The 40,481-nt window shown below is 46.8% G+C and carries 39 protein-coding genes and 6 tRNA genes; 7 read left to right on the top strand and 38 right to left on the bottom strand.

Features of this window, described 5'->3' with window-relative positions:
- The 27 genes from rplK to AC06L3_RS02165 all read right to left on the bottom strand — a co-directional run.
- The coding region (gene rplK / locus AC06L3_RS02295) for a 50S ribosomal protein L11 (protein ID WP_475669008.1) at window positions 1-353 on the bottom strand (353 nt) is incomplete at its 3' end.
- 11 nt (window positions 354-364) lie between these two features.
- Window positions 365-925, bottom strand: a complete 561-nt coding sequence (nusG, locus tag AC06L3_RS02290) for a transcription termination/antitermination protein NusG (protein WP_475669007.1) — start codon at window positions 923-925, stop codon at window positions 365-367.
- Window positions 926-927: 2 nt separating this feature from the next.
- A complete protein-coding gene (gene secE / locus AC06L3_RS02285; RefSeq protein WP_475669006.1) occupies window positions 928-1,122 on the bottom strand; it encodes a preprotein translocase subunit SecE in 195 nt (64 codons plus the stop codon).
- Window positions 1,123-1,198: 76 nt separating this feature from the next.
- Window positions 1,199-1,272, bottom strand: a tRNA-Trp gene (locus AC06L3_RS02280).
- Between the two features lie 50 nt (window positions 1,273-1,322).
- On the bottom strand, window positions 1,323-2,510 hold the full coding sequence (tuf, locus tag AC06L3_RS02275) for an elongation factor Tu (RefSeq protein ID WP_475669005.1): 1,188 nt from the start codon (window positions 2,508-2,510) through the stop codon (window positions 1,323-1,325).
- 41 nt (window positions 2,511-2,551) lie between these two features.
- Window positions 2,552-2,623, bottom strand: a tRNA-Thr gene (locus tag AC06L3_RS02270).
- Between the two features lie 4 nt (window positions 2,624-2,627).
- Window positions 2,628-2,703 (bottom strand) — tRNA-Gly (locus AC06L3_RS02265).
- 14 nt (window positions 2,704-2,717) lie between these two features.
- Window positions 2,718-2,800 (bottom strand) — tRNA-Tyr (locus tag AC06L3_RS02260).
- 68 nt (window positions 2,801-2,868) lie between these two features.
- Window positions 2,869-2,945: transfer RNA gene (locus tag AC06L3_RS02255), tRNA-Thr, on the bottom strand.
- A gap of 77 nt (window positions 2,946-3,022) precedes the next feature.
- Window positions 3,023-4,879 carry a 1-deoxy-D-xylulose-5-phosphate synthase gene (gene dxs / locus AC06L3_RS02250; protein WP_475669004.1) on the bottom strand — a complete coding sequence of 619 codons (1,857 nt, stop codon included), beginning with the start codon at window positions 4,877-4,879 and terminating at the stop codon, window positions 3,023-3,025.
- Between the two features lie 7 nt (window positions 4,880-4,886).
- Entirely contained in the window at window positions 4,887-6,281 is a 1,395-nt protein-coding gene (locus tag AC06L3_RS02245) for an MFS transporter (protein WP_475669003.1), read from the bottom strand.
- Window positions 6,282-6,316: 35 nt separating this feature from the next.
- Window positions 6,317-7,723, bottom strand: coding sequence for an MFS transporter (locus tag AC06L3_RS02240; RefSeq protein WP_475669002.1), 1,407 nt, complete (start codon window positions 7,721-7,723; stop codon window positions 6,317-6,319).
- A 47-nt stretch (window positions 7,724-7,770) separates the two neighbouring features.
- A complete protein-coding gene (locus AC06L3_RS02235) occupies window positions 7,771-8,529 on the bottom strand; it encodes a creatininase family protein (protein ID WP_475669001.1) in 759 nt (252 codons plus the stop codon).
- Window positions 8,530-8,533: 4 nt separating this feature from the next.
- The gene (locus AC06L3_RS02230) at window positions 8,534-9,307 is read right to left on the bottom strand and encodes a sugar isomerase domain-containing protein (protein ID WP_475669000.1); all 774 of its coding nucleotides are present in this window, start codon (window positions 9,305-9,307) and stop codon (window positions 8,534-8,536) included.
- A gap of 24 nt (window positions 9,308-9,331) precedes the next feature.
- Window positions 9,332-10,618, bottom strand: coding sequence for an adenylosuccinate synthase (locus AC06L3_RS02225; RefSeq protein WP_475668999.1), 1,287 nt, complete (start codon window positions 10,616-10,618; stop codon window positions 9,332-9,334).
- Window positions 10,602-11,102, bottom strand: a complete 501-nt coding sequence (locus AC06L3_RS02220) for a single-stranded DNA-binding protein (protein ID WP_475668998.1) — start codon at window positions 11,100-11,102, stop codon at window positions 10,602-10,604. Before AC06L3_RS02220 ends, AC06L3_RS02225 begins: the two co-directional genes overlap by 17 nt.
- A 42-nt stretch (window positions 11,103-11,144) precedes the next feature.
- Window positions 11,145-12,512, bottom strand: a complete 1,368-nt coding sequence (locus tag AC06L3_RS02215) for an acetylxylan esterase (protein ID WP_475668997.1) — start codon at window positions 12,510-12,512, stop codon at window positions 11,145-11,147.
- Window positions 12,509-13,402 (bottom strand): helix-turn-helix domain-containing protein, encoded by an 894-nt coding sequence (locus AC06L3_RS02210; RefSeq protein WP_475668996.1) that lies wholly within the window; start codon window positions 13,400-13,402, stop codon window positions 12,509-12,511. Before AC06L3_RS02210 ends, AC06L3_RS02215 begins: the two co-directional genes overlap by 4 nt.
- Window positions 13,403-13,404: 2 nt before the next feature.
- On the bottom strand, window positions 13,405-14,196 hold the full coding sequence (gene murI / locus AC06L3_RS02205) for a glutamate racemase (protein ID WP_475668995.1): 792 nt from the start codon (window positions 14,194-14,196) through the stop codon (window positions 13,405-13,407).
- A gap of 151 nt (window positions 14,197-14,347) precedes the next feature.
- Window positions 14,348-15,694: an NADP-specific glutamate dehydrogenase gene (gene gdhA / locus AC06L3_RS02200; protein ID WP_475668994.1), complete on the bottom strand. Its 1,347-nt coding sequence runs from the start codon at window positions 15,692-15,694 to the stop codon at window positions 14,348-14,350.
- A gap of 60 nt (window positions 15,695-15,754) precedes the next feature.
- Window positions 15,755-16,780: a 2-oxoacid:ferredoxin oxidoreductase subunit beta gene (locus tag AC06L3_RS02195; RefSeq protein ID WP_475668993.1), complete on the bottom strand. Its 1,026-nt coding sequence runs from the start codon at window positions 16,778-16,780 to the stop codon at window positions 15,755-15,757.
- A gap of 21 nt (window positions 16,781-16,801) precedes the next feature.
- Window positions 16,802-18,631, bottom strand: a complete 1,830-nt coding sequence (locus AC06L3_RS02190) for a 2-oxoacid:acceptor oxidoreductase subunit alpha (RefSeq protein ID WP_475668992.1) — start codon at window positions 18,629-18,631, stop codon at window positions 16,802-16,804.
- A 167-nt stretch (window positions 18,632-18,798) separates the two neighbouring features.
- A complete protein-coding gene (locus AC06L3_RS02185; RefSeq protein ID WP_475668991.1) occupies window positions 18,799-19,347 on the bottom strand; it encodes an OmpH/Skp family outer membrane protein in 549 nt (182 codons plus the stop codon).
- Window positions 19,348-19,374: 27 nt separating this feature from the next.
- Window positions 19,375-19,890: an OmpH/Skp family outer membrane protein gene (locus tag AC06L3_RS02180; RefSeq protein WP_475668990.1), complete on the bottom strand. Its 516-nt coding sequence runs from the start codon at window positions 19,888-19,890 to the stop codon at window positions 19,375-19,377.
- A gap of 30 nt (window positions 19,891-19,920) precedes the next feature.
- Window positions 19,921-22,455 (bottom strand): BamA/OMP85 family outer membrane protein, encoded by a 2,535-nt coding sequence (locus AC06L3_RS02175; RefSeq protein WP_475668989.1) that lies wholly within the window; start codon window positions 22,453-22,455, stop codon window positions 19,921-19,923.
- Between the two features lie 29 nt (window positions 22,456-22,484).
- Window positions 22,485-23,192, bottom strand: a complete 708-nt coding sequence (gene uppS, locus AC06L3_RS02170) for a polyprenyl diphosphate synthase (protein WP_475668988.1) — start codon at window positions 23,190-23,192, stop codon at window positions 22,485-22,487.
- A 43-nt stretch (window positions 23,193-23,235) separates the two neighbouring features.
- Window positions 23,236-24,120, bottom strand: a complete 885-nt coding sequence (locus tag AC06L3_RS02165) for an NAD(+)/NADH kinase (protein ID WP_475668987.1) — start codon at window positions 24,118-24,120, stop codon at window positions 23,236-23,238.
- Between the two features lie 106 nt (window positions 24,121-24,226).
- On the opposite strand from AC06L3_RS02165, the gene AC06L3_RS02160 reads away from it, so the two are divergent.
- The 3 genes from AC06L3_RS02160 to AC06L3_RS02150 are packed head-to-tail and all read left to right on the top strand — an operon-like array spanning window position 24,227 to window position 27,466.
- Complete coding sequence (locus AC06L3_RS02160; protein ID WP_475668986.1) at window positions 24,227-24,814, top strand: OmpH/Skp family outer membrane protein; 588 nt, start codon at window positions 24,227-24,229, stop codon at window positions 24,812-24,814.
- 10 nt (window positions 24,815-24,824) lie between these two features.
- The gene (locus AC06L3_RS02155) at window positions 24,825-25,949 is read left to right on the top strand and encodes a glycosyltransferase (RefSeq protein ID WP_475668985.1); all 1,125 of its coding nucleotides are present in this window, start codon (window positions 24,825-24,827) and stop codon (window positions 25,947-25,949) included.
- 17 nt (window positions 25,950-25,966) lie between these two features.
- Window positions 25,967-27,466 carry an amino acid ABC transporter substrate-binding protein gene (locus AC06L3_RS02150; RefSeq protein WP_475668984.1) on the top strand — a complete coding sequence of 500 codons (1,500 nt, stop codon included), beginning with the start codon at window positions 25,967-25,969 and terminating at the stop codon, window positions 27,464-27,466.
- Here AC06L3_RS02150 and nagB read toward each other — a convergent pair.
- From nagB to AC06L3_RS02120, 6 genes are all read right to left on the bottom strand, one after another.
- On the bottom strand, window positions 27,438-28,247 hold the full coding sequence (nagB, locus tag AC06L3_RS02145; protein WP_475668983.1) for a glucosamine-6-phosphate deaminase: 810 nt from the start codon (window positions 28,245-28,247) through the stop codon (window positions 27,438-27,440). The genes AC06L3_RS02150 and nagB overlap by 29 nt on opposite strands.
- 6 nt (window positions 28,248-28,253) lie before the next feature.
- Window positions 28,254-29,867, bottom strand: coding sequence for a DNA repair protein RecN (gene recN / locus AC06L3_RS02140; protein WP_475668982.1), 1,614 nt, complete (start codon window positions 29,865-29,867; stop codon window positions 28,254-28,256).
- Between the two features lies 1 nt (window position 29,868).
- Entirely contained in the window at window positions 29,869-30,192 is a 324-nt protein-coding gene (locus AC06L3_RS02135; RefSeq protein WP_475668981.1) for a DNA-directed RNA polymerase subunit omega, read from the bottom strand.
- A 23-nt stretch (window positions 30,193-30,215) separates the two neighbouring features.
- A complete protein-coding gene (locus AC06L3_RS02130) occupies window positions 30,216-31,220 on the bottom strand; it encodes an outer membrane protein assembly factor BamD (protein WP_475668980.1) in 1,005 nt (334 codons plus the stop codon).
- Complete coding sequence (gene trxB, locus AC06L3_RS02125; RefSeq protein WP_475668979.1) at window positions 31,217-32,146, bottom strand: thioredoxin-disulfide reductase; 930 nt, start codon at window positions 32,144-32,146, stop codon at window positions 31,217-31,219. The genes AC06L3_RS02130 and trxB overlap by 4 nt, the downstream gene beginning before the upstream one ends.
- Before the next feature lie 1,147 nt (window positions 32,147-33,293).
- Window positions 33,294-34,241: a nucleoside recognition protein gene (locus AC06L3_RS02120; protein ID WP_475668978.1), complete on the bottom strand. Its 948-nt coding sequence runs from the start codon at window positions 34,239-34,241 to the stop codon at window positions 33,294-33,296.
- A 189-nt stretch (window positions 34,242-34,430) separates the two neighbouring features.
- Between AC06L3_RS02120 and AC06L3_RS02115 the strand changes: the two genes are divergently transcribed.
- The 4 genes from AC06L3_RS02115 (at window position 34,431) to AC06L3_RS02100 (ending at window position 35,393) form a co-directional block, all read left to right on the top strand.
- Window positions 34,431-34,503 (top strand) — tRNA-Met (locus AC06L3_RS02115).
- Between the two features lie 67 nt (window positions 34,504-34,570).
- Window positions 34,571-34,825, top strand: a complete 255-nt coding sequence (locus AC06L3_RS02110; protein ID WP_475668977.1) for a DUF4160 domain-containing protein — start codon at window positions 34,571-34,573, stop codon at window positions 34,823-34,825.
- The gene (locus tag AC06L3_RS02105; protein ID WP_475668976.1) at window positions 34,825-35,073 is read left to right on the top strand and encodes a DUF2442 domain-containing protein; all 249 of its coding nucleotides are present in this window, start codon (window positions 34,825-34,827) and stop codon (window positions 35,071-35,073) included. The genes AC06L3_RS02110 and AC06L3_RS02105 overlap by 1 nt, the downstream gene beginning before the upstream one ends.
- The gene (locus AC06L3_RS02100) at window positions 35,073-35,393 is read left to right on the top strand and encodes an MGMT family protein (RefSeq protein WP_475668975.1); all 321 of its coding nucleotides are present in this window, start codon (window positions 35,073-35,075) and stop codon (window positions 35,391-35,393) included. Before AC06L3_RS02105 ends, AC06L3_RS02100 begins: the two co-directional genes overlap by 1 nt.
- Before the next feature lie 94 nt (window positions 35,394-35,487).
- On the opposite strand, the gene AC06L3_RS02095 is transcribed toward AC06L3_RS02100, so the two are convergent.
- The 5 genes from AC06L3_RS02095 to AC06L3_RS02075 form a co-directional block, all read right to left on the bottom strand.
- Entirely contained in the window at window positions 35,488-36,102 is a 615-nt protein-coding gene (locus tag AC06L3_RS02095; RefSeq protein WP_475668974.1) for an FKBP-type peptidyl-prolyl cis-trans isomerase, read from the bottom strand.
- Between the two features lie 37 nt (window positions 36,103-36,139).
- On the bottom strand, window positions 36,140-37,495 hold the full coding sequence (gene hisS / locus AC06L3_RS02090; RefSeq protein ID WP_475668973.1) for a histidine--tRNA ligase: 1,356 nt from the start codon (window positions 37,493-37,495) through the stop codon (window positions 36,140-36,142).
- Between the two features lie 23 nt (window positions 37,496-37,518).
- Complete coding sequence (gene gltA / locus AC06L3_RS02085; protein ID WP_475668972.1) at window positions 37,519-38,997, bottom strand: NADPH-dependent glutamate synthase; 1,479 nt, start codon at window positions 38,995-38,997, stop codon at window positions 37,519-37,521.
- 4 nt (window positions 38,998-39,001) lie between these two features.
- Window positions 39,002-39,889, bottom strand: a complete 888-nt coding sequence (locus AC06L3_RS02080; RefSeq protein ID WP_475668971.1) for a sulfide/dihydroorotate dehydrogenase-like FAD/NAD-binding protein — start codon at window positions 39,887-39,889, stop codon at window positions 39,002-39,004.
- A 168-nt stretch (window positions 39,890-40,057) separates the two neighbouring features.
- Window positions 40,058-40,481: hypothetical protein (locus AC06L3_RS02075; protein ID WP_475668970.1), on the bottom strand; the 424-nt coding region annotated here is incomplete at its 5' end.

Below are 40,481 nucleotides of genomic sequence, written 5' to 3'. Positions count from 1 at the left end.
GCATTCATATCAGGCATTTTGTCCTGAGCAATAGCTCTTACCTGTTCCCAGGTGATTGGAGCTACTTTTTTACGGTTGGACTCAGCTGAACCTTTCTGAATCTTTGCTACCTCCTTGAGCTGAACCGCTACAGGTGGCTGCTTGACCTCAAATGTGAAAGATTTATCTGTATAAACAGTAATGATTACCGGTAATACTTTGCCAGCCTTATCCTGGGTGCGTGCATTGAACTGCTTGCAGAAATCCATAATGTTCACACCCTTTGAACCGAGAGCCGGTCCTACAGGAGGTGAAGGATTGGCAGCACCACCCTTGATCTGCAATTTAATGAATGCGGCAAATTCTTTAGCCATAATAAAAAAAATTAATTTTTAACAACTTGAACAAAATTGAGTTCCAGAATGTTCTTTCTTCCGAAAATCTTGACCATTACCTTGAGCTTCTTCTTGTCTTCAAGAATCTCCTCAATGGTTCCATCAAATCCGTTGAAAGGACCATCTACAACTTTTACGTCTTCTCCAATTACAAATGGTGTGATATTCTCCTCCTCCTTGTCGATAAGTTCGTCAACTTTACCAAGCAGACGATTGACTTCAACGGCACGAAGCGGTGTAGGTTCAGTCTCCTTCCCACCCTGACGGTCAGAAAGGAAACCTGAAACGTGCGTAACGTTTCTGATTATATACTGAATCTCTCCTGTAAGGGCGGCTTCAATAAGAACATAGCCCGGGAAGAATATTCTCTCCGCGCTAACTTTTTTTCCATTCTTAACTTGATAGACCTTTTCGGTTGGAATGAGCACCTGAGTCACTTTTTCCTGAAGACCAAGTCTTCTGATCTCCTTTTCAATGTACTCCTTTGCTTTCTTTTCCTTACCTCCAACTACCCTGACAACGTACCATTTCAAATTTTCCGCCTCGCCCATTTCTAATACAAAATGTTATAAATCCAGCTCATGGTATTCTTGAAGAACATGTCAATAAGCATAATGACAACAGCAAGAATAAATGAAGCAATCATTACAAGGATGGCAGAACTCTGAAGAGAAGACCAACTGGGCCAGCTGACTTTCTGGGTCAACTCAACATATGAATCTTTGATATACGAAGTAATTTTGCTCATCACTTTTTTATTATGGATTTTCAATGGAAGCTTTGAAAATCCCTGTTAAAAAATAAACCAAACGTAACTTTGATTCTGGCAGGGGAAGCAGGATTCGAACCCACATCCGCGGTTTTGGAGACCGATGAACTACCCTTGTTCTATTCCCCTATAAGAGGTCTGCACCTTAAGTGCAGACCTTGATTTTTCAGTACAACGTATTAGTCAAGAAGCTTTGTTACCTGACCTGCACCTACTGTACGACCACCCTCGCGGATAGCGAAACGAAGACCTTCGTTAACAGCTACAGGGTAGATGAGCTCTACAGTAATTGTTACGTTATCACCTGGCATTACCATCTCAACTCCCTCTGGAAGAGCAATCTCTCCGGTAATATCCAATGTACGGATGAAGAACTGAGGACGATAGTGGTTGTGGAATGGAGTATGACGACCACCCTCTACTTTCTTCAATACGTAAATCTCAGCCTGGAATCTCTCGTGAGGAGTGATTGTGTTAGGACGTGCGATAACCTGACCTCTCTTGATCTCTTTCTTGTCGATACCACGGAGAAGCAAACCTACGTTATCACCAGCCTCACCCTGCTCGAGGATCTTACGGAACATCTCAACACCTGTTACAGTACTCTTCTTAGGCTCGTCACCAAGACCGATGATGTTGATTTCATCACCTACGTGGATTGTACCTGTCTCGATTCTACCTGTAGCAACTGTACCGCGGCCTGTAATTGAGAATACGTCCTCAACTGGCATAAGGAATGGTTTCTCGTTGTCACGTACTGGAAGTGGAATGTACTCGTCAACAGCTGCCATAAGTTCCATTACCTTGTCCTCCCACTGTGGGTCACCATTGAGTGCACCAAGAGCGGAACCACGGATAATAGGAGCATTGTCACCGTCGAAGTTGTAGAAGCTGAGGAGCTCTCTAACCTCCATCTCAACGAGGTCGATCATCTCAGGATCGTCAACGATATCAACTTTGTTCAGGAAAACAACGATTCTAGGAACGTTTACCTGACGGGCGAGAAGGATGTGCTCACGTGTCTGAGGCATAGGACCATCAGTAGCTGCAACAACGAGGATAGCACCATCCATCTGAGCGGCACCAGTAACCATGTTCTTTACATAGTCAGCATGGCCCGGGCAGTCAACGTGTGCATAATGCCTGTTCTCTGTCTGATACTCAACGTGAGCGGTGTTAATTGTGATACCACGCTCTTTCTCCTCTGGAGCGTTGTCAATTGAATCGAATGAACGCAACTCAGAAAGGCCCTTCTTTGCCAATACTGTTGTGATAGCTGCGGTTAGAGTAGTCTTACCATGGTCAACGTGGCCGATAGTACCGATGTTTACATGGGGCTTGTCTCTTTTAAAGGTTTCTTTTGCCATAATAGTAAAGCTTTATTAATTGATATTATATATACTTATAGAGCCGGTGGTGAGAATTGAACTCACGACCTCTTCCTTACCAAGGAAGCGCTCTACCCCTGAGCTACACTGGCCTGCTGGAGCGGAAGACGAGGTTCGAACCCGCGACCCTCAGCTTGGAAGGCTGATGCTCTACCAACTGAGCTACTTCCGCAAGCATAAAAAAAGTGGGGAGAGCAGGATTCGAACCTACGAAGGCGTGCGCCAGCAGATTTACAGTCTGCCCCAGTTGGCCACTTTGGTATCTCCCCGACTTGTTAAACTATTCAAAAAACTTTTCAGCCATTCAAAAAAAATAAATGACCGAGCATTTATTTCATGGAGCCGAAGAAGGGATTCGAACCCCCGACCCGCTGATTACAAATCAGCTGCTCTGGCCAACTGAGCTACTTCGGCATTTCCCTTTTTTTCGCTTGGGATTGCAAAGGTATGTTTTTCCTTTATTCCTACCAAATTTTTTTGAGAGAATTTTGCTATTTTTTTGAATATTTTCTGACGCAATTCCCTATTTCTTTGATATTGAGCCCGCTTTGCGAAAGGAGTTCATCAACGCTGCCATGCTGCACAAATCTGTCAGGCAAGGCGAGCGGAACTACAATGCAACGTTTCCCACGCTCGGACATCCATTGGCTCACGCAGCTGTGCAGACCTCCGTTCACAGTTCCGTCCTCTACGGTTATTACAGTGTCATACTTCTGCGACACATCCTCCAGAACCTCCTCGTCAACAGGTTTCAGGAAGCGCATATCATAATGAGCCGCATCAAGTCCGTCAAGAGCCTTCCTCACCCTGTTACCTATGGTACCTATCGATAGTACAGCAACATTCCCCGAACCGCTCCTGAGCATTCTGGCCCTGCCTCGTGCCACCGGTTCAGGTTCAGCGGACCAATCCATTTCATAGCCCTCACATGCCCCTCTTGGATACCTGATGGCCACGGGTCCTGCATATTCCTCACTTGTTGCGGAATACATCATTGCCCTGAGCTCGATTTCATCCAGCGGAGCCATTATTGTCATTCCCGGCACCGTACGGAGATAACTCAGATCAAAGGCACCGTGATGGGTGGCGCCGTCCTCTCCTACAATGCCTCCTCTGTCTATGCAGAAAATCACCTTGAGATTCTGAAGGGCCACATCATGGATAATGTTGTCGTATGCTCTCTGAAGAAAAGTTGAATATATGCAGCAGAAAGGAAGCATTCCGTTTGCAGCCAGCCCGGCAGAAAATGTCACTGCATGACCTTCGGCTATACCAACATCATAAACCCTGTCAGGGAACTTCTCCATCATCACGTCAAGGGAAGTACCTGAGGCCATGGCAGCTGTGATACCAACTATTGACTTGTTCTCCTGGGCAAGCTGAACCATGGTCCTGCCAAAGACGTTCTGATATTTCAACCTTCCATTGCCTGACTTTATCCGCTCACCTGTATTGTAATTGAATTTACCAGGTGCATGCCATACACAAGGATCGGCTTCTGCCGGCGCATAACCCTTGCCTTTTACTGTCATGACGTGCAGAATCTTCGGCCCCTTGAGCTCCTTTATATTCTGCAGTGTCATTACAAGCTGCTCAATGTCATTGCCATCAACTATTCCGAAATATCTGAAGCCAAGACTTTGCATAAGCAGGCCCCGTCTGAAGAAAACGCTCTTCAAACCTTTGACAATCTTCTGGATGAATCTCCTTATATATACATTCCCCAGCCTGTCCCAAACCTTGAGTTTCATACGGTTATAGGCAGGTGATGTGGAAAGTTTCAGGAGATGGTTGTGCAGCGCTCCTACAGCCTTGTCAATGGCTATCTGATTGTCATTGAGCACTACCAGAATGTCTGATTTAAGGGCACCTGCATTGTTCAATCCCTCGAATGCCAGACCTCCGGTCATTGCGCCGTCTCCTATCACTGCAACGGTATGAGTCCGCTCCCCCTTCAATCTGGCCGCTGTTGCAATACCAAGAGCGGCCGATATTGAAGTGGATGCATGCCCGGCACCGAAAGCGTCATATTCGCTCTCGGACATTTTCGGAAAGCCGCTTATTCCGTTCAAGGTTCTGTTATCCTTGAAGGCCTCGCGTCTGCCGGTAATTATTTTATGAGCGTATGCCTGATGTCCCACATCCCACACCAGCTTGTCTGAAGGTGTGTCATATACATAATGAAGAGCCACTGCAATTTCAACAGCACCGAGGCTTGAACCCAGATGCCCCGGGTTCTCAGCGCAGCATCTGAGCATATAATCCCTGATTTCTGCGCAAAGCTGCGGCAACTGCCCCACTTGCAGTTTTCTCAGATCAGCTGGTGTATTTATGGACTCCAGAAGCATTTGTCAATTATTTAACATCCTTTGAAGGACGGTCCATCTTCAGTTCTGGATGCTTCTTTGAATTGAAGAACAGGCAGGTTGCAACTGCTATTGCAACTACGCCGAGACTTACGAACAGATACTCTGAATGAACGGCCGCAGTAAGTTCCTGAGCCTTGTAAGCATCGGAACCAAACTCTGCTGTGATGGTATTGCTCATAATGCTGCCAACGCAGATAGGAACAAGCATCATACCCATATTCTGAATCCAATAGATCATGGAGTACGCTGTACCGAGATTCTTCTCCGGGATTATTCTAGGAACTGTAGGCCACATAGCGGAAGGAACAAGCGAATAACCGATTCCCAGCAATACGATTGAAAGATATCCGAAAGCCTGAGTTGCAGGAGCAAATCCAATGATAAGGTGTGCGCAGAATACCATTACTGCACCGGATATCATCCATGTGGTAGCCTTACCAACCTTATCAACCAATGCACCGAACAGAGGGGTGAAGATAACTGGTGCGAATGCAATCATGGAAATCATCACTGAAGCATTGTCTGCCGGAAGATTGAATCTAGGAATGATGATGGAAGTACCGAACTTCTTGAAACTGATGACGCAGCAATAGAAGAAGACACAGAGAGCCGCAATCATAAGGAACCTAGGGTTCTTAAGAACAGTGATTATGTCGGAGAACTTGAACTTGTCCTCGTCCTTTACAACGCCCTTGGTTCTTACTATACCTGCCTGTCTGTCATAATTCGCATCCATTGCAACGAAAAGCGCCCAGAGAATAGCTCCTATGAAAATAAAGGCAAGGCCGAACAATGCAGGCTTGTTGGTTTCATTCAGAAGGAACATCTCACCTTCCACATGATGCTTGAGCACAAGCACCGGGGAAAGAAGCATTGCTATACCTGTACCTATTCTGGCAATTGAAAGCTGCAGACCCATGGCCAGTGCAATGTTCCTGCCCTTGAACCATTTTGCAATGGAACGTGTAACGGCAACACCGGCTATCTCGCTTCCAAGGCCGAAGAGCATACAGCCAACGTATGCTATCGAGAGTGATGTTGCAGGACTGAATGAAGGGGTGGAAATGGCCCAGGTTACTATTGCAGCACCAACGAGCATCATTCCAACAAAGATTGAGCCAACGAGTCTTACACCGTACTTGTCAAGAAGCACGCCGCAGATGATGAGGCCGCCCCATACGCAAAGGAACGAATAACCGCCGGCATAAAGTCCGAAGTTTGCAGAATTCCAACCCAGCTGAAGCATTTCAGGGTTCTTGAAGATCTGTGATACCGTTGAGAACATATCATCAAAGAAATATGAACCGAACATAGGTACCACCAGACAAGCCAGCGCCAGCCAGCAGGCTTTTGCGCTGATTGTTTTAGTTGTGTTTTCCATATTGAGTTTAGTTAATTTGTTTCCAATCGATTATTTCAAACCGCCTGCTTTATGTTAGGAAGCTCCAACCCGTAGCCTTTCTTTCTGTCCTCTATCTTGAGGTACAGACCAAGGAAGAAGGCTGCAACACCGCAGCATGCGAAGATGCACATAGGAACGGTGTAATTGTAATGAGCGCCTTCAACACCTGCAGCTATTGCCTCGCTTACGCCCGGATTGGATGCTGCCAATGCCTTGCCAATAAGGATAGGGAAAAGGCAGAGTCCGATGTTCTGAACCCAGAAAATAAGGCAGTATGCACTTCCCAGCACTTTCTCCTCTATGATCTTTGGAACGCTTGGCCAGAGAGCGGCAGGAACAAGTGCGAATGAAATACCGAGAAGAACTATTGTTGTGAATGCTATCAGTTTCTCAGGATATGCTGGAAGAATGAATGCGAAAACCAGGTCACAGACCACCATGAGGATTGCTCCATAGATAAGCATGGTTGCACCCTTTCCGTATTTGTCAAGGAAGAAACCGAGGAAAGGAGTAATGATTCCGGCACCTATAGGGAACCATCTGAAAATGTTTGCCGCATCCTCGGCACTTATACCGAGATTGCTCTCAAGCATGTTCGTGGCATATCTCTGGAATGGGAAAATTGCAGAGTAGTAGAGAACGCAAAGAAGCGAAACAATCCAGAAGACCTTGCTTGAAAATATCTTGAGTATGTCGCTTGCCTTGAACTCATCCTCAGGATCATGGCTGCTGGACACACCCATCTGCCTGTCAAGCTTGCTGTCCATGAAAGTGAAGACAATATAAGTGATGAGGCCGATGATCAGAAGCAGTGTGCAGAACGCAACAGGAGCTACAACGCTCTTGTCAAATCTTGCAGCAATAAGAGGAGAAATGGAGAATATGGTAAACACTCCCACTCTGGCGATAGCCATTTCCAATCCCATTGCAAAAGCCATCTCCTTGCCTTTGAACCATTTTGCAAGCGCTTTTGAAACCGTGGTGCCGGCCATCTCGCAGCCGCAGCCAAAGATCATGAAACCGAAAGCGGCAAGCTTGGCATTACCCGGCATTGATATCCACCAGCTGTTCAGCCAGCCTTCAAGAGCGCTGCCGGTAAAATAATCACTGATGGCATATAGCTTGATGACCGCTCCAAGAACCATAAGCGATGCACTGAGAGTTCCTGTGAAACGGATTCCGCATTTGTCAAGGATAATGCCGGCAATGATGAGGAAGCCGAATACGTTGAGAATATATTCACCGCTGGCATACGTTCCGAAAACATCCGGGGTCCAGCCTTTCTGAGCCTCTACCAAAGACTGCAGAGGTGACATTACATCCACGAACATATAGCCGAAGAACATCATTGAAGCAATAAGAATCAACGCTGTCCATCTGGCCCATGCGTGGTCATTGAGGAATTTCTGTGAAGTGCTCATATAAAATTCAAATTAATCGTGCAATTTACTTATTTTCCTTCAAAAAATCAATATACTTCCTTGGTTGCGAAATCAACTACGAAATCAACCATCTTTGGTATGACAGCCTCCATGTATTTCCTGCCTTTTTCCGCAGTGGCTTTCAAAGGATTACCTACGCCGGTGCTCTCCGTCACCTTTGACCAGTCCCTTGGCAGCCAGGCAACCTTGCTGTTAAGGCCGTCAATGGCGAACTTGTTGTATCTGCCATCCTGAGCCATATCCATCCTGACAAGTTCAGGATAATAATGGAGCATCACGGATGTTTCCTGCTCGCCGGCATGGTCATCGTCAAGAATCTCGAAATAATCCTTCCTTGGAATGAATGCGAACCATTCGTTATGCGCGATTGTCATTGACGGATCCTCAATCATTATATCCCTTATCATGGCCTTGAATATGTTTCCGCCATGACCGCTCATAATGATAAGTTTATGTATTCCCTGATGTTTCAATGAGTTGACAACGTCCTTAAGGACAGCAAGCTGTGTGGTCACGCTGGTATGGATACAATATGGAAGCTGTATCTGGCCAGGGTTCTGCGAGCCAAGTGGAATACCAGGAAGCACCATTACGTTCACTCCGCGTTCATGGGCCTTCTGTGCAACTTCGAATGCAACGGCCTGAGCAGTGAGCATATCTGTACAATATGGCAGATGCCAGTTGTGAGGTTCGGTAGCCCCCCATGGAAGAATGGCCATGTCGTATGACGACATGGCCCTTACATCTCCCCACTTTGCAGTGGTTATATCAAAATCCGAGTACATCACACTAGCACTTCTGTGTAACCTCTCTGTATTTCTCAATACAAGCGGCAAGGCGCTCGTGAGCTGTTGTATCACCAGGAACGTTATGAGAAGGATGGATGTAAAGCTTGACTCCGCGCTCCTCAAGAATCTCCGCTACAGTACACATTGTCATCCATACTGTTGTTACGAATGCCATTGTTGAAAGAGGTCCTATCTTGTCAAACTCCTTGTCCATCTTGACTGATGCATCCTGAAGAGGGCAGCATGAATCAACTACATAGTCTGCAATCTGGAAGAGGTTCTTTCCGCATGAATGTCTTGGAACCTTTGCACCTGTCTCGGAAGCTGAACCGAATACAATGACCTTCATTCCACGCTTCTTTGCCTCCAGGGCTATATCAATGTTAACAGCGTTGATTCCAGTATGAGAGAACAACCAGAGAACATCCTCCTTGTCAAAATTCCAGCTCTTCATGATTGTCTGACCATAACCTTCGCATCTCTCGAGGAAAAGGAACTGATCGATACCCATTTCGCCTCTGATATGTGTGAAGAATGTCAAAGGAAGCTCGCAAAGTGGATGGAATCCTACGAAACCACCGATTCTTGGATACATCTCCTCAATAGGAAGGTTGGCGTGACCGCAACCGAATGTATGTACAAGATGACCTGACTGAATGCAGTCAGCCATTACTTCTGCAACTTTCTGAATGTTCTCAAGCTGAGTGGACTCAATCTTGTCCATAACGCCTATGGCGTTCTGCTTCCACTGTTTAGCGTATTTGCTGGTAATCATAAATAATAAATTTTAAATATGTTTTTATCTGAAAATTGTCTGATCTCTGTCAGGTCCCAATGAAATCACCTTGATCGGAACTCCGAGATACTGCTCGATGAAGGCTATGTACTGTTCGAACTCGGCAGGAAGTCCTTTGGCTGAAGCCTCCATGAGATTGGTCTTCCAACCCTTGAACTCCTTGTAAACAGGCTCCACCTTTGCATATACATCGTAAGGCACGCTTGCGCATTCCTCACCATTGACCTTGTATGATACGGCAAGCTTGATTGTATCAAAGTTGTCCATCACATCCGATTTCATCATAATAAGCTCTGTAACACCGCTTATCATCACAGCATATTTCAATGCAACAAGGTCAAGCCAGCCGGTTCTGCGCGCCCTGCCTGTTGTAGCTCCGAACTCATGGCCTATCTGTCTGAGTGTCTCCCCTGTCTCATCGAACAGTTCAGTTGGGAACGGACCTGAACCCACCCTGGTGCAGTATGCCTTGAATATTCCATATACATTGCCTATTCTTGAAGGAGCAACTCCAAGTCCTATGCAGGCACCGGCACAGGCTGTTGATGAAGAAGTGACGAAAGGATATGAACCGAAGTCAACATCAAGCATCGAACCCTGAGCGCCCTCGGCCAGAATGGCCTTGCCTGAAGCAAGATATGAATTGACTTCATACTCGCCGTCAACAATCCTGAACTGCCTCATGTACTCCACCGCCTCAAGCCACTTGCTCTCATTCTCCATTGGATCGTATGCGTAATCGAATTGCTTGAGGAAAGCAATGTGCTTTTTCTTAAGAGCACTGAATCTTTCCATGAAATCGGGAAGAAGGATGTCGCCCACCCTGAGTCCGTTTCTTCCGGTCTTGTCCATATAAGCCGGACCAATACCCTTGAGGGTTGAACCAATCTTGCCCTTGCCCTTTGATGCCTCGGATGCAGCGTCGATTGTTCTGTGGGTAGGCAGAATGAGATGTGTCCTCCTTGCAATAACAACACGGTCACGTACAGGAACACCCATTGCCTCAATGGCCTGGCACTCCTCCTTGAAAATGACAGGATCAAGAACAACTCCATTGCCTATGAAGTTGAGCGAACCATCTCTGAAAACGCCTGAAGGTACTGAATGAAGCACAAACTCCTTACCCTCGAAGTGAATTGAATGTCCGGCATTAGGACCGCCCTGGAATCTTGCAACCACCGGATACTTCTGTGCAAGAACATCAACAATTTTGCCTTTTCCCTCGTCGCCCCACTGGAGACCGAGTACAACGTCAACTTTATTCATTATCCTGTTAGAATGGTAAGTCATCTGATGAATCTTCTGAAAGGTCGGCCGCTGAAACCATTGGCTGCGACACTGCAGCAGTATTATTCTGATATCCTCCATACTGCTGTGGCTGTGCCTGCTCCTGAACTGCAGGAGAAGGACGTCTTTCCTGCTGACCGAACGATTGAGCGCCATCGCCCTTACGTCCGAGCAAGCGTATATTGTCTGCATAGATCTCCGTGGTATAACGTTTTGCGCCACTCTGATCTGTCCAATTTCTTGTTCTGATCTTGCCTTCCACAAAGATTTGGGTACCTCTGCTGATATACTTCTCGGCAATCTCAGCCAATTGTCTCCAGCAAACGATATTGTGCCATTCAGTAAGTTCCTGAACAGCTCCGCTCTTGTCCTTATACCTCTCTGATGTAGCCAGAGTAAACTGTGCCACAACCGCACCGCTCTCCAGATGTCTCACATCCGGATCCTTGCCCACATTGCCAATTAAAAATACTTTGTTGTATGACATATAATTATTAAGTTAATCTATGCAAAGGTACTAAATAAGCTACTATCTACAATGTCTCCTGTAGAAATTTCTCTTCAGCAACTCCCACTCTGCAGGCGCTGAATGACCGCAATCAGGGAATACATAATACTCCTTATGGGCTGCATCAGGAATTTTGGCATAGGAAGCGAAACTCAGCCTTGGAGCAACTTTCTCATCCTGAAGTCCAACGCCATAAATGACAGGGCATTTCACCCTTGCGGCGAAATACGCAATATTGAAATATGACAGCGTACCGCGAACGAGGTTCTCACTAACGCCGGCATTCCTGGCGCTTTCATATATAGGATCCATGAAATCCTTGTTCCACCTGGTCATATAATTGAAGTCAGTCATTCCCGGAGCATAAGCCGCAACTGCAGCAACCCTTTCATCCATTGCCGCCACTGCCAGCGCCACCTCGGCTCCTGTTCCACTGCCCTCAACATATATTCTGTTCTTGTCCGCATTCGCAAGAGCATATGCGAAATCAAGCGCTTTGACTCCATCCAGGTATGCATACTTATAGTAGTAGTCCTCCCTGCTTTTTATTCCGTACGCCTGATAGATTCCGTAACTCCTGTCTGAAGAACATAAGCCCTGTCCGCGCAGAGACACCGCAATATCGATTCTGTTGAGTGATGAATCAGCCTGATCGCATTCTGGAAGCGGCATACAGTCAGAGTCATAGAAAGAAATCACAACAGGGAACTTGCCGGATTTCCTTGGCTCGAACATATAAGCCTTGAACTCGCCACCGTATGGAGGATTAATTGTAAGAAGCCGGACCCTTCTTCCACCGTCATTGTTCTTCACTTTAGACACTCTGCACCTTCCACTCATAAGAGTGGCATCCTGATGGGCCAGCTTCCAGAACAGGTCAAAATCATTTTCACAAGACGGCTGCCTGCGCTCAAGTTTCTCAGGCTCAAAAGCGAATGAAACTGATGGAACAACCATTTTCATCTCGGATCTGCTTCCGTTAACCCGGTCGGAACCATACTTCACGCCATGCTCCTCATAAAGGACCGCCCTGTAAAAGCCGGGCTGCAGGTTGAAGGAAAAAGAAACTATTGACGAATCACCGGGGCCGAGTACAAGATTCTGGGCAAAGGTATATACCTGCGTGAGAGTATCGCTTGTAATCAACAGCACAATCCTTTTACTGTCCTTCCTCGGACCAAGGCTCTTTACGGAATATTCGAGCGTAGGGATTGTTGTTCCCCAGAACACATAATCACCGCTGTGCATCGGATGGTAGCTGAAATCCACCTTCTTGCCAACGCTGGTATCATAACGCCCCACCTGAGCGTCAAGCGCCACCGATGAAGCCAGACACACAACAAGAGCTGCAAAAGCGGCCTTGAAACAACATGTTCCATTGTGAATCATACGATTATCTTTCTCTTTCTATAAATATCCCTGAACTCCTTGGGCGAGCAGTTCTTTTTCTTCTTGAAAATACGATTGAAATTGCTCAGATTGTTGAAGCCGCTGTAGAAACAGATATCGGCAACAGGTATCTGGGAATCAATAAGCATCCTTGAAGCATAACCGAGCCTTATGTCAATTATATAATCCGAAAGACTGCTGCCTGTCTTGTTCTTGAAAAGCCTGCTGAAAGCAACGCTGCTCATACCAACCATTTCCGCCAGCTCGGAAAGTCTTATCTCCTCCTTGTAGTTCTTGTTTATATACTCCTTTACAATCTTTATCTTTCTGTTGTCAGGATGCAGTTCAATCTTTGCCTTGGCGCTTGTTGAAAGAATCTTCACATCCTTGTACAGCGACAGTTCATACAGGATCTCCATGAAACTTGTGAATGCATAGAAGCTCGGCCTTTCCTGGTTGCATAGCGAATCGAGCTTGTCATATACCTTGAGAATGGCCTGCATAGGGAACTCAACACCTTTATCGGCCTTCCCCAGAAGTTCCTTTATGGAATCGAAAGGGGCCTTGTCATTGAAACTGTTGAGAAAGACATCAGATGAAAAGTGTATTGTTATTTCACGCACCTTCTCGCTCCTGCACTCATGCTGCTCCCAGACATGCTCCACTCCTCCCCCTATCAGCACCAGATCATATTCACCAAGAATCGTGCTTGAATCGCCCACTACCCTGCGTACGCCGGTAGCGTGCTCTGTAAAATTCAATTCGCATTCCTTGTGAGTATGAACAGGATATGTGAACTCGCTCTTGCTTCTGTCCGCAATGTACAGGCAGTCCTTGCTTGAAAGCGGGGTTACCTCCTTTAGCACTTTTGAAGAAACTTTCTTTGTCATAATCAAATATCTATCTGCTTATATCTCATTTTTCTGAAGCATCCCGGCATGGAAGTAACAATGCTCAGAGTCATTCTGTTCAGCACATCCATATTGTCTGCGGTTGTATAGAACTCATCGCTGCCCACCGTGCCTGAATCCTCACAATGAAGCAGGGAGCAAAGTCTGCGCACCACCGCAGGTGCGGGGTTGACCAGAGTGATCCTGCCCTCGGTAATCACATCTATCGCCGGTGAAAGAAAAGGATAATGAGTGCAGCCGAGGACTATATGATCCGCTCCGGCATCTATCATAGGCTGTATGTATCTTGACAGGAGGGCAAAAGCCTGCGGCGAATCCTGCTTCCCGCTCTCAACCAGTTCAACCAGCCCGGTACCAACCTGCTCCACCACCTTGACATCCTTTGCAAAAAGATTCAAGGTATTGAGATATTTGGAGCCGCTGAAAGTTCCTTTCGTTGCCAGAACACCTATGACACCGCTTCTTGAAGAAAGCGCCGCCGGTTTCACAGCCGGTTCCATACCTACTATCGGAAGCGAATATCTTGAACGAAGATACTCAACAGCAGCAGCGGTGGCAGTGTTGCAGGCAATCACAATGGCATTCACCTCCTTGGAAATCAGAAAATCGAAAATGGCTTCGCACCTATCAATGATATACTGCACGCTCCGCTCCCCGTATGGACAATAGCCGCTGTCCGCCACATATACATAATTAGCGGAAGGGAAGATTCTCACAAGCTCCTTCCAAACGGAAAGTCCGCCAACACCTGAATCCATAATTCCAACCTTCATAAGCCGCAAAAAAATAATATCACAATCCGCAATTACTGATACAAATATAACCACCGGCGCTCAAAATTGCAAGAAGGTTCTGCTCAGAGCTCCAATAAAAAAAGAGGCCGACTTTTCAGTCAGCCCCTTGAATCTGGTTGGGATATATCAATTAGATGATACCCTGCTCCAACATAGCGGTAGCTACCTTCATGAAACCAGCAATGTTTGCACCCTTAACGTAGTCAATTGTGCCGTCTGGCTGTGTACCGAATTTAACGCACTGCTCGTGGATAGAAGCCATGATGGTATGGAGACGCTCGTCAACTTCCTTACCTGACCAGCTGATATGCTCAGCGTTCTGGGTCATCTCGAGACCTGATGTAGCAACACCACCGGCGTTAACTGCCTTACCAGGAGCGAAGAGGAATCCAGGAACTGACTGGAAGTAGTGAATAGCCTCAGCCTGGCAACCCATGTTGGAAATCTCGCAGCAGCACCATGTACCGTTCTTTACGAGTTCCTCTGCATCAGCCTTTGAAAGCTCATTCTGGAATGCTGCAGGAAGAGCGATATCGCACTTAACTGACCAAGCCTTCTTACCAGCTGTGAACTTGGCAGCACCTGGGAACTTGTCGGCCATATCCTGAACTTTGTTACGGTTTGAAGAACGCATAACGAGCATGTAGTCAATCATCTCCTTGGTGATACCGCCTGGAATTTCGCAAACGCCATCAGGACCTGAAATTGCAACAACCTTAGCGCCGAGCTCAGTAGCCTTTGTACAAGCGCCCCAAGCAACGTTACCGAAACCTGAAACTGCAACGGTCTTGCCCTTGATATCCTTGCCAGCTGTCTGAAGAACATGCTGTGTGAAATAGAGAGCGCCGAAACCTGTAGCCTCAGGACGGAGGATTGAACCACCCCAAGTCATGCCCTTACCTGTAAGAACGCCTGTATGATACTGACGTGAAAGTTTCTGATACATTCCATTGAGGAAACCGATCTCACGGCCGCCAACGCCTACGTCACCTGCAGGAATATCCTGATCAGGACCTATGCAGCGCCACAACTCAAGCATGAATGCCTGGCAGAAACGCATGATTTCGTCGTTTGATTTTCCAACTGGATCGAAATCGGAACCACCTTTACCACCACCCATAGGGAGAGTTGTAAGAGCGTTTTTGAATGTCTGCTCGAATCCGAGGAATTTGAGCATTGAAGGTGTAACTGCCTTGTGGAAGCGGAGACCACCCTTATAAGGTCCAATAGCGCTGTTGAACTGTACACGATAACCGAGGTTTGTCTGGATTTCGCCTTTGTCGTCCACCCAGGTAACACGGAATGTGAAGATTCTGTCAGGCTCAACCATTCTTTCAACGATCTTTGCCTTCTCAAACTCAGGATGCTGATTGTAAACCTCTTCGATTGAATCAAGCACCTCTTTTACAGCCTGCAAGTACTCGCTTTCGCCGGGATGCTTAGCCTCGAGCTGCGCCATTATTTCTGATACTTTCATGATAATGAATGTTTTAAATGAAAATTGTTTTTGTTGATATTTGGTTAACTATAATTCAAGTTATTTCTCAACTGTCCAGGTTGCACCGCTGTGAAGCAACTCGTCAACTGACTTGATCTTAGCCTTTGCCTCAACCTCGCATACCTGATTCCAGAGATTGTCGTCGTATGTCTTGTCCTCAACGTCCCTGATCACACCAAGAGCAACAGGATAATCAGGATATTTCATGTTAACGAGCATTGTGTGAATGCCTACGTTGTCTGTATGGGCGTCGTGAACAAGAATATCTTTCTCTGTAATACCGTTCTCACCGAGCTTCACAACCTTGAGCTGGAGTGTTTCCTTGTCAAGAACAATACCTTTCTCCTTGTTCTTTCCAAAGAGCATCTTCTCTCCATGTCTGAGAGTGATTGTTGTATCGTCCCTGAGTTCCCTTGCGGACCACTCCTTGTGTGTACCATCGTTGTAAATGACACAGTTGGTGCAGAATTCAATGATGGAAGTTCCTTTGTGCTTTGCAGCTATAGGAAGGATCTCCTGGTTGAGTGCAAGGTCATAGTCAAGGGTTCTTGCAAAGAATGTACCTCTTGCGCCGAGAACGAGCTGGCCAGGTGTGAAAGGCTGCTCGATTGTTCCGTAAGGGGAGGTCTTTGTTACCAGACCGAATTTTGAAGTTGGAGAATACTGGCCTTTTGTAAGACCGTATATTCTGTTGTTGAACAATATCACATTGATGTTGATGTTCCTTCTGATTGCATGGATGAAGTGGTTACCACCTATTGCAAGAGAATCACCGTCACCGGTCATCTGCCAGATGCAGAGTTCAGGATTTGCAACCTTCATACCTGTTGAAAGTGCGGTTGCCCTTCCATGAATACCGTGGAATCCGTATGTATCCATATAGTAAGGGAAACGTGATGAACATCCGATACCTGAAACGAATACAAGGTTCTCCTTGTTGATGCCGAGTTCCTCGCAAACTGCAGGCATTGACCTCAATACAGATGCCAAAACAGCATGGTCACCGCAGCCAGGACACCATTTTACTTCCTGGTCACTCTTGAAATCTTGTAATGTATATTTCATAATTGATCTGTTATCTAAGTTTTACAATGCCTTTACTGCGTCAACAATTTCCTGAACCATGAATGGCTGGCCCTGAACCTTGTTCAACTGTTCGTATTTGAAATCCGGCTCCTTTGCGCGCAGGTAGTTTACAAAGTGTCCGCTGTTAAGTTCGCAAACGATGATCTTCTTGAATTTTGACAATACCTCAGCTGTGTTCTTTGGAAGCGGGTTGATGTAATCGAAGTGGGCGAAGCCGACTTTCATACCCTGCTCAAGAAGGTTCTTGGTAGCTGTGTAAAGATGGCCGAATGTTCCGCCCCATCCTACGATGAGAACATCACCGCTCTGCTCGCCTATGACTTCAAGGTCAGGAATGCAGTCCGCAAGCTTTGCAATCTTTGCAGCTCTGGCGGCAACCATTTTCTCGTGAACCTGAGGATCTGAAGAAACTGCACCTGCAGCTGTCTTCTCAAGACCGCCTACTCTGTGCTCGAGACCAGGTGTACCAGGGAGAGCCCATTTTCTTACGAATGTCTCAGGGTCTCTTTCGAATGGTTTGAACTTGCCCTCGCACTCCTTGATGATAGGAGGATTGATTGCAGGATACTCAGCCATTGAAGGAATCTTCCAAGGCTCCGAGCCGTTTCCGAGGAATCCCTCTGAAAGCAGGATGACAGGCATCATGTGCTCCAATGCATATTTAGCTGCATAGAAAGCTGCGCGGAAGCAATCTGATGGAGTGCGTGAAGCCATTACCATAACAGGGCATTCTCCATTTCTTCCATAGAGTGCCTGGTTCAGGTCGGTCTGTTCGGTCTTGGTTGGAATACCTGTAGAAGGGCCGCTTCTCTGAACGTCAATTATAACAAGAGGAAGTTCGGTGATCATTGCAAGTCCCAATGCCTCTGACTTGAGTGAAAGGCCAGGTCCTGAAGTTGAAGTTACTGCAAGGTTTCCGGCATAAGCCGCACCGATTGATGTGCAGATACCTGCTATCTCATCCTCGCACTGAACTGTCTTTGCTCCGAGCTGCTTGTATATGGCAAGTTCCTCGAGAATCACAGTTGCAGGGGTGATAGGGTATGAACCACAGAACAGAGGTCGGCCTGATTTCTCGGATGCTGCAAGAAGGCCCCAGGCTGTTGCAACGTTACCGCTGATGTTCCTGTAAACGCCTTTCTCCTGTTTTGCAGGCTCTATTCTGTAAGTGCTAGGTATTGCGTGGATATTATGTGCATAATTGTAACCATCGTTGAGCACCTTCTTGTTAGGAGCAATGAGATGAGGTTTCTTTGCGAACTTCTTCTCCAGATATGCCTCGGTGAACTCAATAGGACGGGTGAACATGAAGTAGCACATACCAAGAACGAACATGTTCTTTGACCTTATGATTGCCTTGTTGTCAAGTCCGCTGTCCTTGAGGCTCTCCTTTGTAAGGGTGGTGATAGGTGATGCTACAATGTTGTAATCTTCAAGCTTGAGCTCAGAGATTGGATCCAGTGTCTGGAATCCTGCTTTCTGAATGCTCTTCTCATCGAATGAATCCGTGTCAATAATAATGCTTGCACCAGGTTTGGCCCATTTTGCATTGGCCCTCAATGCGGCAGGATTCATTGCTACCAGCACGTCACAAAGGTCACCAGGAGTTTTAACTTCCGTTGCGCCGATATGAACCTGAAATCCCGAAACACCGGCTACAGTTCCCTGAGGAGCGCGAATCTCGGCAGGATAATCCGGAAATGTGGAAATCTCATTTCCATACAGTGCAGATGCATCTGCGAAGAGAGTACCCGTCAACTGCATACCGTCTCCAGAGTCTCCGGTAAAACGAATAACTACCTCTTTTGTGTCAATAATCTTGTGTTCCATAAATTATACTCGAAATTATTTTCGTTCAATTATTTAACAAAATTACACATAATTTCTTAAAAAAAGAATAATTCTTTTTCATTCTGACCCGAACTGCTTACACAAAAATTCAAGCAGGTGCCGGAGCCGGCACCTGCCAATAAGTCAATATCGGGAACAGATATGCGCTACTGCGCCTTTGGCGCAGGCAATGTCTTGCTTTCAGGAATACCGAGAGCCTGTTTTGCAAGCGGAAGTATATCCTGACTCTGCGCATTGTTGATATATATCAGTGACGGGATTGATGTGTCAAAGATATATGTGAAACCGTTTGTCTTTGCTATTTTCTCCACAGCATCGTTGGCTTTCTTTATAACCGGCTGAAGAAGGCGCGCCTGCATCTGTGATATATCCTGCTGTGCCGTCTGCTGGAATTGCTGGAGTCTCTGCTGGATTTCGCCGAGTTCCTTCTCCTTTGCCTCTATTACTGCAGGCAACCAGTCCTTCTGCTTCTGCTGGTAAGTCTCAAACTTGCTCTGGAATTCTTTCTGCATACCCTGGAATGTCTCCTCAAGGTCCTTTCCGTACTTTTCAAGTGCAACGTTGGCTGAATCGGTTTCAGGCATTAGCTGAACAAGTGTCTGCATGTTTATATGTCCGAATTTGAATGTCTGGGCATAGGAACCGGTTGAAACAAGCAGCAATGCTACAAATGAAAGTTTCAATAATGTTTTCATAGAATTGAATTGATGTGTTTGTTATTGTTATTTATTTGATTTCAATCTGTTGACAACCTTCTCGCTGATATTGCACTTGTTGTCGTTGTAAACCACTCCGCGCATTACTGAAAGGTCAATGATAACGCTGTACCCTTCAGCCTTCGCAACTTCGTTTATGGCGTTCTGAACCTTCTCCCTTATAGGCTTGAGTGCCTGCTCGGTAGCTTTTGTCATCTGGCCGTTCTCCCCGAAATATTCCTGCTGCTTTGCCTTTGCCGCCCTCTCCCGCGCAATGATTTCATTCTCCACCTGAGTTCTCTTTTCCTGAGAGAGATTGTATTTTGTTTCCTGATAGCTGTTGTAGAGATATTCAACGCTCTTGAACGCATCTTCTATCCGGGTCTGGAGGACCTTTGTTCTGCTTTCAAGTATAGCAACCGTGTCTTTATACTCCTGAAGAGAGGAAAGAATGATTTCAGTATTCACATAGCCGGTTTTCTGCGCCGATGCTCCGCAAACGGCCGAAAACAAAACGAACAGTGTAAAAATAATCCTTTTCATAATCTGGAATTTAAATTAACATTTTCATTTTTAGAACTGCTGTCCTATGAGGAAGTGGAACTGGCTTCCACCCGAGCCGTCCTTTGTATTAGGTGTGTCGAATCCGTAACCCCAGTCCATTCCGAGCATACCCACAACAGGAAGCATCACTCGCAGACCTAATCCTGCCGAACGTTTTATCTGGAAAGGCTTGAATTCATTGATCGACCCCCACGCATTACCGCCTTCAACAAAAATCAGGCCAAAGATTGTTGATTGAGGCTGAAGTATGAGAGGATATCGCAATTCCATTGTATATTTCGTATATACATTTCCTGCATAGTAGCCTGTTGAGGAAATAGGTGTAAGCGAATAGTTGGAATAGCCTCTCAAGCCAACGTACTCCGAACCGTATGTCTGATAGCCACTCTGGCCGTCTCCGCCAAGGAGGAAACCCTCGAATGGAGAATAGCCCAGATGCTTGTTGTAATATCCGAGATATCCGAAATTATACGCAGTCTTCAGGACAAGGTCTCCAATGAGTTTCGTATACAATGCACCGTTGAAACTCCATTTGTGATACTCAATCCATTTGTACTTGTCTGCATAGTCCATATTGTCAAAGTCAGTGTCCTTTGCCTTGAACAGAGAATACGGAGGCGTCAGCTCGACTCCCAGGCTGAAATCAGAACCCTGTCTTGGATATATCTGCTGGTCGGTTGAATTTCTTGACAGTGCAATCCTGTAACTGAACAGGTTGGAGAATCCGTTGTCAAACATGAAAGTGTAAGCCCAGTTATGAAGTTTGTAGGTTCTCCAGGTAAGTTCGTTATAGAGTACGAAATAGTTGTCAGGGAATTTCAGACGGGTACCAAGTCCTACACCAAGTCCGAAAGTCTCCATATACTCGCCGGTATCAACATAGCTGCTCTGGTAGTAGTTGTAGTACGAGTTGGTCTGTCTTGAGAAATATGCGGTGACGCTCAACGATGTAGGCTTCTTTCCAAAGAGCCACGGCTCAACGAAAGAAGCCTGGAGTGTGGTGTAATATGTTCCGTTGGTCTGGAAGCGGATTGACAGAGTCTGACCATCGCCGAGTGGGACAGGCTTCCAGGCTGTCCTGTCACCTATTCTTCTTATGGAGAAATTGTTGAAGCTTACTCCAAGGGTTCCCACAAAGGAGTTTCCGCCCCATCCTCCTGAGAGTTCCAGCTGGCTGTTCGGTTTCTCCTCAAGGTTGTAAACCGCATCAACGGTATTGTTGTTTATATTAGGAAGAAGGTTGTAACCGCCATCGGACATTACTTTTTCGGGATCAAAATGGCCCATTGAGGCAAGTTCCCTGAGGCTTCTCCCGAAATCTGTCTGACGGTACAGGTAGCCAGGTCTTGTAAACAGAGCCCTTCTGGCAATCTTCTCGTGGGTGATGCTGTTACCGTTGATTATGATATTGTTGAACGTAGCCTGCTTGCCCTCATAAATTCGCATCTCCACATCAACGGAGTCTCCGGCAATGGCCATTTCAACCGGAGTAACGTGGAAGAAGAGGTAGCCGTTATCGGTGTACATTTTCTTTACATCGGGATGCATCTGCTTAGGGTCTCCGTTCAAACGCTTCTCAAGCGTGACAACATCATAAACATCGCCTTTGCCTATCTTGAGCACAGAATTCAGCTGCTCCGGCGAATAGATTGAGTTTCCCACCCACTTTATATTGCGGAAATAGTATTTCTGACCCTGATCTATATTGATGTCAATGTTAACCCTGTTAGGTGCAACATAATATACCGAATCGCCGGCTATGCGGGCATCCCTGTATCCGGCCTCGTTGAAAGCCTCTATGACCGAGTTCTTGTCATTTTCGTATTCCTTCCTTATAAACTTGGCACTCTTGAACCTGAAAAAGCTGGAGAAACGTTTGTCGTTAGTTTTCTTCATCTTCTTGAGAAGCTTGCGCCCCTTGATGGCGGAATTGCCGTGAAAATTAAGTCTCTGAACCTTGACCTTGAGTCCTTTATCTATATTGAAGGTGACTTTCACGGCATTGCGGATTACAGTATCCGTCTCCTGCTCCACCCTTACCTGACAGTTTATGAAACCTTTCTCAGCAAAGAATCTTTTGATGATGTCGGATGAAGACTTGATGGTATAATCGGACAGCTCCATTCCTTTCTTCAGTTTCACCCTGTCCTGAATGTCCGTCTTCTCTCCCTTCCTTATTCCCTTGAAGTCCCATTTTGAAACCCTGGGACGTTCCGTAAGCAATATCTTGAGCCTTACGGTGTCTCTGGTTGGATAGAGAGAATCTATCACTATCTCCACCCTGGAGAAGAAACGCTGCTGGTATATGCGTTTTGTGGCGTCTGAGAACTCACTGCTTGGAATGGTTACGGTGCTTCCCTTTTCAAATCCGGTGATGGAAATGACCCTTTGAGGAGTAACATACTTCACACCTTCCACTGCGATGGAATCAATAACATATTTCTGAGGATTCCCATAGTCTACCACCACATTGCTGTCCTGGGCGGACAACATTCCCGGTATCAGGGAAACCAGCAGAAAAAGAAGTCTAAAACGTTTCATCATCTATGGTTATAATCAAAAAATAACTTGCGTTATTTTCCAAGATCCACTTTGCCGAACCTCCTTTCCCTCCGAGCGTATGCCTCAAGCGCCTTCTTGAACTGCTCGCCGCGGAAATCCGGCCAATATATATCTGTAAAATAATATTCGGTGTAGGCTGTCTGCCAGAGCATATAATTGCTTATTCTGCATTCGCCACTGGTTCTGATCATAAGGTCAGGATCAGGTATTCCACTGGTAACCAGGTACTTTTCAAGCCCTTTCTCGTCAATCGCACTCTTTCCTTCGGCCTGGAAATACCGGTTTGCAGCCTGAAGAATATCCCATTTGCCACTATAATTGATAAAGAGGACGAGAGTGAGAGTGCTATTGGACGAGGTAAGTTCCATACAATCACGCATCTTGTTTCTTAAATCATCCGAAAGTTTTTCCAAGTCACCGCAAACTACAAACTTAATGCCATTCTTCATGAAGTTCGATGTTTCCCTGATTACTGAATCAAAAAATAATGACATCAGGGTTTTCACCTCCTCCTTGGGCCTGTTCCAGTTTTCCTTTGAGAAAGCATACAGGCTGAGGTACTTCACACCGCACTCAACGGCCGTTTCAGTCACTGCCCTTACGCTTTCCACACCTTCAAAATGGCCATATACGCGCTCCTTCCCTCTTTCACGGGCCCAGCGGCCATTGCCATCCATTATGATGGTAACGTGTTCAGGTATGCGTCCGTTATCTGCCATAAATCCGTAGTTCGTGAAATATAAACTGCAAATATATAAAAAATTACTTAAGATTGCGCTTATCCTGCCCCCACATAAGTTTTTGCGACAACGCACCAATGAAACTGTTGTCCACAGCGGCGCGCCTTATCGGGAAATCCGCCTTTGAAACCGTGACAGGAGTGTGCTTGGGAAGTATCTCGGACCGGTTGTCAAGAGTCAGAAGAGCATCCTCCCCCCTGCCATTGTATTCAAAGCTTATGTTCGCCGTATCAGGAACAACCAGCGGACGCACGTTAAGATTATGAGGAGCAATAGGCGCAATGATGGTGACTCTGGAATCAGGCATCACAATAGGCCCTCCAATGCTCATGGAATATGCGGTGGAGCCTGTAGGAGTTGCTATTATAAGGCCATCGGAGTAGTATTCAGGAAGTTCAATGCCGTTGACCTTGAGCCGTATTTCAAGCATCGACTGGTTGCGCCTCTGTATTGTAAGTTCGTTCAGGCAATATGGATATGTACCCGTGCAGGGGTTGTCAACGTGAAGCAGGGCTCTTTCCTCAACACCGAACCGGCCCTCCAGAAGTTCATCTATGCTGGTATCTCCGTTGCCTACGCTGGCCGTGGTAAGGAAGCCAAGCCTGCCAAAATTGATGCCGGCCACAGGTATCAGGCTGCCTCTCACTATAGGAATTGAATCCAGGAAGGTTCCGTCACCGCCAAGTGACAGGAAAAGATCGCTGTCATCAGCAAGGCCATCGCCGGTGGAGAAATAGGAAATTCCTATGTGTGCGGGAAGTTCCCCCGCCATGCTTTGAAGCAGGTCCTTCAACGGTTCATATACCTGGAGTGAGATATCGGGCCTGGCGCAGATTCTCTGGAAAAGCAGATGGATTTCGCCGGCATTGTAATGCGTATGGCTTCTACCGAATATGGCTACCTTCATTTTTCACATATTATTTCACAAAAATAACAAAATAAAATGCAAAAAAATGTTACTTTTGTACTTTACTATCTCAATTACGTGTGAATAACAATAATTAATGTCTTATATGAAAAAAACACTTTCCTTTGCTGCAGCTATCATTGCAGCAGCATTCGTTTCAGTATCCTGCAACAACGGCAACAATTCAACAGAAGCAAAAGCATCAAACGTTGAACCTGCAGCTCCAGGCAGCATAGTTTACATTCAGATTGATTCGCTTGTAAACGGATACGATATGTTCAATGACGAGAAGTCGGCTCTAGAGGCAGAGGTGCAGACCATTCAGGACGACCTTCAGAAGCAGGGCAACGCTTTCCAGAAATCAGTTGCGGATTTCGAGAACAAGGTGAACAAAGGTCTGCTCACACGTTCACAGGCCGAGCAGCAGCAGGCAGCTCTCCAGGAAAGACAGCAGCAGCTGCAGAACCTCAACCAGCAGAAGGCAATCGAGGTTCAGGAGAAAGAGGCAGTCATGCTCAACAAGGTCATGGACAAGATACAGACCTACCTCAACGAATACAACGAGAGCCATAATTACGCACTTATTATAAGCACATCAGCCGCTTCAAACACCGTTCTTGTTGGCAACCCATCATTGGATATTACAAATGACGTTCTTGCAGGGCTCAATGCGGAGTATGTAAGGAACAAATAACAATAGTGATTTGAAAATAGCTGTACTATCCTGTTTTCACCCATACAGAGGAGGTATTTCACAGTTCAACAGCTGCATCTTTCAGGAACTTTCCAAGAACAATGAGGTAAGGGCCTTCAATTTCAGCAGACAGTACCCGCAGTTTCTGTTTCCGGGAAAAACACAATTGGTCACCGAAAAGGACAATGCCGTACCAGTACCATCGGAAAGATGTCTGGATACGGCAAATCCTTTTACATACATCAGCACGGCCAAAAAAATCAGGGATTGGGCTCCGGATCTGTTCATAACCAGATACTGGATGAGCTATTTTGCTCCCTCACTCGGTTATGTTGCAAGACACCTTAACAGTAATGCAAGGCGCATAGCAATACTTGACAACGTTATTCCGCACGAACAGCACTTCTTTGACAGAGCTCTCACCAGATACTATTTAAACTCATACGATGCATACGTAACGCTCTGCTCTGCCGTTACAAAGGATCTGCTTGACTTCAAGCCCGAAGCACGCTATCTCCAGACACCTCACCCGCTCTATTCACAGTTCGGGGAGAAGATTTCCAGAGAGGAAGCAATGGACAAACTTGGAATCAGGAACAGAAACGGCCGCAACCTGCTGTTCTTCGGCCTCATAAGGGAGTACAAAGGCCTTGACATTCTGCTTGAGGCGTTCGGCAGGCTTGGCAATGGTTACAATCTTATAATTGCAGGCGAGCCTTATGGCAGCTTTGAAAAATATCAGAACATAATTGACTCCCTGCCGAACAAGGATAACATCCATTTGAATACGGAATACATTCCGGACTATGAGGTGAGCAGATATTTCAGTGCGGCGGATGTATGCGTGCTTCCTTACAGAAGCGCCACACAGAGTGGAATAAGTTCAATTTCATATCATTTTGAGACTCCGCTAATCACAACGGACGTTGGTGGGCTGAAGGAACTCATAGGCGATGCAGGAACAGGGCTTCTGGCAAGGAATCCGGATCCTGAATCAGTTGCCGCAAGCATTGAAGAATACTTCTCCTCCAGTGATTTGAGGAACATTCTGACAGCAAACATAAAGGCGGAGAAGCAGAAACTGAGCTGGGAAACATTCTGTGGCAAACTTCTTGCATTCAACAACAATCTGTAAAAATTCATCACAAGGATATGAAAAGAATAGCCATACTGCTGATAGCCATACTGTCCTTCGCACAGCTTGGTGCTCAGGAGCAGACAATGGAACTGATATCACACACCGTGAGGAAAGGCGATACCGTAAACAAGATATGCAGGACTTACGGCATAAGCCTTCAGGAATTGCTCGAGATCAATCCAAGCGCCAGGGCAGGCCTGAAACGCGGTACGCTGATCTATATTCCTAAAAAATCCTCCACTGTTTCACAGCACCCGGCAAATGTGATGCCAGCAGAACCTGCAGCATCCCGTGACACAAGCGTTCAAGCAGCGCTAACGGTAGCGGAAACTGTTGCTGGAACTGAACCCGAGACTGAGACTGAGGCTGAGCCTGAAATGAAAGCGGTAAGCAGAGCTTATGGCAATCCTCTCGTAGATGATACTCCACTGGCGATAGGCCTGGCTCTCACCCTCACATCAAACAGAGCGGCAGACAACAACCAGATAGCCTGCATGGATTTCTACAGCGGCTTTCTCCTTGCATTGAAGCATCTGAAGGAGGACGGGCTGATGAATGTTACCCTGAACGTTTACGACACCAACCAATACAACACCGAAGGCGGGCTTCAGATGCCTGATGACTTTGTGGACAATGACATTATCATAGGTCCCGTAAGGAAGAAGGAGATAGAGAGTGTTCTGCCATTGCTGGTGGAAAAAGGAATTCCTCTTGTTTCTCCTTTTGATCCCAATGCTTCGGCACTGGTTCCGGAATATGGCAATCTGGTGCAGGTGGCAATGTCAGCCGCCCAGCAGGACAGCATGGCAATTGAATTGTTCTGTGAAGACGTCAGAGAACGCGCCACAAAACCAATAATACTGTTCGAGCAGGGTGCAAGCGAAAAGCTTTATGAACAGACCTGCAGCAAACTCAGCGAATATGGCGTTGAGTGGCAGGAATTCGGCTACACCATTCTTCAGGGAAGAAGCGCGGAGTGGAGGATAGCCTCTTCACTTGACACTTTGAAAGAACATTCCTTCTTCATTGCCTCCAACTCCGAGGCCTTTGTAAACGATGCCGTAAGGAATCTTGTGATTCTCTCCGAAAAGAGGGATATCAAGTTGTTCGGCCTGCCTAAATGGAAACACTTCGACACCATAGACGCACTGTCATACCACAAGCTCAAGATGTCAATGCCTCTTCAGTACTGGACCGACTACAATGCAGGGGACGAAGAGCTGGCCAGGCTGCTTTCAGAATACAGGGCCATGTTCGGATGCGAGCCTAACACATACGTGCTGCAGGGTTATGACATTGCCAGATACTTTGTATGGTACGGAAAGAAGTACGGTTCAAGCTTCATCAACGAAGCGGAGAGTTTCCCTCAGGAGGATTCATCCTTCAGGATCAGGCCCCTTAACGCCAGATACAGTTTTGCAAGAAAAAACCCCGGCAGCGGTTTCGAGAACAACGCTGTCAGGGTAATATTGTACGAGCCGGATCTTAGAGTAGTATCTCCGGGTGAAGATTAGATTTCTCAATGTCCTTGTAGTACATCACTGTACCAACCTTCAATTCAACTGTCGCAGCATCGTCGCAAACGATGATTCCTTTAGGATGCATCTGAAGGATGCTGATTGTCCACATATGGTTCACCGCTCCCTCCACTGCATGATACAATGCACGTGCCTTGTTGTGACCGTTTACAAGGATAAGCACTTCCTTGGCGTCTGTGATTGTGCCTACGCCTACTGTAAGAGCTGTCTTCGGAACCTTGTTGATATCGTTGTCAAAGAATCTTGAATTGGCAATGATTGTGTCTGTTGTGAGTGATTTGACTCTGGTTCTTGAAGACAATGAAGAGCCAGGCTCGTTGAATGCAATGTGACCGTCGGGGCCTATGCCGCCCATGAAGAGGTCTATTCCACCGTATGACTTGATCTTTGCCTCGTATGAATCGCACTCTGCCTGAAGATCTGGTGCGTTACCATTGAGGATATTCACGTTCTCCTTCTTTATATCAATGTATTTGAAGAAATTGTTCCACATGAATGAGTGATAGCTCTCAGGGTGGTCCTCAGGTATGCCAACGTACTCGTCCATATTGAAGGTTACAACATTCTGGAAAGAAACCTTGCCTGCCTTGTGCAGCTTGATGAGTTCCTTGTATGTACCAAGAGGGGTTGAACCGGTAGGAAGGCCAAGAACGAAAGGCTTCTCCGGTGTAGGATTGAAGTCGTTGATCTTCTTTGCAATATAAGAGGCTGCCCAGCAAGAAACACCTGAGTAGGTCTCCTCAATAATTAATCTCATAATATATCACTTGTTGTTTAATAAATATTTTGCATTCTCGTATGCCGCAGCGCTGCGCGTTGACCCGCTCAGCATTGAAGCTATTTCTTCTATTCTCTGCTCTTCATCCAGCAGACGTATATTTGTTCTGGAATTCTCCGAATCCTGTGTCTTGTAAACCTGATAATGGGTGTTCCCCTTTGATGCGATCTGAGGAAGATGCGTAATGGCAATCACCTGCATCCTCCTGCCCAGATCGTATATGAGCTTTCCCATCTTATCGGCGGCACGGCCCGAAACTCCGGTGTCTATCTCGTCGAAAATCATGGTAGGCATTCCTGTATATGATGCCATTATGTATTTGACGCAAAGCATTACGCGTGAAAGTTCACCGCCTGAAGCAACCTTGGATATATCCACCAATTGTCCACCCTTGTTGGCGTTGAACATGAAACTTATCCTGTCACAGCCCGTTTTCCCGTAGCTTTCGGCAGGAACCACTTCTATTGCGAACTGAGCGAACGGAAGTTCCAATGAACGGATATTTTCAGACAGGAGCTCTCCAAGTTCGGACGCTGCCTTCCGCCTTGAAGCGGACAGCTCTCGTCCTTTTTCCTTGAGCCTGCTCTCAAGGGAAGCCATTGAAGAAAGCAGTGCGGTGCGCTCCTGTTCCAAATCATCGGAAGAGCTCACCATCCTGCACAGTTCATCCCTTTTTACAATAAGTTCCTCTACAGTGCTGCAGGAGAATCTTCTCATCAGATCCTCCAGAGCGGCTATCCGGCCGTCAATCCGCTCAAGCCTTGCAGGGTCTGCGTTGCAACGTTCAAGCGCATCTTCAAGTTCCTGTTCTATGTCCTTGCATTCAATCCTGCAGGATTCAAGCCTCCCGGCCATCCCGGCAAGAACAGGCATGGCATCACCCTGCTTTTCCAGCCTGGCCGCCGCCTGCTTCAGATTCTGAACAAAGGACGTGCCCATAGGGTTGAGCAATTCAACCGCCTGCTCTATTGCCAGCCTTATGCTCTCGGCGTTGGCAAGCAGATTCTGCTCCTGCTCAAGTTCTTCAAGCTCTCCAGCCTTGAGATTGGCATCTGCAAGTTTCGAGTACTGGAATTCATTGTAATCCCTGTCCCTGAGCGCAGCCGCTATCCTGTCCTCAAGTTCAGCCAGCTGGCTGCTCTTGCTGTCAAGTTCATTGTACAGCTCTGAATACGAAGCGCGCAGCTCTGAATTCGAAGCATGCAGGTCAAGGAGATTCATCTGAAACTCGGGAGAGCACAGAAGCAGATGCTGGTGCTGGGCGTGTATGTCTATGAGTTTCGAACCAAGTCCGGCAAGATAGCCAATGGTAACAGGCTCATCGTTCACAAAGCACCTTGAACGTCCTGCGGCGGATATCACGCGCCTTACTATGAGCTGCTCCTCACCAAGAGTGAACTCTCCCTCCACCACACAGTTTCTGGAAGCGTCCTTGATATGCGATGAGTCGAATTTTGAACCCATCAGCAGTGAAAGAGCTCCCAAAAGAATAGATTTTCCAGCGCCTGTTTCACCTGTAATGATAACAAGTCCGGCTGGAAAATCAATCTCCAAATGCTCTATGAGAGCATAATTCTGTATGGACAGATGGCTGAGCACCTTAGTTCTTCTCTATCACCCTGTAATAAATCTCTCCGTTCTCGAATTCTTTTGTTGCAATGAGACCAGGTTTAGGAAGCTTCTCGTAGTGACGGGAAATCTCTATCTGCTCCTTGTTCTCGAATGTCTCCTCAAGCGTATCGGCATAATTCGAGAACTCTTCAAGCTTGGCATTCAACTCCTGCTTGATTTCGGCGGCAATCTGGTTCGCCCTTTTGGATATGATTACGGTTGTTTCATACAAATTTCCTGTAGGAGCGGCAAAATCACACATATCACGTGTGATAGTATTGTCCGGAACTTTGCTAATGTTATTCTCTATCATTTTATTGTTGTTTAAAATATTCTCTATTTGATGTTTTCCTTGTTCTGTGCCTTCACCTTGTCCCTTGACCTGCGTTCCTTCTTCTCGTTCTCGGCCTGAGTTTTCTTCTCGGCTGCCTTGAGCAGAGCTTCGGCTCTCTTCACCTCCTTGGCTGCCAGTTTGGCCTTTCTGCGCTGTTCTCTTGTCATGTTCTTCTCGGAAGCAACGCCCTCTTCATAATCTGCATTGTCATTGCCCTTGGTATATCTCATGGCTTTCTGATAATAGCCGTCGAGGAAGGACCTTCTCGATGAAGAAGCCTCCTCGCTTATGAAATTGTAATAGTCATCTATGAATGTGAGATACCTTTCCTTCTGCTTGTCACGCACTGAATGTTGGGCGTACTTATATGCTGAAACGGCTGTATAGTAAAGAATATCCGTTCTGTAACGGTTATCCGCATTGTCCCTCAACACATTCTTGAGCGCATAGTGTGCGGCAAGATAGTCCTCCATCTTGTAATATAGCCTTGCTGATTCATACGCTTTCCTGTCCAGCCTCTCGAACAGGTCATCCTGCATGATCTCGCAGGTTGTACGATATGAACTGAGCGGATAGTCACGCAGGAACTCCCCTATTGCAACGAGAGCCTTCCTGGTTGGGACCTGATCAAGTTCGTACCTCAAGGTCTTTTCATAAAGCGAATGACATCTGAGGTATGTTGCCTCCTCCGTGAACGGACTTCTGGGAAACACCTGGATGAATCTCTCGAAGTTGCTCTCGGCCGTGACGTAATCCTGCCTCTTATAGTTTGACATACCTGTGAAGAAATGAACCGTATCCTCCTGCGGCATACCGCTCATTGGCATTATCAGACTTTCAAAAAGTTCTGCGGACCTCTTGTATTTACCATTGTTGTAATATTTGAAAGCTTCCTTGTACTTCAATTCATAATCCGAACCGGCAAGAATCTTCTCATAGTTGGAAGAACATGAAGCGAACAGCAATCCGCTTGCAAAAAGTATCAATGCAACCTTAAAGCTTCTCATCTTTTCAAAAATTTGTCAAGTTCCATAGCTGCCATGCATCCTGAAGCCGCAGCCACAATACCTTGTCTGTAATGTGGGTCCTGAACGTCACCGGCGGCGAAAACACCGGGCACATTTGTTTTGCAGGACTTGCCTTCTGTAATTATATACCCTTGTGAATCGGTATCCAGCCACTCCTTGAAGAGTTCGGAATTCGGGTGATGGCCGATTGCAAGGAAGAATCCATCGATATCAATTGTGAACTTCTCCCCGTTCCTGTTGTTCACGAGCGATGCACCTGTAACGCCGGCCTCGTCTCCAAGAATCTCCTCAGTGTTGGTATTCCAGAGAATCTCTATGTTCTGGCAGGATTTCACCTTATCAACCATTGCGGCGCTCGCCCTGAACTCATCCCTGCGTACAATCATATACACCTTCCTGCAGATTCCGGCCAGATAGGAAGCCTCCTCGCAGGCTGTGTCGCCTCCACCCACCACTGCAACAACCCTTCTTCTGTAGAAAAAACCATCGCAAGTGGCACATGCAGAAACTCCCATACCCCTGAACTTCCTTTCACCAGACAGGCCCAGGTACTTTGCGCTGGCTCCGGTGCAGATTATCACTCCCGCAGCCTTTATTTCCTCGCCATTTTCCACAGCGATGGTGAATGGCCTCTGCGAGAAATCCACCTTTACCACCCTGCCGTTCCTTATGTCCGTGCCGAACCTGAGAGCCTGTGCCTTGAGGTCCTCCATAAGAGCGGTTCCGGTAACGCCGTTGGGATAACCGGGGAAATTCTCGATTTCAGTAGTTGTTGTGAGCTGGCCGCCCGGAAGCGGACCGCAATACATTACAGGCTTGCGCCCTGCCCTTGCTGCATAAATGGCGGCAGTGTACCCTGCAGGGCCACTACCAATTATAAGACAATCAACTACCCCGTTTTCCATGGTGTTTCTATTTGGGTTTCAAAAGCCCGGCTTTGTTTGTCCTTCCGCACTGCAAAAACCGTGCAAGATATCCGCCGAAAGCCAATGACTATAAATAACCTGCAAATTTAACACGCAAAGTGCAGATTTGCAAGCGAGTTTTTCTTAACCGGAATGTTCTGTTCCGACTATATTTTGCGATGAATAATAAAAGCCGTTTTCATGCGCCCCACTGGAGTGCGTTCTGATAAGGGTGAGCGAGTACCAACCCACCAAAATTGAGGGGTCTGTTATCATCCATCCCTCTTGTATCGCACTCTGAGGCTACCTAGCGTGTACCACTTTGGCAAAATTCACTCAATGTTCGTTATTTTCTGCCTGAATACGGCAGTCGTGCATTCTTCCGTTTGACTGCGGCAGTCACTTCATCTGAAAAACTCCGCCTTTCCTTGGCGAAGATTTTTCATATTCCAGTGACCTGCCGCTATTCGGCCACATTTTCACCAATTTCGTGGCCATTTTTCCTTTTCGGCATCCATTTGGGCGCGTTTTTCTCAAAAATGTGCCCATTTACGCAGTTTTCCTTGTTTGGTCACGTTTTGGGCCATGCGTAAAGCCCTGTGTGCAGTTCAGGCAAGTGACAGAGTACAAGGCGCAGCATAAACCGAAAATCACCGTCCACGCCTGATTGCGCCACACCACACTCTGGCTATGGAATGCGTGGATGATGAAGCAATTTCGCCTCACCATCCACGCCAATCCGCTTCGCAAGACCATTATAGGCCAATAAACGTGGACGGTGATTTTTGGTTTAGCGAATAGTTCGCGCCTTGCATCACTGCCCGAAAAAGACCTGTCCATGGGAACTTCGCCTGAGTGCATTCCTGCAAGGCTTTGGTGGACAGGTGTGCCCTTTCCGGTGAGACCTGTCCAAGTGTCCGCTGTCACAGCGCATTCTTGACGGACTTACATGGACAGGTGTTTTTCTTGTTCGCAGGTTTATATGCAGGATGCACTCTGTACCGCTGCTGACTGGCCGCCGGACTGCCTAATTTCATGCATCTTCGTGCCACAAGTCAATCATAATTCTTCGTGAACCAGACTATTTATGCCTGAACACAGGATTTTACGCATGATCCCACGCTTTGAGAAAAAAATGCGCCCTCCGCTAGGCCGCTGATGCGGTTTTTTTATCCTTTATGAAGTAATAGGCACGGAGAAGCCACACTATGGCAAAGGAGAAGCACCAGCGCGAAAGGAGGACAATCCACCAGATGGCTCCTATTGAAGATACAAGAAAAAGGTCCTCCAGATTGCTGTGTGATGAACAGATGTGGGTATTCAGAAAATCAATGTCCCGTTTACTTATATTTCCGTTCTGAGCTTCATCTATCATTATTGCCGCACCATATGCAAGCCCCAGGGTATTGGCAACAATCCACAGGAAAGATGTTTTGCGGCCAAGGCCGAAGAAAGCCATCAGCGGTCCGAGAACCTTTGACAGAGCGGCTATGATACCGAATTCATTGAGCAGTTTCTGAAGTATTGAAAGAGAAATGATAAGAGAAACCATCTTCAGGACGAGCCAGAACGAGGTAATCACCCACTCCTTGAGCAAAGGCAGGAACTCAAGCTGCTGCTGTCCGGTGTTGTGCACAACATTTGAAACCACTTCACCGCCCATAATCAGGTTAAGCACGGCGGCAAGGACAAATGCAGCGACAGTTCTTACGAACACTATCCACAAGGCGTTGGTCCCGGTCTTCTTCTGAACCAGCGTTTCGGTTATCATATTATGGGCGCAGAGAGCCATGACACCAAGGATTGTCATTGTCCTTGGATCCAGATCCAACGAAACGGCTACTGCAATGGCTGTATAGACATTTGTGAAATATCCGGAAAGAAAAGCAAGCGAGGCCTCGCCCGGAAGACCGATATTACAGAACACCGGGGATGCATAACGGTTTATCCAGGGCACAATATTGAAATATTTGAGAAAAAGTATGGCAAAGGAAACTGCCAAGGTTATCTTAACTACCCAAATGCTGGTCTTTATTGCATTCGGAAGAGCAGACTTGGCCGCAGCCAAAGCCCTATGCGAAAAATTAAAAATCATAATTTGCTGTTAGTCAAATAAATATGCACAGATTCCGAGTTCGCGGAAAGCAGGTCTGAATCCTTTGCAAAACAAGAGATTCACAGACGTTCCGCCAGAATTCACACACATCGGACGGCAAAATTAGAAAAACTTTGAACATAAAGATTGTTTTTCTCAAAAAAAGTAGTACCTTTGCATTTACAACATCGCGGAGTAGAGCAGTTGGTAGCTCGTCGGGCTCATAACCCGGAGGTCGGAGGTTCGAGTCCTCCCTCCGCTACAAAGAAAAAACCGAAAGAAAAATCTTTCGGTTTTTTCTTTATATTTGCAGAAATTTATATCAAAATATGCCTGAGATTTGTAGATTCTACGGAATAATAATAAAGATGTTCTTCAAGCCGAAGGAACATGAGCCGGCACATATTCACGCAATTTACAACGAATATGTAGGCATATTTGACATCCATTCTTTCGAAATGATTGACGGCGACCTTCCACAGAAAGCACAGGATCTCGTAAAAGAATGGTTAAAAGACAATTACAAAAGTCTTATCCAAATGTGGGATACTCAAGTAATTACCAAACTTGATCCTTTGAAGTAATGATACCGCACATAAAATCAATTCGTCCATTACAGGACTATATGCTCCAAGTCTGCTTTGACAATGGAGTAAAGGTTCTGTATGATGTAAAGGATGATATCAGGACTTTGAATGATTTCAAGGTCCTTGAAACGGAATATGGTCTGTTCCAGAATGCACAGCTCGATTCCAGCAGAACTTGTATTTTCTGGAATGACAGAGTTGATCTCGCCTCCGATACCATTCTTGAATATGGGGTTATCCAATAATGGCTGAAAATTTCACAGAAAAGGTCTTCCACGCCGTGTCAATGATACCGGAAGGAAAAGTGGGAACTTATGCTCAGGTGGCGCAGCTGGCGGGATTCGCCGGGGCGGCAAGGGCTGTAGGGAACGCACTTCATCTCAATACCGATCCAGTTCTGGTTCCATGTCACAGGGTAGTATGCTCGGATGGCAGTCTGGCATGCGGGTATGCCTTCGGCGGTCCCGAGAAACAGAAAGAACGTCTGGCAGCCGAAGGCGTAACTTTTACGGAAGGAACCGGCAAGGTTGATATGGCAAGATGCGGCATCTCACTTGAGAACTAGATACTGTCGCATGTCATCGAGTATATCATGAACAACACCCCCAGAAAGCGGGCGATCAATGTGATTCTTTCTATTGTCCGAAACTTCATACTTATCAAAGTGTCAGAACTTTGATAAGTTCAACGTCAAAAATCAACGCTGCGTAAGGCGGAATGTTGCTGCCGGCGCCCATTTCTCCGTATGCAAGATTGTACGGTATGAAGAAACGGTACTTGGCGCCCTCGCTCATGAGCTGCACACCCTCTGTCCAGCCCTTGATCACCTGATTCAGACCGAAATCCGCAGGGGAGTTCCTTCTGTATGATGAATCGAACACTGTTCCATCAATGAGTCTTCCCTCATAATGGCATCTTACCGTATCGCTTGCCTTAGGCTTCCTGCCTGAGCCCTGAGCAAGGACAATGTACTGAAGACCGCTTGCCGTAACGGTAACACCTGGTTTATTGGCGTTCTCCTTGAGGAAATTCTCGCCTTCGACTCTTGCAACCTTGCCCTTCTCAGCAGCCTCTGCCGCCTGCCTCTGTTCAAGTTCATTGAAGAAGGCCTCAAGCACGCTCTGAGCCTCGAACGAGTTCATCTTCGGTGCCCTGCCTCCCATCATATCGGCAACGGCCTCTGAAAAATCATTTACTGAAAACGAGCTTCCCAAGCCCATCTGTTTCAACTGCTGGCCAATGTTCAGGCCAAGTGCATAACTCACTTTATCCATATCGTTATTTTTATTTTTTCAAGAATTATCATTCAATTCACTTAAGTTTTCCGGAGAGTTCCGCCACAGGCACCTGAACCTGCTCGCCAGTTGCCAGATTCTTGAGCATCACATTGCCGGAAGCCATCTCATCTCCACCTATTATCACAAAGTAAGGGATGTTCTTCTTCACAGCATAATCTATCTGCTTGCGCATCTTTGCACTTTCAGGATAAATCTCGCAGGCTGTACCCTCCTTTCTCAATTTCTCCACCAGAGCGATGGTATACAACATCTCCTCCCTGCCCATGTTGCTGAACAGTACCTTGGTGCCCTGGATTGCACCGCTAGGGAAAAGATTCAGACCGCCAAGCACATCATAGATTCTGTCCGCACCGAACGAAATGCCCACTCCGCTTGTACCAGGCAGGCCAAATATGCCTGTAAGGTCATCGTAACGGCCACCGCCGCAGATACTTCCCATCTCCCAGTCAAGAGCCTTCACCTCAAAGATGGCGCCAGTATAGTAATTGAGGCCACGTGCCAGGCTGAGGTCTATTTCAACCTGCTGATGGATATCCGCATGCGCTATCAGGGTAAATAATTCCTCAAGTTCGGAAACTCCCAGCAGACCTGTTTCGGAGCCTGCCAGAACCTCCTTCATCCTTGCAAGTTTCTCCTCGTTCGTGCCTTTCAGAAGAAGCACAGGCTCTATTGTGCTTATGCCTGACTCATCAATGCCGCGCTCCGCAAGTTCCGCCTTTACAGCATCAAGGCCTATCTTGTCAATCTTGTCAATGGCAACGGTAATATCAACCAGCTTGTCAGGATGACCTATCACCTGGCTCAGGCCGGCGAGGATTTTCCTGTTGTTTATCTTGAGGCAGACCCTTATGCCAAGTTTGCCGAAAACTTCGTCAACTATCTGCACAAGCTCGAGTTCGTTCAGAAGAGAACGGCTGCCAATCACATCAACATCACACTGATAGAATTCCCTGTATCTTCCCTTCTGAGGACGGTCGGCCCTCCATACGGGCTGAATCTGATATCTCTTGAAAGGGAAACAGATCTCATTCTGATGCTGAACCACATAGCGTGCGAACGGTACTGTAAGGTCATATCTTAGGCCCTTCTCGCAAACCTTCATTGAAAGTGCATTGCTGTTTGAAAGTTCGCCAGGAGCCACGCCGGCAAAAGCATCGCCTGAATTCAGCACCTTGAAAAGGAGCTTGTCGCCTTCATCACCGTATTTGCCCAGCAAGGTGGAAAGGTTCTCCATTGAAGGAGTTTCCAGAGGCTGGAAGCCGAATTTCTTGAATACACTCTTGATAGTATCGAATATATAGTTTCTTCCGGCCATCTGCTCCGGAGAAAAATCTCTCGTCCCCTTTGGAATGCTTGGTTTCTGTGCCATTATTATATTTGAATGTTAGTTTCTTATTTATTTTGCAGATACTGATGAATTGAGGCTGCCGCCTTGCGTCCAGCGCCCATTGCAAGAATCACGGTTGCTGCACCGGTAACCGCATCGCCACCGGCATAAACACCCGGGATTGATGTTGCAAGATTCTCGTCGGCAACAATGGTTCCACGCTTTGAGACCTCAAGTTCAGGAGTTGCCAGGGATATGAGTCTGTTAGGAGATGTACCCAATGCAGAAATCACTGTGTCTGTTTCAATGTCAACGAATTCACCCTCAACAGGAACAGGTTTGCGTCTGCCGCTCTCATCAGGTTCGCCAAGAACCATCTTCTGGCAGCGCAATGCACGGACCCAGCCCTTTTCATTGCCAAGGACCTCAACCGGAGCCATGAGCATCATGAACTTAACGCCCTCTTCCTGAGCGTGATGAACCTCCTCCGCACGGGCAGGAAGTTCGGCCATCGAGCGTCTGTAAACAATGGTTACGTCCGCTCCCAGACGCAATGCTGTTCTGGCCGCATCCATTGCAACGTTACCGCCGCCAATGACCACAGCTCTGGCACCTGCAATGATAGGAGTCTTTGCGCCGGGCTTGAACGCTCCCATCAGGTTGTTTCTGGTAAGGAACTCGTTTGCCGATGAAACGCCGTTCAAATCCTCGCCGGGAATGCCGCTGAACTTTGGCAGGCCTGCTCCCTGGCCAAGGAATATAGCATCGTAATTCCCACGCAGCCAGTTCATTGTAACTGTCTTGCCAACAACTACATTAGTGATTATCTCAACGCCGAGTTTCTTCACGTTCTCAAGCTCGGCTGCCACAACCTTCTCCTTTGGAAGTCTGAATTCCGGGATTCCGTAAACCAGCACGCCACCTGCCTTGTGCAGCGATTCATAAATTGTCACATCATAGCCAAGCTTTGCAAGGTCGCTGGCGCAGGCAAGTCCGCTTGGACCGCTGCCAACAACGGCCACCTTCTTCCTGCCCACTGCTATGCAATTATTCTGCGCTGCATCATTCTGTTCCGTTTCAAGTGCTTCTTTGCGAACACACTCGTGCTGCATGGCACCACTTCTCTCAGGCACACCGTTCTCATTGCAAGTTTCATTCAAGGAATGCTCACGTGACCAGTCTGCAACAAAACGCTCCAGACGGCCGATTGCAACAGCCTCACCCTTCTTTCCAAGAATGCAGGAACCTTCGCACTGAGTTTCCTGAGGGCAAACCCTGCCACAGATTGCAGGAAGTGAACTGTCCTGGGCTATCACCTCCGCCGCAGCGGCAATGTCACCTGCAACAATCTTGCTTATGAACAAAGGAATCTTCACGGAAACCGGGCAGGCGGTCATGCACATTGGCTTCTTGCAGTTCAGGCAGCGGCTTGCTTCGGCAAGTGCCTCCTGCTGGTTGTACCCGTAGCTTACTTCCTCGAAATTATGAGCCCTCACGAGCGGATCCTGCTCTCTTACAGGCACTCTTTTCATATTCAAAGCCATAGACCTATTCTCCTATTCCGATTCTGCATTTGTGGTCACGGGCAGCCTTTGCCTGCTCGTATGCCTCATTCGCTTCCATTTCCTTACTGCGATAGATTCCCAATCTTCTCATAGCCCCGTCGAAATCAACCTTGTAACCGTCGAATTCAGGACCATCTACACAGGCGAATTTTGTCTGACCGTCAACGGTAAGCCTGCAGGCCCCGCACATCCCGGTTCCATCCACCATAAGTGTGTTCATGCTTACGATTATAGGCAGATTGAACTTCCTTGCACTGAGGGTAGCAAACTTCATCATGATCATCGGGCCTATTGCCACAGCCGTGTCATAGTGGCGGCCCGAGCCTATAAGTTCCTCAAGTTTGCCTGTAACCAGACCCTTGAAGCCCTTGGAACCATCGTCGGTGCAAATATACAGATTGTCACATACGCCGGCCATCTCCTTTTCAAGAATTACCAGACTTTCTGTCTTGGCTCCCAGGATGACATCAACCTTTGCTCCTATGGAATGCAGATATTTTGCTTGAGGATATACAGGTGCCGTGCCAAGGCCTCCGGCAAGAAAGACAAAACTCTTTCCGCGAACTTCCTCAACAGGCTGTTCCATAAAATCCGAAGGCTTGCCCAGAGGACCTACCACATCGCACACATAATCTCCCTGCTCAAGTGCGCAAAGTTCCTTGCTTGAAGCGCCTATTGTCTGTATTACAATTGTAACACTGCCTTTTTCAGGATTGAAGTCACAGACGGTGAGAGGTATTCTCTCGCTGTCCTCCAGAGCCCTCACAATGAGGAACTGCCCCGGTTTTGCAGCACGTGCGAGCAATGGAGCCTCCACTTCAAAGAGGGTGATGACCGTGCTTAACTGCTCTTTGCGTATGATTCTGTACATCTGCTAAAAATATTTGATAGCACAATGAACAAAAATAGACAAATAATCAGTGAACTCCAAAGCTTTTCAGGCACAGGTTGTGCAAAGAACATTCGAAAATTTTTCATATTTCTTTGCTAAACCTGACTGCCATAGCATTTGTTGAGTTTTGTATCTAATTCGTCCAGATTACCATTCGGCTCCAAACATTACACTTACTTTGTATTCTTCCTCACGATAAAAAGCGAACTGGGCAGTATTTTCCAACTGTCGTTCCATCCTAAGAGTTACCGTATGCCCATTCAACTTTGAAATAATATTCTTGAACTTGAATGTATGTTTCTGCTCTCTTTGCTGAGCGTCTGTGTCGGTGCTGTCAAATGTCAGGGTGACTGAATCTGAAATAATCTCACCATCAGAGTTATAGAAGCCTAGTCTTAAAGTTATGCCCTTGACCTTGTCCGTTGCTTCTTCCGTCTGGTAGAACTTCACCGACTGACTCATCTGTGTGATACGGCTCTGCTTTCCGAGAATATCCACATCGACCGATTTGACATCTGTCTTCTTCTTGACATTGACGTGGAGAACTGGTACTGCAACTTCCTGCGGCATA

It is taken from the genome of Candidatus Egerieousia sp., from assembly GCF_056211015.1.
The sequence above is the reverse complement of the archived record's forward strand: the minus strand, read 5'-3'. Positions and strand labels throughout refer to the sequence as shown.

Coding starts and splice junctions, on each gene's coding strand:
- nusG (WP_475669007.1), bottom strand. CDS start 925: ATGGGCGAGGCGGAAAATTTGAAATGGTACGTTGTCAGGGTAGTTGGA.
- secE (WP_475669006.1), bottom strand. CDS start 1,122: ATGAGCAAAATTACTTCGTATATCAAAGATTCATATGTTGAGTTGACC.
- tuf (WP_475669005.1), bottom strand. CDS start 2,510: ATGGCAAAAGAAACCTTTAAAAGAGACAAGCCCCATGTAAACATCGGT.
- dxs (WP_475669004.1), bottom strand. CDS start 4,879: ATGCTTCTGGAGTCCATAAATACACCAGCTGATCTGAGAAAACTGCAA.
- AC06L3_RS02245 (WP_475669003.1), bottom strand. CDS start 6,281: ATGGAAAACACAACTAAAACAATCAGCGCAAAAGCCTGCTGGCTGGCG.
- AC06L3_RS02240 (WP_475669002.1), bottom strand. CDS start 7,723: ATGAGCACTTCACAGAAATTCCTCAATGACCACGCATGGGCCAGATGG.
- AC06L3_RS02235 (WP_475669001.1), bottom strand. CDS start 8,529: ATGTACTCGGATTTTGATATAACCACTGCAAAGTGGGGAGATGTAAGG.
- AC06L3_RS02230 (WP_475669000.1), bottom strand. CDS start 9,307: ATGATTACCAGCAAATACGCTAAACAGTGGAAGCAGAACGCCATAGGC.
- AC06L3_RS02225 (WP_475668999.1), bottom strand. CDS start 10,618: ATGACTTACCATTCTAACAGGATAATGAATAAAGTTGACGTTGTACTC.
- AC06L3_RS02220 (WP_475668998.1), bottom strand. CDS start 11,102: ATGTCATACAACAAAGTATTTTTAATTGGCAATGTGGGCAAGGATCCG.
- AC06L3_RS02215 (WP_475668997.1), bottom strand. CDS start 12,512: ATGATTCACAATGGAACATGTTGTTTCAAGGCCGCTTTTGCAGCTCTT.
- AC06L3_RS02210 (WP_475668996.1), bottom strand. CDS start 13,402: ATGACAAAGAAAGTTTCTTCAAAAGTGCTAAAGGAGGTAACCCCGCTT.
- murI (WP_475668995.1), bottom strand. CDS start 14,196: ATGAAGGTTGGAATTATGGATTCAGGTGTTGGCGGACTTTCCGTTTGG.
- gdhA (WP_475668994.1), bottom strand. CDS start 15,694: ATGAAAGTATCAGAAATAATGGCGCAGCTCGAGGCTAAGCATCCCGGC.
- AC06L3_RS02195 (WP_475668993.1), bottom strand. CDS start 16,780: ATGAAATATACATTACAAGATTTCAAGAGTGACCAGGAAGTAAAATGG.
- AC06L3_RS02190 (WP_475668992.1), bottom strand. CDS start 18,631: ATGGAACACAAGATTATTGACACAAAAGAGGTAGTTATTCGTTTTACC.
- AC06L3_RS02185 (WP_475668991.1), bottom strand. CDS start 19,347: ATGAAAACATTATTGAAACTTTCATTTGTAGCATTGCTGCTTGTTTCA.
- AC06L3_RS02180 (WP_475668990.1), bottom strand. CDS start 19,890: ATGAAAAGGATTATTTTTACACTGTTCGTTTTGTTTTCGGCCGTTTGC.
- AC06L3_RS02175 (WP_475668989.1), bottom strand. CDS start 22,455: ATGATGAAACGTTTTAGACTTCTTTTTCTGCTGGTTTCCCTGATACCG.
- uppS (WP_475668988.1), bottom strand. CDS start 23,192: ATGGCAGATAACGGACGCATACCTGAACACGTTACCATCATAATGGAT.
- AC06L3_RS02165 (WP_475668987.1), bottom strand. CDS start 24,120: ATGAAGGTAGCCATATTCGGTAGAAGCCATACGCATTACAATGCCGGC.
- AC06L3_RS02160 (WP_475668986.1), top strand. CDS start 24,227: ATGAAAAAAACACTTTCCTTTGCTGCAGCTATCATTGCAGCAGCATTC.
- AC06L3_RS02150 (WP_475668984.1), top strand. CDS start 25,967: ATGAAAAGAATAGCCATACTGCTGATAGCCATACTGTCCTTCGCACAG.
- nagB (WP_475668983.1), bottom strand. CDS start 28,247: ATGAGATTAATTATTGAGGAGACCTACTCAGGTGTTTCTTGCTGGGCA.
- AC06L3_RS02135 (WP_475668981.1), bottom strand. CDS start 30,192: ATGATAGAGAATAACATTAGCAAAGTTCCGGACAATACTATCACACGT.
- AC06L3_RS02130 (WP_475668980.1), bottom strand. CDS start 31,220: ATGAGAAGCTTTAAGGTTGCATTGATACTTTTTGCAAGCGGATTGCTG.
- trxB (WP_475668979.1), bottom strand. CDS start 32,146: ATGGAAAACGGGGTAGTTGATTGTCTTATAATTGGTAGTGGCCCTGCA.
- AC06L3_RS02120 (WP_475668978.1), bottom strand. CDS start 34,241: ATGATTTTTAATTTTTCGCATAGGGCTTTGGCTGCGGCCAAGTCTGCT.
- AC06L3_RS02110 (WP_475668977.1), top strand. CDS start 34,571: ATGCCTGAGATTTGTAGATTCTACGGAATAATAATAAAGATGTTCTTC.
- AC06L3_RS02105 (WP_475668976.1), top strand. CDS start 34,825: ATGATACCGCACATAAAATCAATTCGTCCATTACAGGACTATATGCTC.
- AC06L3_RS02100 (WP_475668975.1), top strand. CDS start 35,073: ATGGCTGAAAATTTCACAGAAAAGGTCTTCCACGCCGTGTCAATGATA.
- AC06L3_RS02095 (WP_475668974.1), bottom strand. CDS start 36,102: ATGGATAAAGTGAGTTATGCACTTGGCCTGAACATTGGCCAGCAGTTG.
- hisS (WP_475668973.1), bottom strand. CDS start 37,495: ATGGCACAGAAACCAAGCATTCCAAAGGGGACGAGAGATTTTTCTCCG.
- gltA (WP_475668972.1), bottom strand. CDS start 38,997: ATGGCTTTGAATATGAAAAGAGTGCCTGTAAGAGAGCAGGATCCGCTC.
- AC06L3_RS02080 (WP_475668971.1), bottom strand. CDS start 39,889: ATGTACAGAATCATACGCAAAGAGCAGTTAAGCACGGTCATCACCCTC.